Source organism: Stenotrophomonas sp. YJH_SMC_105-26 (assembly GCF_059368915.1).
In genome coordinates this window covers 225356-281332 of record NZ_JCAFSD010000005.1, presented here as the reverse complement: position 1 = coordinate 281332, position 55977 = coordinate 225356, and the positions used below count along the sequence as shown (strand labels likewise).

Sequence of the window (55977 nt, the reverse complement as noted above, 5' to 3'; positions counted from 1 at the left end):
CCGCAACCCCGCGTGGCCGTGGCCGCCCCAGACTGGGCGTGGTCGCCCGCGAAGTGACGCTGCTGCCGCGGCATTGGGCGTGGTTGGCCGAACAGCCGGGTGGGGCCTCGGTGGTGCTGCGCAGGCTGGTGGAAGCGGCCAGCCGTGCCGGTGCCGACGAGGATCGGCAGCGCCGCCACAGCGAGCGTACCTATCACTTCCTGCAGGCCATCGCCGGTGACCTGCCGGGCTTCGAGGAGGCCATTCGGGTGCTGTTCGCGCATGACCGCGCGGGCCTGGAAGCAGCGCTGCATTCCTGGCCCAGGGATGTGCGCGACCACGCCCTGCGCCTGGCGTTCGAAGACGCTGACGGCTGAGCCATCGCGCCGTTGCTGAGCGACGGCGTCATCTGATCGCGGGCCGCGGCCCGCTTCCCCTGTGCTTGCTTTGCTGGCGGAAACGCCGGGCAGGGCGGCGCCTTGCCCAGAGAATCCCATGAGCCCCCCTGTACATCCGACACCTCCGGCAGCACCCCCGCTGTGGCGCACCTACCTGACGCTGCTGCTGCCGATGCTGCTGACCAATGCGTTGCAGCTGGCCGCAGGCACGCTGGACAACATCTATCTCGGCCACCTGCTTGGCACACAGGCGGTGGCTGCGGCCGCGGCGTTCTTCCCGGTCTTTTTCCTGCTGCTGGCCCTGGTGATGGGCCTGGCCACGGGCGCGATGGTGCTGATCGGCCAGGCCTGGGGCGCGGGCCGCCCGCAACAGGCGCGCGCGGTGGCCGGCAGCGCGGTGGCGCTGATCCTGCTGTTGTCGGTGCTGGTGATGGCCCTGGGCGGCGGTTTCGCGCCACAGCTGCTGGCGGCACTGGGCACGCCGGCAGCGATCCTCGGCGAGTCCATCGTGTACGCGCGCGTGCTGTTGCTGGCGGCTCCGGTGTTCTTCCTGCTGTGGCTGGCCACTGCCGTGAGCCGCGCAGTGGGCGATGCAAAGACGCCGCTGCAGGCGCTGCTGCTGGCCACGGTGGTCGGCCTGCTGTGCACGCCGCTGCTGATCCTGGGCTGGACCGGCCTGCCGCGGCTGGGGTCGGCCAGTGCGGCTGTATCGGCGGCGTTTGCCTCATTGTTGGCCCTGGGCTGGTTGCTGTGGCGCTGGCATCGGGTAGGACATCCCCTGGCGCCACGGCGCGAGCAGTTGCGTGCCATCCGTTTCGATGGCGCGCTCATCCGCGCGATGCTGCGCATCGGCGTACCGTCTTCGCTGCAGATGCTCAGCCTGGCCATTGCCGAGATCGTATTGCTGGGCTGGATCAACCGCTACGGCTACACGGCCACGGCCGCCTACGGTGCGGTCAACCAGTTGATGAGCTGGGTGCAGCTGCCGGCGATGTCGCTGGGCATTACCGCCACCATCCTCGCGGCGCATGCGATGGGCGCGGGGCGTACGGCACGGCTGCCGGCCATCGCCCGCACCGGCGTGCTGCTTGGACTGGCGATGCTGAGTGCAGTGGTGCTGCTGGTGATGGCGCTTGCGCCCTGGCTGACCGGCCTGATCCTGGTGGCTGCCGAAGCGCGTGAACTGGCGACGCTGCAGTTGCGCACGGTGGCATGGGGCGTGCTGGCGATGGGCGGCAGCACCGTGCTGGTAGGAGTGATGCGCGGCAGTGGCACGGTATGGCGGCCAGCGCTGCTGGGCATGGCGGCGGTATTGCTGCTGGAGCTGCCGCTGGCGATGTGGATGCAGGCGCAGCACGGGCTGGCCGGCGTGTGGTGGGCGTGGCCGCTGGGGTTGCTGGCGATGCTGGTGATGCAGGTGTTCTGTTTCGAGCGCTGGCGGCGGGTGCAGGCTGGGTAGTGCCGGCCGCTGGCCGGCAACGCGGAACGGTCGGGGCAGCCGGCCAGCGGCCGGCTCTACCACTTCAGGGCCGCTGCGCCAGCGGCAGGTGGAAGCATCCGGCATCATCGCCGCCCGTCACCAGGAATCGGACGCGGCGGCGGCGGGCCCGCCGGTGACCATAGCGCCGACTCTGCGGCTTGGGAAGTAGGGAAACCCCGCGGAAGAGTGATGAGGAAATGTCCACCGTCGCAGTCGGTGAGATCTGGTTGTCCACAGGGGGTGTGGATTACGCGTGGGCAACTTTGTGGATAAGCCCCGACAGGCGCCACCCCCCTAGGCTGTCAAGATGGGTGGCGAAAAATTCACCGCCGGTGACGACGGGTGAGGGGGCGGTGAAGGATCGGCTGAGCCAGCGCTGTCGCCAGCGGCGGCGCTCGCGGTAACCTGTGGGCCTTGATGCTCCGTGAGACCCCATGAAACGTCACTTCTCGATGCTGCGCGAATTCCAGCTGGCCGACTGGTTCACCCTGGCCAATGCTTTCTGCGGCACCGGTGCGGTCTTTGCCGCGATGCGCTTCCTGCAGGACGGCGAGCGCGGCTATCTGCTGTTCGGCATGGCGCTGATCCCGCTGGCCTTCATCTTCGACGCCCTCGACGGGCGCATCGCGCGCTGGCGCAAGTCCAGCTCCACCCTGGGCCGCGAGCTGGACTCGCTGTCCGACGTGATCTCCTTCGGCGTGGCGCCGGCGGCGCTGGCCTATGCCTGCGGCATGCAGGGCGGATGGGACTGGCTGGTGCTGAGCTACTTCGTCTGCTGCGGCGTCAGCCGCCTGGCACGCTACAACGTCACTGCCGAGGCGCTCGCCGGCGACGAGGGCAAGGTCACGTATTTCGAGGGCACCCCGATCCCGACCAGCCTGGTGCTGGTGATCGTACTGGCGATTGCCGCCGGCACCGATGCCATCGGCCAGAACATCTGGTTCGGCCAGTGGCAGATCGGCCCGTGGCAGCTGCACCCGATGGTGCTGTTGTTCGCCCTGTCCGGGTCGCTGATGATCAGCAAGACCTTGCGTATTCCCAAGCCATGAGCCAGCCCTGCGGAGGCCTGCGATGACCAGCTCGGCCCACGACACCGGCAGCAGCGATTTCGAAACCCTGGCCCGGCAGTATTTCGGCGCCTGGGGCGATGCCCTGCGCCATGCGAGCACGCCCGGCGCACCCGCCGGTGACGATCCCGGCAGTTGGCAGCGGTTGTTCGACTGGTGGGGCCAGCTGTTGCCCGAGCAGGCGCAGGGCGCGCCGGAAGATGCCGTGCGCCGGTTCCGCGAACAGGCGGGCAGCTGGTACGGCACCATGCAGGAGGTCGCCGCACGGTTTGCGGGCCGCGACGCCAGCAGTGCCGATGTGGCCCAGGCCTGGCGCGAGGCGGTGCAGGGGCAGGGCGACGGCATGCTCCAGTGGATGCTGCAGGGCGCCCGTGGCAGCACGCACGCCGGCGCCGCGATACCCGAATTCGCCGCCTGGCTGCAGCAGTTCCAGCTGCAGGCGGGCCCGTGGCTGCAGAGCCCGGCATTCGGCCCCGGCCGCGAGCACCAGGCGCGCTGGCAGGCCCTGCTGCGTGCGCAGGAGGAATACCAGCAGCATTCGCGCGCCTATGTCGATCAGATCAAGCAGGCACTGGACGAAGCCTTTGCGCTGTTCGAGCAGCGCCTGGCCGAGCACGAACAGCCCGGCAGCCAGCTGACCAGCGCCCGCGCGATGTTCGACCTGTGGATCGAAGTTGCCGAGGAGGCCTACGCCAAGGTCGCCATGTCCGAACCGTTCCAGCAGGTGTACGCCTCGCTGGGCAACGCGCAGATGCGCCTGCGCGCCGGCCTGCAGCGGGAGGTGGAACAGATGAGTGAACGGATCGGCCTGCCGACCCGGAGCGAGATGGATGCCGCACACCGCCGCATCGCCGAGCTGGAGCGCAGCCTGCGCCGCCTGCAGGCGCAGGTGGCTGTGCTGGCTGGAACCGCTGAGGTCGATCCGGTGGCGCAGCCGGCGCCGGCGAAGGTGAAGCCAACTGCGCGCAAGGCCGCGAAGAAGGCCGCGCCGGCAAAGAAGGCGCCTGCGAAGAGGACATCTGCAAAGAAGACATCTGCGAAGAAGGCCGCACCTCGCGCTGGGGCGCGTGACCGATGAAGGGACCATTGGGCTTCAACGCCGATGACCTGATGCAGGAGAGCCTGGCCATGCAGCGCAAGCTGATGGAAGGGCTGAAGCTGCTGCCGCAGGTGGAAGACGTGGACTATGGCGTGACCGCGCGCGAGGAAGTCTGGCGCGACGGCAAGGTGGTGCTGTATCGCTTCGTCGGTGAGCAGGCGCCGACCCGGCGCACGCCGCTGCTGATCGTCTACGCGCTGGTCAACCGGCCGTACATGGTCGACCTGCAGGCCGACCGTTCGCTGGTGCAGAAGCTGCTGGCGCTGGGCCAGGACGTGTACGTGCTGGACTGGGGCTACCCGGACCGGTCCGAACGCTTCCAGACCCTGGAGGACTACCTGCTGCGCTACATCGACGGAGCGGTCGATGCGCTGCGCGTGCGCAGTGGTGGCCCGGTCGACCTGCTCGGCATCTGCCAAGGCGGCGTGTTCGCACTCTGCTACGCAGCGTTGCGCCAACAGAAGCTGGGCAAGCTGATCACCATGGTCACCCCGGTCGATTTCCAGACCGCCGACAACATGCTCTCGCACTGGGCGCGGCAGGTGGACGTGGACCTGCTGGTCGATACGCTGGGCAACATCCCGGCCGACCTGATGAACGCCAGCTACCTGATGCTCAAGCCGTTCCGCCTGAACGTGCAGAAGTACGTCGGCCTGCTCGACATCCTCGATGACAAGGCGGCGCTGGAGGACTTCCTGCGCATGGAGAAGTGGATCTTCGATTCGCCGGACCTGGCGGGCGAGGCGTTCCGCGATTTCATCAAGCAGTTCTACCAGGCCAATGGCCTGATGAAGGGCACGGTAAGGATCGGCGAGGAAGCAGTGGACCTGTCGCAGGTGACGCTGCCGGTGCTGAACATCTACGCCGAGCAGGATCATCTGGTGCCGCCGGACGCCTCGCGCGCGATGCGCGGGCGCCTGGGCACGGACGACTACACCGAGTCCAGCTTCCGCGGTGGCCATATCGGCATCTACGTGTCCGGGCGCGCGCAGCGCGAAGTGCCGGCCACGATCGATGGTTGGCTGAAGGCGCGCGACCTGTAGAGTCGAGCCCTGCTCGACTGACTTGGAGGGATGATGACGTACCGGGTTTTGTTGATTCTTGCGGTACTGCTGGCAGCGCCCCTTGCCCAGGCCGCACCCAGTGCGGATGCACGGCGGGAGATCGCCCAGTTGATCGCCAGCCTGGACGGCTCCCAGTGCCGGTTCCAGCGCAATGGCAGCTGGTACGACGGCGGCGATGCGCGCGCGCATCTGCAGCGCAAGTACGACTATCTGCTGAAGAAGGACATGGTGGACAGCGCCGAGCAGTTCATCGAGCGCGCCGCCAGCCAGAGCAGCATGAGCGGCAAACCCTATCGCATCCAGTGCCCGGGGCAGCCTGAACAGACCGCAGCCACCTGGTTCGGTGCGCGCCTGCAGGCGCTGCGTCACCGCACGCCGTAGACATGGGCAGGGTGTAGAGTCGAGCCACGCTCGACTGCCCTGTCCGTTGCCCGGAGCCGCCGCCATGAACACCACGCCCAAGACACTGTCGCGTTCATTGAACGACCGCATGATCGCCGGCGTGATGGGTGGCATTGCCCATCGCTTCGGCTGGAATGCCACCCTCCTGCGGGTGGTCTACGTGCTGCTGTCGCTGGCCTCGGCGGCCTTCCCCGGCATCCTGGTCTACCTGATCCTGTGGCTGCTGATGCCGAACGAGGCCGATTGAACACCGCCTCCCGGCCTTGGCCGATCTGGCTGCGCGCGCTGCAGGTGCTGGGCGCGGTGTGGACCCTGCCCAACACCCTGATCGGCCTGATGGGTGGGCTGGCCGGCATGCTCGGCGGCGCGACATTGCGCTGGAGCCGGCGTGACTGCGCGCTGGTGTTCGACCGCTGGCCGTGGGGGCCGGGTGGGGCGATCACCTTGGGCAATGTGATCCTGCACACGGGCCACGATCTTGGCATTTCCTGCCGGACCTACGCGCATCAGGCGGGGTGGGGCGTGGAGCCGCTGATCCGGCTGGACGACCATGAGCGTGCGCATGTCTACCAGTACATGGTGCTGGGGCCGCTGTACCTGCCGGTGTACCTGCTGTGTGGCGGGGTGAGTGCGCGCAATCCGTTCGAGCGGGCGGCCGATCATTTCGCCCGGTTCGGGCACGGCTGGTGGCCGTAGTTTCCAGCCAACGACGCAGCCCCTCGTGGCTTGGTCGCGGAATGCCTGCTTCCTGGGGGCTGGCCGGGTGGGTGGGGCCAGCGGGGACGCCGTGAACCCATCCATGGGGGGCTTGGCCGCGGCTTGCACGTGTGCGCTGTCCTGCGCACACGGCAAGACCGGGGTTGGGCGTCCTGCCCAACTCGTCGGGCGCATGCGCCCGACCCATGCCGCGGATACCCCGCCACCCCCACCCACCCGGCCGCTGACAGATTCCGTGCGCGTCCAGCCACGGAAGAGATAAAGAACAGCAGAAGCGGGTCGCGCGCTGCGCTTGCTCGTGTAGAGCCGAGCCTGCGCTCGGCTTCGCGGACTGGCCGGAAAGCAGCCGAGCGTGGGCTCGGCTCTACAAAAAGCGGCCAGCCAAGCTGTTTTTGCTTTTGATCTTCATTTTTTCTCTTCCGTGGGTGAACGTGCCCGAAAAACTGTCAGGGGCCGGTCGGGGTGGGTTCGCGGGACCGTTGGCGCCATGGATGGCGCCATCGAGCCCCCATGGACGGGTTTACGGCGTGTCCCGCGAACCCACCCCGACCGACCTACTCACATGAAGCGCATTTCGCGACCACCCACGAGGGCTTCGCCGTCGGCGGGAACGGCCCTGGATTCGTTAGCCGGAAGTTAAAGATCCGTAAGCATTCTGCTGCGATCCCGCAGTCATCTGCATGCAACCGATCGTCATTAGCCTTCGTGACGTTCCAGTCAGGTTCGACGCGGTAAGCTCTCCCCCGATGAGCTCGCAGCATCGCTCATCGAGTGCAGTACGCAGTAGCAATTTGGAGGAATACATCACATGGCAATCGTTCTTTATGTCGGTGGTAGCAAGGATGGCGAGAAGGGCGTGGTGCCCTACGGCTTCAGCAAATCCCGCGCCGACACCGCGCTGGGGCCGGAGTTCTACACGGAGCGGTTCATGGAACTGCAGGGTGTCGGCAAGGTCCGCCTGATGGCCCTGGAAGGCATGCGTGACGAGATCGTCATGCAGCGCGCCGCCCGCCACTACCGCTGACCTACGCAACACGCGGCAGGGCGCGCCCACCATCGCGCGCCCGCGCCGGCATCCCAGCCCCGGGCCAGTCCGGGCCCGCTCTTTGCCAGGATGCCGGCGTCCACTCCGGCTACGCCGCTGTACCTCGTCCCCTGTCAATGCCTTGTCCGGCTCCGTCGTCGGTTGCCAGAATGGGGTCTTCCCGTAACGCGGCTCAGACCTGAAGCAATGCACGACGCCAAGAACGCCCAGAGCGCGCTCGCCCAGCAGATCGCCCAGACCATCGCCGACGAGATCGGTGCCCAGTCCGCCCAGGTACGCGCCGCCGTCGGCCTGCTCGACGAGGGCGCCAGCGTTCCGTTCATCGCGCGCTACCGCAAGGAAGTGACCGGTGGCCTGGACGACACCCAGCTGCGCAACCTGGAAACCCGGCTGACCTACCTGCGCGAGCTGGAGGACCGCCGTGCGGCGGTGCTGGCCAGCATCGGCGAGCAGGGCAAGCTCAGCGACGAGCTGCGCAATGACATCCTGGCCGCCGATACCAAGAGCCGGCTGGAAGACCTGTACCTGCCTTACAAGCCCAAGCGACGTACCCGCGCCCAGATCGCCCGCGAGGCCGGTCTGGAGCCGCTGGCCGATGGCCTGCTGGCCGATCCGACGCAGGACCCGCAGACGTTCGCGGCCACCTTCGTCGATACCGACAAGGGTGTGGCCGACACCAAGGCCGCGCTGGAAGGCGCCCGCGCGATCCTGATGGAGCGCTGGGGCGAAGATGCCGCGTTGGTTGGCGAGCTGCGCACCTGGCTGGGCGAGACCGGCGTGATCCGTGCCCGCGTGGCCGAGGGCAAGGAAACCGAAGGCGCCAAGTACCGCGACTATTTCGAACATGCCGAATCTCTGGCGAAGATTCCCTCGCACCGGTTGCTGGCGCTGTTCCGCGCGCGCCGCGAAGAGATCCTGTTCCTGGAACTGGACCCGGGCAGCGATGCCGAAGCGGGCCACCAGTACGCCGAGGGTCGGGTGGCACGCAAGGCCGGCATCGCCGACCGGGGGCGTGCCGCCGACCGCTGGCTGCTGGATGCCTGCCGCCTGACCTGGCGCGCCAAGCTGCACACCCATCTTCTGCTGGACCTGTTCAACCAGGCCCGCGAAAAGGCCGAAGCCGAAGCCATCGCGGTGTTCGGCGACAACCTGAAGGACCTGCTGCTGGCCGCACCGGCCGGCCCGAAGACTGTGCTGGGCCTGGACCCTGGCATCCGTACCGGCTGCAAGATCGCCGTGGTCGATGCCACAGGCAAGCTGGTCGCCACCGACACCATCTACCCGCATGAGCCACGTCGCCAGTGGGACCAGTCGGTGCAGACGATCAAGCAGCTGTGCGCCAAGCACAACGTGGAGCTGATCGCGATCGGCAATGGCACCGCCAGCCGCGAAACCGACAAGCTGGCCGGCGAAGCGATCAAGGCTGCCGCCAACCCGAAGCTGCAGAAGGTCGTGGTCAGCGAGGCGGGCGCCTCGGTGTACTCGGCCTCCGAGTTCGCGGCCAAGGAGTTCCCGGGGCTGGACGTGTCGCTGCGTGGCGCGGTATCGATCGCTCGTCGCCTGCAGGACCCGCTGGCCGAACTGGTCAAGATCGAACCCAAGGCGATCGGTGTCGGCCAGTACCAGCACGACGTGGACCAGTACCGCCTGGCGCGGGCGCTGGACGCGCGCGTGGAGGACTGCGTGAACGCCGTGGGCGTGTACGTGAACACCGCCTCGGCCGCGCTGCTGTCCCGGGTGTCCGGCCTGTCGGCCACGGTGGCCGAGAACATCGTGCGCCATCGCGACGACAACGGCCCGTTCAAGCGCCGCAAGGACCTGCTGAAGGTCGCGCGCCTGGGCGAGAAGACCTTCGAGCAGTGCGCCGGCTTCCTGCGCATCGCCGATGGCGACCAGCCGCTGGACGCCTCGGCGGTACACCCCGAAGCCTATCCGGTGGTTGAGCGCATCGTGGCCAGCACCGCGCGCCCGATCAAGGCGCTGATCGGTGACGGCAGCTTCCTGCGTGGCCTGAAGGCAGAACAGTTCACCGACGACACCTTTGGCGTCCCGACCGTGCGCGACATCCTGAAGGAACTGGAAAAGCCGGGCCGCGACCCGCGCCCGGAGTTCAAGGCGGCGCGCTTCGCCGAGGGCGTCGAGGACATCAAGGACCTGCGCGAGGGCATGGTGCTGGAGGGCGTGGTCAGCAACGTGGCCGCCTTCGGGGCCTTTGTCGATATCGGCGTGCACCAGGACGGCCTGATCCACATCTCGGCGCTCGCCGATACCTTCGTGAAGGACCCGCGCGACGTGGTCAAGGCCGGTGACATCGTCAAGGTGAAGGTGCTGGAGGTGGACGTGGCGCGCAAGCGCATCGCCCTGACCCGGCGCCTGGACGATACCCCGGGCCAGGCCACCAGCCGCCCGGGCCAGCGCGATGAGCGGGGCCAGGGCCAAGGGCCGCGCCGTGACGCTGGCGGCCAGAACCGTGGACCGAACCGCGGCCAGGGCGCTGGCGGCCGTCCGGCCCAGTCTGCGCCGCCGGCCAACAATGCCCTGGCCGAAGCCTTTGCCCGGGCCAAGCGCAGCTGAGGATCGTGCCCCCCGTCACGGTTGATCCGGGGCGGGGGGCTTGTCGGTTTTCCCCGTGATTGCGCACACTTGCGCCTGAGGGGGGCGTTTGGCCTCCCCGCTGTCGCTGGGGAGGACCATGACGCCAGCACGACCCGCCGTCTTCGTTGCAGGCCGCAGTGCTTCGCTGCGGTCGGCGCCTGCCCGTGCCGGCAGGGGACCGGAGTGATGCCGGGCCAGGGCACCCACGGCAATGGACTGCTGGAGCGCCGCCTGCAGGCGTTGGCTGAAGAGCGTCGCCGGCTGGCGATGATCATCGACGGTACCGCTGCGGGTACCTGGGAATGGAACGTGCAGACCGGCGAGATGCGGGTCAATGCGCGCTGGGCCGAGATTGTCGGTTATCGCCTGGATGAGCTGGAACCGATCTGCCAGAAGACGTTCCTGAAGCTGGTCCATCCCGATGACATTGCGCTGTCCGATGCAGCGCTGGACGACCATTTCGAAGGGCGCAGCGACAACTACGCCTGCCTGCTGCGCATGCGCCACAGGAACGGCCAGTGGATCTGGATCCAGGACCGTGGCCGGGTCTTTGAATGGGACGGGCACGGCAAGCCGCTGTGGATGGCCGGTGCCCATGCCGATGTCACCGAACTGCAGCAGGCAAGGCAGGACGCGGCCGAGACCCGGCAGCGCCTGCAGGCCGTGGTCGATGCGTCCGATGAGGTGGCGGTGATCGCCACCGATACCGATGGCACCATCACCCTGTTCAACACGGGGGCGGAGCGCCTGCTGGGCTACAGCGCGGCGGAGGTGGTCGGCCAGCGCCGGCTCGACGCCTTCCACGATCCAGCCGAACTGAAAGCGTGGTTGCAGCCGCTGGCCGATGCTGATGGCAATCTTCCCGGCGTGTTCGAGGCGCTGAGCGCGCGTGCCGACGGGCAGACCTACTCGCGGCAGTGGACGCTGCTGCGCAAGGATGGCCAGTCACGCCAGGTACGCCTGTCGATCAGCCGCATGGAGAGTGCCGATGGAACGCGCATCGGCTACGTCGGCATGGCCATCGACATTACCGAGATCCTGCAGGCACGCGCCGAAGCACGACTTTCGGCAGAGAAGTTCGCTGGCGCGTTCACCTCCGCCGCACTGGGCATGGCACTGGTGTCGCTGGAAGGACGCTGGCTGGATGTCAACGACGCGCTGTGCCGGATACTGGGCTACCCGCGAGAAGAGCTGCTGCAGGTCGATTTCCAGCGCCTGACCCATCCCGATGACCTGCAGACCGACCTGGCCCTGGTACAGGACCTGTTGGCCGGGCGACGCAGCCACTATCACCTGGAAAAGCGCTACCTCGACCGCGACGGCCGCATCATCTGGGCGCGGCTGTCGGTGTCGCTGGTGCGCAACGAGCATGGCGAACCGCTGCATTTCGTGTCGCAGATCCAGGACATCACCGCCCAGCGCAGCAGCGAGCAGCGCCTGTTCGAGAGTGAACAACGCAGCCGAATCACGCTGGATGCGGTGGCCGACCTGGTGCTCAGCGTCAGCCTTGATGGCCGCATCGACTACGCCAACGCTGCTGCGGTGCGCACCCTGGCCGGTGATGGCGCCTTGTCGCTGGCCGGGCACAAGGTGCAGGACGTGCTGGCGCTGACCACCGAGTACGCGCCCGGCTCGGTACTGGATGTGACGGTGCTGCTGGACCCGGAGAGCAACGCGGTGGACCTGCACGCCGACCTGCTGCTGCGCCTGGGCACGGCAACGGTGCCGGTGGACCTGACCCGCGCCTGGCTGCGCGATGACGAAGGCCACGTGCGCGGCGCGGTGTGGGTGCTGCGCGACGACACCCAGCAGCGGGCACGCCAGCGCGAAGCCCGCCACCTGGCCGAGATCGATCCGCTCACCGAACTGAGCAACCGCCGCGGTTTCGAGGTGCACCTGCAGCAGGCGATCACCCGCGTGGAGCGCACCGGCCAGGCTGCCTCGCTGATGTACATCGATCTGGACCGCTTCAAGCCGGTCAACGACACCTGGGGCCATCTGGCCGGCGATGCCGTGCTGTGGGCGGTGGCCAGCGTGCTGCGCCATGGCGTGCGCGATTCGGACGTGGTGGCACGGTTGGGCGGCGACGAATTCGCGGTCATCCTGTCCGGTTGCACGCCGCGGCGTGCGGCCCGCATCGGGGACGAGCTGCTGCACACCCTGGCCGCGCTGTCCATTCCGTGGGACCAGGACCGGCTGCGGATCGGTGCCAGCATCGGTATCGCGCCGCTGGCCGGCGGCATGAGCGTGGACCAGGCGGTGGCTGCGGCCGATGCCCAGTGCTACCGGGCCAAGGCGATGGGGCGCAACAACGTGCAGGTGCAGGGCGAGTTGTCCCAGCTTCCGGGTGACGATCCCGACGCCGCGGAGGACTGATCTCAGCCTGTGAGAGGACGCGCGCGAATACTGCGCGCACTCCACTCACGCAGGTCACCTCCATGAATGCCTGGAACCCGGTTGCGGTACGCAAGTTCATTCCGGCCCTGATCGGCTGGTGCCTGGCGCTGGCCGCCTGTCTACGCGCCGAACAGCTGCGCGGCGACCTGCACGCAAGGGCGTTGTTGCCCGTGTTGCAGCAGGGTGCGGTCGCGCTGCTGGTCCTGAGCCTGTCCTGCACGGTTGCGGCCTGCCTGTTGCTGTGGCGGCATGGCCGCAGCGATCATGTGCATCCCGCTGCAGGCACTACACCCGTACGGCATCCATCAGCAGGAACCGGCACGGCGCACACTGGAAGGCATTGATCTGTGGCACCAGGCGCTGGAAGTGTTCGCTGGCACAGTGCAGGTCGAGCGCGGCGCGGTCGGGCCACAGCTCGATGAAGATGAAGTGGCCCGGATCCTTCTGGTCGACGAACAGTTCATAGCCGAGGCAGCGCGGCTCGCGCAGCGTGCACGCCACCAGCTCGCGGTACAGGGGAAGCACGGTGTCCACCGCATCGGGATGGATGAAATCCTCGGCGATCACTTTCAGCATGTCGGCACCTGCGAATCGGGTCTTGCAGGATAGTGCCGGCGCATGGCCGGCACCTGTTCCCGTCAACGCAATACCGTGTCCGCACTGACCAGCCGCACGTCATGCATCTGATTGAGGTAGGCCTCGTAGTAGCCCTTGTGCGAGGCACCCACGATGGCCAGCATGCGTCTGCCAGGATGCTGGCTCAGCACGTCGCGGATGTTGGCGACCATGCGCAGGTTGCGGGTTTCCCAGTAACCGACGTACATCCGGCCGAACGCCTTGGAGGACGGCTCGACGAGCGTCGCGCCGAAGTCGCTCTGGTAGGCGGCCATCGCCGCCGCCGGGCTGTTGTAGTCCCGATACAGCGCCATGACACCGCCGGGCTTGTCCAGATCGGCCACGAGGCGTTCATCGGCCTCCCGCCGCGCGCGCGAGTGCGTATTGTTCCAGGCACCGGTGATGGCCGCGCTGGCCGCCGCTTCATCCTCGGCGGGCGTGGGCGAATCGGCCGTGTGGTCGTCCACGGCCCACAGGCGTTCCTGCCCGAGGCGGGCGGCGACCTCGGCGGCGATCAGGTGGGTTTCATTGCGGCGAACCAGGCCTTTTTCGAGGATCTCGACCAAGGCAGGTGTCAGTCCATCACCGCCTTTGCGCTCGGACGCAGGCAGGCGCAGCCACTGCACCTGCGCCGAGCCGCGTTCACCCGCTGCCAGGAACAATGCTGCGAGCCGACGACGCTGGGCGGGCGTCGGCTCGTCCGGCCAGGTCGCAAGCAGGTGCTCGGCCTGGGTGTTCGCCGTAGGCACGTCCAGTCCGGTCGCAGCCTGCGCAGCGGTGGTGTCGAAGCAGTAGGTGGCCACGCTCTCCGCATAGCGTGCCGGGTAGCGACGCATGAAATCGCACTGCAGGCCTGACAGGTCTTCGGTGGCGATCAGCTCGGGCTTCCAGGCGACCAGTCGCTGCAGCAACGGTTCAAGCAAGGCGGGCTGGAAGGACTTGGGCAGGCCGGACAAGTGGGTGGTGCCCAGTACCAGCACTTCGTTCAGGCGCCCGGCAGGCGGGCCCTTCAGCTGGTCGGGATGGAAGCTGGGGCGGTAGGTGGCGTCGGCAGCGAAGGCGCCGCTGCTGCACAGGCCCAGGATGAGGAAACTGGCCAGGCGTGGGAACATGCGATCTCCGTGTCAGTGAGCGTCCTGCGGTTCGCTGCATGCTGGCCAGTTTCATCTACCACCGGATCTCCCGTTGGTCATGCAAACCTTTTCCGCTTGAACTGCATCCGCGTGCCGGGCAAGGCTATGCCCAGTGACGGCGACAACGCGCGACATATGCCCTGACGACACCCGGTGCCGAGCAGAACCTGCCCAGCCGGCGCCTGGCGAAACCGCTCGGCGGTGCCCCTGTCTCGCGTGAGCAGAATGTGAAGTGCATCGCGATTGTCCACCGCATCCCTGCAGGACCATCTGAAGATGCGACGGACGTCGCGGAATCCGGCTAAAGCCACCGATCGCATCGCCGATATTCCCTCTGGATCCCGCTCAAGTCGCCCGCTGCAGGACCCCAGGCTGCCCCCGACGGGCGGCCCGCGCTGTGTGTTCCGCCGCTCCCTATGCCGATCGCACCCGCACCAGACGTTCTTGCCAGCCGCTCGAGGGGTGCCTGCCGGTACCTGTAGTCCCAAGCAACTGAAGTTGCCGCCGGGCATCCCGCCCGTCGGGTCGCAACCGCTTACCGGACACCGAGGATCAGACAATGCTCATTCCAGGCTTTACGGCGGGCGCGCAGGCGCCGGCCGAGCTGCATACCCGTTGGTCGCCGTGGCGCGCCCTGCTGGGCGCGCTGGCACCGCAGCACCGCAGCGACGTCGAGGCGGCGGCCGATGGCCGTGCCGAGCTGGAGGCGCAGGTCGCGGCGCTGCACCGGGTCCAGGCGGTCATCGAGTTCGCCCTCGATGGCACCATCCTGCAGGCCAACGAGAACTTCCTGCAGGCGATGGGTTACCGGCTGGAGGAGATCCAGGGCAAGCATCATTCCCTGTTCGTCGACCCCGAGCAGGCGCGCAGCGCCGGATACCGTGACTTCTGGGCGCGGCTGGGTCGTGGCGAATATGACGCGGGCCAGTACCGGCGTTTTGGCAAGAACCAGCGCGAGATCTGGATCCAGGCCTCGTACAACCCGGTGCTGGACCGGCAGGGGCGTCCGTACAAGGTGGTCAAGTTCGCCACTGACATCACTGCGCAGAAGCTGCAGGCGGCCGACTCGGCCGGCCAGCTGGCGGCGATCGACAAGTCGCAGGCGGTGATCGAGTTCAGCATGGATGGCCGCATCCTGTCGGCCAACGACAACTTCCTGGCTGCCACCGGTTACAGCCTGGATGATGTGCGTGGCCAGCACCACTCGCTGTTCGTCGAACCTGAGTATCGCAGCAGTGCCGAGTATCGGCAGTTCTGGGAAAAGCTCGGCCGTGGCGAATATGATGCCGGCCAGTACCGGCGCCTCGGCAAGGGCGGACGCGAGGTCTGGATCCAGGCGTCCTACAACCCGATCCTGGACCTCAACGGGAAGCCGTTCAAGGTGGTCAAGTACGCCACCGACATCACCGCGCAGGTGCATGAGAACCAGGCCATGCAGCGTGCCGTGGCGCAGACCCGTGAAGTGGTGGCGGCCGCCAAGGAGGGCGACCTGACCCGGCGCGTGGCCACCGCCGACAAGAACGGGCCGATCGCCGAGCTGTGCGAAGGGGTGAATTCGCTGGTCGAGGCGATGGCCGCGATCATCGGCCAGATCAAGTTCGCCGCTGACACCATCGCCGTCGGCGCCACCGAGATCGCGCAGGGCAACAGCGATCTGTCGCAGCGCACCGAGCAGCAGGCAGCGTCGCTGGAAGAGACCGCGGTGTCGATGAAGGGCCTGGCCGAGACCGTGCAGCGCACCGCGACCAACGCACGGCAGGCCAGTCAGCTGGCCGGTGGTGCCGCCGATGTCGCCGCGCGCGGCGGTAACGTAGTGCACGAAGTGGTGGAAACCATGGCGGTGATCAACGCGTCCTCGCGCCGCATCGTCGACATCATCGGCGTGATCGACGGCATCGCCTTCCAGACCAACATCCTTGCCCTGAACGCCGCGGTGGAAGCCGCGCGTGCGGGCGAACACGGGCGTGGCTTCGCCGTGGTCGCCACCGAGATCCGGGAACTGTCGCAGCGCTCGGCCAGTGCCGCCAAGGAGATCAAGCAGCTGATCGATGCGTCGGTGGCCAATGTCGGTGCCGGTACCGCGCAGGTTGAGAGCGCCGGCCGCACCATGGACGAGATCGTGGTCAACGTGCGCCGGGTCAGCGACCTGATGTCCGAGATCAGCACGGCCGCGCAGCAGCAGAGCGACGACATCCAGCAGATGAACCATGCCGTCGATCTGATCGACCAGGGCACCCAGCAGAACGCCGCGCTGGTCGAGGAAGCTTCGGCCGCGGCGCGCAGCATGGAAGAACAGTCGGCGCAGCTGCTGCAGACGGTGGCCAGCTTCCGCGTGCAGGGTGGGGCGGGGCACATGCATGGTGCGGCGGTGCTGCGCGCGGTCTAGGCGCGGCGGTCGGCGTGTTGTTCCCCGGCCTCGACGGCCGGGGCGGCGTGCACGCAGTTGCGGCCGGCATGCTTGGCCCGGTACAGGGCCTGGTCGGCACGCTCGACCAGGCTGCGCGGGTCACCCTCATCATGCGCGGCCTGCCAGGCCACGCCGATGCTGATGGTCACGTGGGCCTGGGCGGCGGGCAGGGCGGCGGCTTCCACGGCGGCGCGCAGGCGCTCGCCCAGGCCCAGGGCGTGGCCGATGTCGGGCGCGGGCAGGGCGGCGATGAACTCCTCGCCGCCGTAGCGGGCCAGCAGGTCATCACCGCGTTGCAGGCAGCCGTCGAGGATCGCGGCGACCGCCTGCAGGCGGCGATCACCTTCCGGATGCCCGTAGGTGTCGTTGAGTCGCTTGAAGTGGTCGATATCGATCATCAGCACCGCCAGCCCCACGCCCTGGCGACGGGCGCGGCCGTGCGCGCTGCCGAGCGCTTCATCGAAGTTGCGCCGGTTGCCGAGCCCGGTCAACGGATCGCGCCGGGCCAGCAGCGCCAGCTCGTCGCGCTCACGCTGGATCTGCACCTGGGTGAGCACGCTGCGCAGGGCATGGCCGAGCATGGCACCGATGAACCCCACGGTGGCCAGGGTCGGCTGCAGGCGTGCCACCAGCAGCGCCACCATCATCAGCAGCAACGGCAGCATCAGCGGCACGCCGGCATCGACGATGCGGCGGAGGTTGCGCGGCACAGCCACCGCCGGTGGGCGGTACGTGCTGCCGGCCAGCACTGCCAGCAGCACGAACAGCCCGCTGATCAGCAGGTCGCCCCAGCCACCATCGGGTACCTGCGGCTGCCAGGTATTGATGTAGAGCGCCATCAGGAAGTAGCCGAGCGCGTAGATCGTCAACGTGCGGAAGAAGTCGCGGCGGTCGGCATTGTCCTCGGCCAGGAAGCGGATCAGCGCGAAGCAGAACACCAGGCTGTTCTGCACGTTGCTCAGGGTGTGCAGGCATTGCGTCCACAATGCGGTGTTGAGGTGTGCCATCGCCCGCGTATGCACGAAGTACAGCAACCACAGCAGCGCGATGACCGCCAGGTCCACCGCACGGATACAGCGGTTGCCGCCGCCTGGGCTGGCGGCCACGTAGGTCAGCGGAATCCGGTAGAACACATACAGGATCAGCGACGAGGCGGTCATCTGCGCAGGGCTGAGGCCGGCCACATTGCGATACAGCAGGGCCAGCAGGGCCAGCGAGAACAGGCCGACGGCAGCGCCCAGCGTTCGCCACTTGCAGGCCGCCTGGCTGTCGCGCGCGCGTCGCACGCAGGCCAGAGCGGCCAGAAGGGGGGCGGTGATCAGCATCAGGTAGGAGCCAACCGGGTCCTGCGGGCCGATCAAGGCAATGACGAGCGCGTGCGTGACCATGAAAAACAGTGCCGCACGCAACGTCATGCATTCCCCCGCCCCCAGATCCGGCTGGGATCACGATAGGCAGAAGTAGGTGAGGCTGGCAAGAAAAGTGTGCGCTAGTGCTATTCGCAACCTTGTCGGCTGTCACATTTTCGTTTCATCGGGGTGACACGACGGCGTTGCCGTGGGCGTACGTCCAGAAGTCGCGGGGCTGCCCCCGCACGTGGCGATGGGCGCGCAGTATGTCGGCGAGCGTGGGAGGGGCATGCTGGGGCATCCTCGCCAGTGTCGGCGCTCCGGTCCGGGAAATGCAAAAGGCCAGGTCATGGACCTGGCCTTTGATGCAGTGGTGCCGGTGAAAGGACTCGAACCTTCATGGGGTCACCCCCGGCTGATTTTGAGTCAGCTGCGTATACCATTCCGCCACACCGGCAGGCAGCGTGCGAGTGTAACCGAGGTCGGCAGGAGATGCCTAGTAGGAGAGCCTATCAGGGCGGTTCCTGTCGGCATTGGCCCCTTGGTAGCTATACTCCCGACGTGCAATTGCCTCCAGGAGCGGTAGCTGATGACAGTGTTGCAGGACCTGAGGGTGCTGGTGGTCGAGAACGACGAGATGAGTGCGGCCCTGCTGCAGATGCAGCTGGTGCATGCCGGTGCGACTGTGGTCGGGCTTGCCGCGAGTGTGTCCGAGGCCCTGCGGCTGCTGGAGCAGAGCACTCCTGACGTGGCCCTGCTGGATTACCGGCTGGCCCGCAACGAGACCAGTGAGCCAGTGGCTGCAGCGCTTTCGGCGCGTGGCATTCCGTTCGTGCTGGCCACCGGGATGCTGGCCGAGCAGCTGCCTGCGCCGATGCTGGCCGGCCTGTTGCTGGTCAAGCCGTACCTGTCGGCCGATCTGTCGCGGGCGCTGGCGCGTGCGGTGGGACGCTCCAGCGCCAAGGCCTGAGCCGCTCGCCACGCACCGGCAGGGGGAAGCTGCGGGGGCTGAATCCTCACGTCTGCGATGCGCGGCGGCAACCCCTGATCCAGGAGCCCTGCCCACGCGCGGTTTTTCATTCGCGTCCGGCGCTCAGCCCGCTTCCTCGTACACGTAACGGATTTCCTCGCGGTCATCGAGGATGCGGTACTGGCGCGCCAGATCATCCGGTTCGGGGTTGAGCCAGGCGTCCAGGTGTTCCCTGCGGATCGGTACCACGCCGCGGTCATGCCCGGCAGCGGCGACGTCGCTGGGCGGTGTGTCGGTGATCGTGGCAAACGAAAGCAGGCGGCCTTCCGGTCCTTCCCATTCCGCCCAGAGGCAGGCCAGCAGCAGGTCGCGGGGTGGATCGGGGCGGAATTCGAGCACCACGTCCTGCTCCTTTTCGTCGGCATCGAGGCTGCGGCCGGCGATGGCGTGGCGGGGCACGTGCTCGTAGAACGCCTGCACCACCACCACGCCGTGGCGCAGTCCGAACGCACCCCGCCAGTAACCTTCCAGGCTGTCGCGCCGCGCGTTGTAGGTGCCGGGGTACAGCACGTCGTTGCGCGCCGGCTTGTCCGGCAACCGGCACTGGTAGCGCATCGGCTTGATCACGCGCCGGCCGTTCTCGCTGACCATCACCGGTGCGTAGCTGCCGGGGAAAATGCGGTTGTCGCGCGGCAGCAGCTGCACCCGATGCAGGTCGTCCAGCCGGGCCTGCGCGCGCTCGATGCGGTTACCGGCCACGCGCAGGTCATTGCGCGCTTTCTGCGTGGGCCGGGTGGCCAGCGTGGCATGGGCAATATCGCGTCGTTCGCGCTGCCGGACCAGTTCAGCCTCCAGCGCCTGCTGCTCCTGCGCATGCCATTGCTGGATCTTCGCCACGATGTCCCGGCCCTGTTCGGTACGCGCACCGGCGAACCCGTCATCCATCGCCTTCGGCGTCTTCGGCCGCTTCTTGCCTGGATCGTGTGCGTACAGTTCGGCGAACTCCTCCAGCGACAGGATGGCGCCGAACTCGCGTACCAGCTTGGCGTAGTCAGCGCGGATCAGGGCGGAATAGCACATGGGACTCTGGGGGCCTGGGTCGCAGCGGCTGCGACGTGGATGCGGCAGGATAGCCCGACCCATCTGGAGATGCCGCATGACTGATTCCATCACCTGCCAGTTCCGCGAAGCCGTGCCCACGGTCGAGGACTACTGCCGGTTGCGCGTGCTTGCAGGCCTCAGTGCCAAGGCCCGGGAAGCGGCCGCCCGCGCGCTGCCCAATACGCTGTTCGGCGTGTGTGCCTACCAGGGCACTGAGCTGGTGGCGATGGGCCGTATCGTCGGCGATGGCGGCTGCCACCTGCAGGTCTGTGATATCGCGGTGCTGCCGCGGTTGCAGGGGCAGGGCCTGGGCAAGGAAGTGATGCGGCGCCTGGATGGCTGGATGCAGGCCAACCTGCCGCCATCGGCGTACGTCAGCCTGCTGGCCGATGGCGAGGCGCATCGGTTGTACGCACAGTTTGGTTTCGCGCCCACGGCACCGGCATCGATCGGGATGTATCGGCGGTTCTGAGCCGTAATCGGGGTGAAGCCATCCACACCATGCGTGGATAGGGCCTTCCCAGGAATCACAGGCAAAGAAAAACCCCGACCGGAGTCGGGGTTTTCAAGAATTGGCGTCCCCACGGGGATTCGAACCCCGGTCGCCACCGTGAAAGGGTGATGTCCTAGGCCTCTAGACGATGGGGACGCACGAAAACTTCAAGTTGTAGATCTTTCGACGGCCTAATGTCGAAGTGGTGGAGCCAAGCGGGATCGAACCGCTGACCTCCTGCATGCCATGCAGGCGCTCTCCCAGCTGAGCTATGGCCCCATGAAACTCCGGATGATCTGCCGGGAGCAGAGTCCGTTTTGAAACTGGCGTCCCCACGGGGATTCGAACCCCGGTCGCCACCGTGAAAGGGTGATGTCCTAGGCCTCTAGACGATGGGGACGCACGAAAAACTTCAAGTTGTAGAACTTTCGACGGCCTAATGTCGAAAGTGGTGGAGCCAAGCGGGATCGAACCGCTGACCTCCTGCATGCCATGCAGGCGCTCTCCCAGCTGAGCTATGGCCCCGTGTTACCGAGCCGCCTATCATACCTGCGTGTTCACGTTTGTGGAAGTTTTTTTTTGAACTTTTTTCGTTCCGGTTCGACCGTCGCCACGAGGGCAGGGGAACCGCAACGCCACAACCTGAATGCCGGTAGGCGGTGAACAAAAAAGACCCGGTTATCGGCCGGGTCCTCGTTGTTCGTGATGAGTGGCGTCCCCACGGGGATTCGAACCCCGGTCGCCACCGTGAAAGGGTGATGTCCTAGGCCTCTAGACGATGGGGACGCAATTCTCATCAATGTTCTTCAGCGACCTTTCGACGGCCTAATGCCGAAAGATTGGTGGAGCCAAGCGGGATCGAACCGCTGACCTCCTGCATGCCATGCAGGCGCTCTCCCAGCTGAGCTATGGCCCCACGTCGCTGAGGAGCGAAATAATAGCCTTGCCCCCGGGGGTTGGCAAGCATTTGTTGCACTTTTCTTCACGCGCGTTGCTATGCCGCGTCGTCGGTCAGCGCCGCCAGGATCGGGCACTGATCCAGCGTGCCGTGGCCGGGGCAGGCGTCGACCAGCTGAGAAAGCGCGGTGTGCATGCGCTGCAGTTCGGCCATGCGTTGTGCAATGTCCTGCAGCCGGGCCTGCGCCGTGTCGCGCACACTGCCCATGTCCTGTGAGTGGCGGTCACTGAGCGCCAGCAGTTCGGCGATTTCTTCCAGGCTGAAGCCCAGCGTCTTGGCGCGGCGGATGAAGCGCAGCCGGCGCAGGTCCTGCTCACCGAAGATGCGGTAGCCCCCGGCCGAGCGTGCCGCCGTGGGCAGCAACTGCTGGCGTTCGTAGTAGCGCACCGTATCGATCGGCACGCCGGCCCGGCGTGCCAGTTGACCAATGTTCATGGCGGATTCCTGCGGATGCTGCCGCTCATTGTGAAGCCTTGAGTCTGGTCCAGGGTCAAGGTCCCGTCGCTGACGGCGCATTCAGCGCACTTTGCAACTTTCTTCATAGCCCCACCGTCGTGGCAGTTCCTACCCTGCGCCTGAACCGGCCGCTGGACGGCCTGCAACGAACCGAGGAGATGGTCTGTGGAAGGATTCAGGAACGAAGGATTCGTCGAGGTCGCGGTGGTCGAATACCCGGGAGGCGACCCGTCGGCCGCCTCCGTGCTGACCGAGATGGCACATGTCGCCAACCGGCTTGCCCAGCAGCAGCGCCGTCCGTTCAAGCGTGTCCTGGTGACCCGCTGGATCGTGCCGGCCAGCCAGACCGGCGTGCATCGCATTGCCGGCGCGGAGATGCTCGAGGCGGACATCCCCGCCGTGATCGCCGTGCCTGGCCAGATCAGCCAGGGCGTCTGCCTGCGCGCCGATGAGGTGCTGCTGGATTGGCTGCGCGCGCATTACGACGGTGGCAGTCTGCTGGCTGCCGCCAGCGACGGTGTCAGCATGCTGGCACGCGCCGGTCTGCTGGCTGGGCGCACCGTCAGTGGTCCGGACCTCGGGCGCCATCCGGGCCTGCAGGGGCAGTCGGCCAGCTGGGTACCCAGCGAGCGCGCGCTGGTCGATGACGGCGACCTGCTGACGGTGGCCGGTTCCCAGGCCTGGCGCTTCCTCGCCCTGCGCCTGCTGTACCGGCTGCACGGCCAGGGCGTGGCGAGTTCCGTGGCGCAGCAGCTGGGGATCACGGTTCCGGCGGCGATCCAGCAGGATCTCGAGCGTTTCAGTGCCAACTTCGCCCACGGCGATCGCGACGTACTGAAGGCGCAACGCTGGCTGCATACCACCGCTGCGCGCGGCGCCACGCTCGGTGCGATCTGTGAGATTTCCGGGCTGGAGCCGCGCACCCTGAAGCGGCGCTTCCTGAAGGCCACCGGCCTGCGCCCGATCGAGTATTGCCAGCGGTTGCGTATCGCCAAGGCGCAGACGCTGTTGCAGCAGGGGGCGGGCATCGATGAAGTGGCCTGGGGCGTAGGCTATGCCGACCAGAGCGCATTCCGTCGCCTGTTCCTGCGCATTGTTGGAATGACGCCGGCCAACTATCGCCGGCTGGTCAACAACAAGCGGCGCGAGCGGCCGCTGTTGTCATCGGTGGCAGGCAGCCTGCGCGGGCTGCAACCGGCGCCCGGCATGCAGATGCCGCGCAGCGTGGCCTGATGCCTGCAGTAGGCGTCGCGCTTGCAACCTGGGCGCGACGCTTCGACCATGCAGGTAACGGATGATGGGGCAGGTGGGCTGATGTCGAGTGTGGGACCGGTGCCGATGCCGGTGGTGTTGATCCTGATGTGCGTGCTGCTGGCCATGGCGGTAGCACGCCTGTGGCCGCGTCGGAAAGACGGGATGGCAGTGCCTTCCGCGGCCAGCCTGGTTCTGGACATGTTGCTGATCGGCCTGCTGTGCGGACGCATCAGCTTCGTCGCCTTGAACTTCGCGCTTTACCGTGAGGCCCCGTGGAGCATCCTGCAGATCGCCGACGGTGGGTATCACCTTGCAGTCGTGCTGGCTGCGGGCCTGGCGTGGGGCACCTGGCGGCTGCGGCCCTGGCGCGCGTTGCGTGCGCCGGTGCTGGCGGGCGCACTGGTGGGCGTGGTGTCGTGGGTGGTGGGCAGCCACCTGCTGGCAGCCTGGCAGGAGCAGCGGATGCCGCTGCCGGCGGTGCAGGTGGCCGATCTGCAGGGGCGCGTGATCGACCTGCAGCAGTTCCGGGGCAAGCCACTGGTGCTGAATCTCTGGGCCAGCTGGTGTGGGCCCTGCCGGCGCGAGATGCCGGTGCTGGCATCCGCACAGCAGACCCACACCGACGTGCAGTTCGTGTTCCTCAACCAGGGGGAAACCCTGGACGAAGTGAAGGGTTTCATCGCATCCGAGCAGCTCCGGCTGGGCAATGTACTGCTGGACGATACCGCCTCGGCGTCAACCGTGCTGGGTGTGCAGGCCTATCCGTCGACGCTGTTCTTCGACGCCGAAGGTCGCCTGCGTGAACTGCACCTTGGCGAACTGACGGCCGCGGGTCTTGAACACAAACTGCGCCGGCTGCGGTAGCCTGCGCGGGCATCTCATTACGGAGTTCCCATGTTGTCGACTTCCCTGCGCATCGCTCCGGCGGTGCTGTTGCTGCCGGTCATGCTGGCATTGGCCGCCTGCAGCCAGGCCCAGACCCCGCCGGGCAAGACGGCGGCAGCGCCGGCCGCCGGCGCTCCGGCCACCGCGGCCAAGGGGGACCGTCCCGCAGTGCTGAAAGGCATCGAGAAGCACGGCTTCGAAGTCGTTGCCGAGTTTGATGCACCGGGTGGCCTGCGTGGCTTCGCCGGCGTGGTGGGGGGGCAGCAGCCCGCCGCCGCGTACGTGACCGCCGACGGCAAGCATGTGCTGGTGGGCAGCCTGTTCGATGCCGAAGGCAACGATGTGGCCGCCGAGGCGGTGGAGAAGCTGGTCGCTGCACCGATGTCGGCCAAGATGTGGACCAAGCTGGAAGCCAGCGCCTGGGTGCGTGACGGCAAGGCCGATGCACCGCGTGTGGTCTATACCTTCAGCGATGCCAACTGCCCGTACTGCCACAAGTTCTGGGAAGCGGCGCGTCCGTGGGTTGACGCCGGCAAGGTGCAGTTGCGCCACATCATGGTTGGCGTGATCCGCGAGGACAGCCCGGCCAAGGCCGCCGCCATCCTCGCCGCGCGTGATCCGAGCGCGGCGCTGCTGGAGAATGAGCACCAGTTCGACCGTGGCGGCATCAAGGCGCTACCGAGCGTCAGCCGCGAGATCGCAGGCAAGCTTGATGCCAACCAGGTCCTGATGATCGAGATGGGCTTCCAGGGCACGCCGGGCATCCTGTTCCAGGATGCACAGGGGCAGGTGCAGCGTCGCGCGGGCCTGCCGCAGGGCGCCGACCTGCAGACGGTGCTGGGTCCGCGCTGATCGCCGCCAACGTCGTGATGTAACCGACAGGCCCGCATGGCAGCATGCGGGCCTGTTGCATTTCGGCGCTCCTGCGGCGGGCGGAGAGGGCAGCAGGGCTGCGCAGCAGCTGTTCGTCGTCACATCTGAATCGTGACTGACATCAAGCATCGCGCCTTGATTCCAATCAAGGTCAAAAACGACAGGCGGATTAGCCTGTTGACGCATGGAATACAGCGTCAACGCGCCATGGATGCCGCGCCAGACATGCCTTGAACCAGGGCGGTCGGCACAGCCATTCACGACACTCTCACTCCCTGATTGTTACCCAGACCGCTGCGGTCGCCACCTCTCTGGCAGCGCGGCCTTGATGGGCTCGACACCGGTGCGGGCAGGGCAGTGTCATCGTCCTGTTGCCTGCCGGATGCAGGCTGGCCGGTGTCGTCAACGCAGTATCCGCATTTCCAGCAACGGCGACGCGAGGCCAGGGCACTGTGCGCCTGTATCCGGCCAGCGCGCTGCGAATGTTTGTCCAGGGAGGATGCAATGCGCTTGGCGGTACTGAGTCTGGCCTGTTCGACCGCACTGGCGATCGCGCCAGCGTATGCGCAGCAGCATGGCCAGGAAGATGCGCAGGCGTTGCGGCAGGAAATCGCTGCCATGCGCCAGGCATTGGAAGGCATGCAGCAGCGCCTGGATCGGCTTGAGCAGCGCGAGGGCTCAGCGCCTGCCGCCGTGGCGCAGGCCCCGACCCCGGCAGCAACGGCGGGCGGCAGCGCCAGCATGCTGCACCCGACCCAGGTGCCGGGCGTGGCGCAACCGGTGCTGCCGCAGCGCGAATCGGTGGCCGATCCCTCAACGGCGGCGTCGCGTCCCGACAGCGCAGCCGGTCCGACCGACCCCGATCTGAAAGGCTTCTTCACCATTCCCGGCACCGATACGGTGATCCGCATCGGCGGCTACGCCAAGCTCGATGCGATTGCCGATTCGCGTGCGGCCGGTGACGAAGATCAGTTCATTCCGTCGTCGATGCCGGTGGGTGGCAGCCATCGCGATGTCTCCAACTTCAACATCCATGCCAAGCAGACCCGCTTCAGCTTCGAGGCGCGGCGCCCGACCACGCACGGCAACCTGCGTTTCTACCTGGAGAACGATTTCTTCGGCAGCAGTGAGGGGTATGAGTTCCGCCTGCGACACGCCTATGGACAGCTTGGCAACACCTATGCGGGCTATGGCTACTCCAGCTTCATGGACCCGGACAGCCTGCCCGATACGCTTGACTTCGCCGGGCCGGGCGGCGCCGGATACCTGCTGGTGGCGGGCATCCACCACAGCTTTGCGATAGGCAAGGGCAACACCCTGACCGTCGCCGCTGAAGACCCGAAGACTGAACTCGCCGGCGCCAGCGATGCTCGCACGGCAGTCAACCGCCTGCCCGATGTGACCGTGACCGCGCGCCTGGAGCGCGACTGGGGCCACCTGCAGCTGGGCGCGGTGGCACGCAGCCTGGCCTACGACGGCGATGGCGAGCGCGACCGGCGCATGGCCGGTGGCCTGCAGCTGAGCGGCTCGGCGTCAGTGGGCGAGCGCGACCTGCTGCTGTTCGGCGTACTCGGCGGGCGCGGCCTCAGTCGCTACACCGCCGACCTGACCGGCTCCGGACTGGACGCAGTGGTCGGTGCCGATGGCCGCCTCGCCGCGTTGGACCTGCACGGCGGTTTCGTCGGCTACACCCATTACTGGTCCGCGCTGTGGCGCTCCAACCTGATCTTTGGCCAGCTGACCCTGGAGCGCAACGCCGCACTCGCCGCTGATGCATTCCGGCAGAGCCGCTACGGCGTGTTCAACCTGATCTGGAGCCCGGCGCCGTCCTGGACGATGGGCATGGAGCTGCTGTACGGCCGGCTGGAACAGCAGGGCGGCGCACGCGGCGACACGGTCCGGGTGCAGGGCAGCCTGCAATACAACTTCATCAAATAGACGCCAGCGGTCGTACGCCAGCGTAACCGTCCCCACGCCCGGTGCTGCCGGGCTCATGCCAGTACCGGAGATCGTCATGGCAGAAGCAAAGAAAATCGGGGTGGTCGGAGCCACCTTCCTCGTCGCCGGCAACATGATGGGCTCAGGCGTGTTCCTGTTGCCGTCCAGCCTGGCCAAGATCGGTACCGCCTCGATCTGGGGCTGGCTGATCACCACCGCCGGTGCGCTGCTGCTGGCCTTCGTGTTCGCCAAGCTGGGCAAGCTCGCACCCAAGGCGGGCGGTCCCTATGCCTACGCGCGCGACTGGTTCGGGCCGTACATGGGCTTCCAGACCAACACCATCTACTGGTTCGCCAACTGGATCGGCAACGTCGCCATTCCGATCGCGGCGGTGGGCTATTTCAGCTATTTCTTCCCGATCCTGTCCGAGCCGCTGGTGCGTTGCATCGCGGTGCTGGTGCTGGTGTGGGCACTGAGCTTTGCCAACGTGATCGGTCCGGCCTTCGTCAGCCGCGTGCAGACGGTCACCACCAGCTTTGCGTTGGTGCCGATCCTGGGCATCGCCATTTTCGGCTGGTTCTTCTTCGATGCCGACATCTTCAAGGGCGCCTACAACGTGTCTGGCGAGTCGAACTTCGGTGCGATCTCGAGCGCCGCGGCACTGACCCTGTGGGCCTTCATCGGCGTCGAGTCTGCATCGGTGACTGCCGGTGTGGTCGAAAATCCGGAGAAGAACGTCGCCCGCGCGACGCTGGCCGGCGTGTTCCTGGCTGCCATCGCCTACATCGCCAGTTCGTCGGTGATCATGGGCATGGTGCCGAACGCGGAACTGCAGGTGTCCGACGCACCGTTCGCGCTGGCGGCGGCCAAGGCGGTCGGTGGCTGGGGCGGCGCGCTGGTCAGCCTGTGCGCCTTCATCGGTGCCGCCGGCTCGCTGGGTGGCTGGATCCTGCTGACCGCGCAGAGTGCCAAGGCAGCGTCGGATGACGGCCTGTTCCCGAGCATCTTCAGCAAGACCAACAAGGACGACGTGCCGGTCAAGGGCGTGCTGATCGTGGCGGTGCTGATGACCCTGGCGGTGCTGGTGACCTCCACCTCGGAAACCGCGTCGGCCCAGTTCGACGTGATCACGTCGGCGGCCGTGGTGCTGACCCTGCTGCCCTACATCTACTCGTGCGTGGCGTGCTACTTCGTGGTCGAGCGTTCGCACACCCTGGTCCACACCGGTGCGTTCTGGACGCTGACCAGCCTGACCGTCGTGTACTGCCTGTGGGCGATCTACGGCTCGTCGGGGACCATCGTGCAGTACGCCTTCCTGTTCGTGCTGTTCATCACCGTGTTCTATCCCTTCTTCAGCGAGGAGCGCCGCCAGCAGCGGCAGCGCGCCCGCGAGGCCTCGGCGATCAGCGCCGGCGCCCGGCATTCCTGAGTTCGACAAGGAGAATCAACGTGTACTTCAAGTCCCTGGACTACCCGGTCATTGTCATCGACAACGACTACGAGTCGCCGCGCATCGGTGGCATCCTGATCCGTGCGCTGGTGGAAGAGCTGCGCAGCAACGACCAGCGCGTGCTGTGCGGGCTGAACCTGGATGACGCCCGGGCCGGTGCCCGCACCTACGTGGCGGCCTCGGCGGTGCTGATCTCGATCGATGGCAGCGAAGAGGTGGATGGCGAGTTCCAGCGCCTGACCGCCTTCCTGCGCGAGCAGAGCGCACGCCGTGCCAATCTGCCGGTGTTCCTGTACGGCGAGCGCCGCACCATCGAGAAGGTGCCGAGCAAGCTGCTCAAGTACATCCACGGTTTCATCTTCCTGTTCGAAGACACCAAGAGCTTCATCTCGCGGCAGGTGATGCGCGCGGCCGAAGACTACATGAAGAACCTGCTGCCGCCGTTCTTCAAGGCGCTGATCCATCATGCGGCCGAGTCGAACTATTCCTGGCATACGCCGGGCCATGCCGGCGGCGTGGCATTCACCAAGTCGCCGGTCGGCCGCGCATTCCATCAGTTCTATGGCGAGAACACCCTGCGCAGCGATCTGTCGATCTCGGTGCCGGAGCTGGGCTCGCTGCTCGATCACACCGGCCCGATCAAGGATGCCGAGAACGAGGCGGCACGCAACTTCGGTGCCGACCACACCTTCTTCGTCACCAACGGCACCTCCACCGCCAACAAGATCGTCTGGCATGGCACGGTGGCCCGCGGCGACGTGGTGTTCGTTGACCGCAACTGCCACAAGTCGCTGCTGCACGCGCTGATCATGACGGGTGCGGTGCCGGTGTACTTCACGCCCAGCCGCAACGCGCACGGGATCATCGGCCCGATCAGCCTGGACCAGTTCACGCCGGAGTCGCTGCAGCAGCGCATCGCCGCCAATCCGCTGGCCAGCCAGGCCTACAAGGCCGGCTCCAAGCCGCGCATCGCGGTGGTCACCAATTCGACCTACGACGGCCTGTGCTACAACGCCGAGAAGATCGCCGACGAGATCGGCAGCGCAGTCGATTTCCTGCATTTCGACGAAGCCTGGTACGCCTACGCCGCGTTCCACCCGTTCTACGAGAACCACTACGGCATGGCCAAGGGCAAGCCGCGTGAGCAGGATGCGATCATTTTCACCACGCATTCCACCCACAAGCTGCTGGCGGCGTTTTCGCAGGCCTCGATGATCCACGTGCGCAACTCGGCGCAACGCAACCTCGATGCCGAGCGCTTCAACGAATCGTTCATGATGCACACCTCGACCAGCCCGCACTACGGGGTGATCGCGGCCTGCGATGTGGCGTCGAAGATGATGGAAGGCGACGCCGGCCGTTCGCTGGTGCAGGAAATGCACGACGAGGCGATCGCCTTCCGCCGCGCGATGCTGCACGTCCGCGATGATCTCGGCCGCGACGACTGGTGGTTCAGCGTGTGGCAGCCGACCCAGGTCGAGCGCAGCCTGGACAAGGGCGATACGCCGGCACCGATGGTGGCCAAGCGCGAGGAGTGGTACCTGCAGCCGGATGCGCACTGGCACGGCTTCGAGAACCTGGTGGATGACTATGTTCTGATCGACCCGATCAAGGTGACCCTGCTGACCCCGGGCCTGGCAATGGACGGCAGCATGGGCAGGCTGGGCATCCCGGCGGCGGTGCTGAGCAAGTTCCTGTGGGGCCGCGGCATCACCGTGGAGAAGACCAACCTGTACTCGGTGCTGTTCCTGTTCTCGATGGGCATCACCAAGGGCAAGTGGAGCACCCTGGTCACCGAGCTGATGGCGTTCAAGGAACTGTACGACCGCAATGCGCCGCTGAGCCAGGCACTGCCGACGCTGGCCGCCGATTATCCGAATGCCTACGCTGGCTGGGGCCTGCGTGACCTGTGCGACGCGCTGCATGCGTTCAACCAGGAATTTGCCGTGGCCAAGGTGATGCGCGAGATGTACGTGGACCTGCCGACGCCGGTGATGACCCCGGCCGATGCCTACAACCACCTGGTCAAGGGCGAGATCGAGCGGGTCGACATCGAGCAGATCAGTGGCCGCATCGCGGCGACCATGCTGGTGCCGTACCCGCCGGGCATCCCGACCATCATGCCGGGCGAGCGCTTCGGCGACAGCGACGAGCCGATCATCCAGTCGCTGCGCATCGCCCGCGAGCAGAACGCCCGTTTCCCGGGCTTCGAATCGGACGTGCACGGGCTCATCATCGAGCAGGAGGGTGATGCGGTCTCGTACAAGGTGGAGGTGCTGAAGGCCTGACCCGTAACGGTCGGCTCATCGGCGAACGATGGATACCGCGCGCGAGCAACGCATCCTGACGTTCTCGATCGGGGTCACCCTTGCGGTGAGCGCGGTCGGCTTCGGCGGTGGCCTGCTGGTGGGATCGCAGGCCATCCTGTTCGACGGCGTGTACAGCCTGGTCGACGTCGCCCTGACCCTCGTGTCGTTGTCGGTGCTGCGGCTGGTGGCGCGGGAACAAAGCCCGCGCTTCCAGTATGGCTACTGGCACCTGGAGCCGATGGTCGAAGCGCTGGGTGGTGTGATCCTGTCGCTGGCCTGCGTGTATGCGCTGGCCAACGCGGTGATCGGCCTGACCACGGGCGGGCACGAAGTGAAATTCGGGCCCGCGCTGTGGTGGGCGGCGCTGCTGAGTGCCAGCAACCTGGCGATGGCGGCGTTCGTTGCGCAGCGGGCGCGGCATCTGCGCTCCGCGCTGTTATGGCTGGATGTGCGGGGCTGGCTGCTGGGCGGGTTGATGAGCCTGGCAGTGGTGCTGGCCTTCGTGTTGGCGCTGGTCCTGCACGGTGGTGAGTGGCACCATTGGGTGCCGTACCTGGATTCGATCGTGCTGGCATTGATCAGCCTGGCGATGCTGCCGGTGCCGGCGCGCAGCGCGTGGAAGGCCATGCGCGAAGTGCTGCAGGTGGCGCCGGATGATCTGGACCGGCGCGTGCAGCAGGTGATGCAGGCGTTCGTGGCCGAGCGTGGCTATGCCGGTTTCACCAGCCATGTGGCGAAGATGGGGCGGATGCGCTTCATCGAGATCCATGTATTGGCTGACCCGATCACGCCGCTGGGGTCGGTAGGCGAAGTCGATGCGATGCGCGATGAGATCGCGGTGCGGCTGGATGCGCGGGGCAGTACTTTCTGGTTGACCATCGATTTCACCGCAGACCCGGCGTGGACGTGAGCCGGGAACGGTAGAGCCGAGCCCATGCTCGGCTGCCATTCGCGCTGAGCAGCCGAGCGTGGGCTCGGCTCTACACGTGGGCACGATCGTTGCGCATGGCGGACCGGACTGTTGCAGCGGATCGGTTTGACCTCAACTCTGGTTGAGGTCGCAGACTGCCTCGCATTCCCCATGAGGCATGCGGCATGAACCTGCTGACCACCCCGGACCTCAGTCACGGCCTGCTGGAACTGTTCAATCCTGCGGGGCTTTACGACCCCTCGGCCAACGGCTACTCGCACGTGGCGGTGGTGCGCCTTCCCGCCCGGGTGATCCATATCGCCGGGCAGGGCGGTGAGGATGCCGATGGTCATCTCTCTCCCGGCTTCGGGGAACAGGTCGAGCAGGCACTGGACAACCTGCAGATCGCATTGCGTTCGGCGCAGGCCAGCCTGGCCGATGTCGCGCGGTTGCGCATCCTGGTGGTCGACCACGACGAGGACCGGCTGGGCATCATCGCCCGGCAGGTACGGCGGCGTTGGCCGAACGGCGCAGCGCCGACCTGCACCCTGATTCCTGTGCCACGGCTGGCGCTGGACGGCATGCTGTTCGAGATCGAGGCGGAGGCCTACGCCGCCTAGCGCAGGTAGTACTCCACCGGCACCACCAGTTCCTGCGGTGCCTTCATTTCCATGGGAATGGGCGGCAGCGGCTGCGCGCGGCGGAACGTCTGCAGTGCGGCGTCGTCGAGCATCGGTTGGCCGCTGGACTGCTCCAGCCGCAGGGCCTGCAGGCGTCCCTCGCGATCGATGCTGGCCCTGACCCAGGCCGTTCCCTGCTGCCGGCGCGAGCGCGCGACGGCGGGGTAGTAGCGATAACGCTCCAGCCGCGCCATCAGGCGGGCTTCCCACTGGTCGCTGGCGGCGCCGGCCTGGAAGTCCGCCGGTGGTGCGTCGGGAGCGGGCGGCGCGGCCGTGATCGATGCCGGTGCGGGACTTGCATCGGTCACGGCCGCAGGCGGGGCGACCGGCAGGGCTTGCCGGCCAGGGCCACCGAGCTCGCTGGCGGCCACCTCGCCCTCGCGCGCGGCGGTGGGCTTTGGCGGAGGGGGCGACTTCGCCGGTCGCGACGCGCGCGCCTGCTGCGCCTGGCTGGGGGTGTCGGCCTGGCGCTCTTCGACCGGCTGGGGAGGCGTAGCCGGTGCCAGCAGGCGCAGGCTGATGCGCACATCCTGTTCACGCGGCGGCAGCAACGGTGGCGCGGCCATCCAGTGCACCAACAGCAGCAAGGGCAACAGGTGCAGGCCGATGCTGATGGCAATCGCCTGCCAGTGTTGGCCGCGTTCACTCATCGCCCGGCACCCACAGCAGATCGGCGTCGGCTGCATCGACGCCTTCGTCGGGTGACGCAAGCGCGATCACCAGTGCCGGTACCTCCGATGGCAGGTAGCCCGGCACGCCGGTGCCGCGCAGTACATGCCAGCGGCCGGCCACCAGCAGCGCGGGTGCAGGGGCTGCGGTCAGTGCCTGTGCCATGCGGGTGTCGCGGGCCTGTTGCACGGCCAGCATCCCTTCCAGCATCGGTGCGGCGTCTGCGTGCTGGGCCAGCACCACGGCCGACAGGCGTTGCCGGGCGGTGGGCATCGGAAACCGCACCGACGTGTTGGAGGCAAGCAACGCATTGACCTCGGCACGCGACAGGTTGCCGCCGAACAGGGGGATGCCGGCGGCGGTGGCGTCCTGTACCAGCCCGCCATAGGTGGCCCACGGCCAGCGTGTATCCCAGCCCAGCAGCGCCTGCAGGTGCGCACCATCGGCATGGTTGCCCTTGGCCAGCCAGCGCTGCACCCGCTGCAGGCGCGGTTGGCGTTCACTGGCGATCATCTCCATCACCAGCGCACCTTGTGGACGCTGCCGTTGCAGCGCGTGCAGCAGCCAGCGCTGGGCGGCGTGGTCACCGGCCAGGTCGTGGCGTTCGCCCAGCAGCAGCCGCGGGGCGTTCGCTGCACGCTTCACGAACGCGGCTTCGTCCAGGCGCTGCCCGCTGGCCAGGTCGATCACCGTGCCGGGCATCGGCTGCGCGCTGGCGATTGCGGCCAGTGCGAGCAGGCACAGCGGCAGCCAGCGACGGCTAGAACGCCACATTGACGCCCATCGAGACGGTGCGGCCACGGCCGTTGCCGCGGTCCAGGATCGGGCTGAAGATGCTGTCGATTGAGGCATTGTTGTCATAGGCCTTGTTCTGCAGGTTTTCGATGTTCAGCCACAGCGTGGTGTTGGGCTGGGGCTTGAAGCTGGCGTAGAAGTCGAGCAGTACACCGGTACCGCCGGTCCTGCGGGTCTGGAAGAAGTCGTAGCCTTCTTCGGTGGGCCCGGAGTATTCGGCGCGCAGGCCGGCCTGCACGCGCTTCTGCCACCAGCGGCCGCCGACATCCAACGTCCAGAAGCGGTCGGGCAGGGCGGTGATGTCTTCCAGGTTGACGAATTCGATGGCAGGCGCACTGGTGCGCGAGCGGGTCCAGCTCAGCGTGGCGTGGTAGTGCGCGCTGGCGTAGTGCGCTTCCAGCTCGATACCGCGCATGCGCACCACGCCGGGGTGGTTCATCCAGCGCGTGGTGGTGCTGAAGTCGTCCACGTCCAGGGCATCGGTCCAGGCAGTGAGCTGCTGATCGCTGTCGATCGGTACCACGAAAGGCCCCACCTCCGGCGGGTGCACGATCAGCAGGTACTGCGGCTTGATGTAGTCGCGGATGCGGTTGTCGAAGCGGGTGACGCGCAGCTGCGCGAGGTCACCGTCGGCCAGCAGCGAGGAGGCGCTGAGGTTGGCGCCGAACTGCAGGTTGCGCGAGCGCTCACGGCGCAGGAACGGGTTGGCACCCACGCCGTCGGCATCGCTCATGCCTTCCAGAGGGATCTTCTCGAAGAACATCTCCTGCACGCGCGGCGGGCGGGAAGTACGCGAGGCTTCGGCGAACAGTTGCAGCCAGTCGGTGGCCTGCCACGATACCGCCAGGCTGGGGCTGAGTGCGCGCTGGGTACGGCGCACGTCGATGCCGCCGCCGTTGATCTCGGCGCACTGGCCAGGCACATCCGAGCACACCGGGACGTGGCCGCGGATGCCATAGCGATCCTGGCGCAGGCCTGCAGTCAGCGCGTAGATGTCGTACTGCAGTTCCAGCGTGCTGAACACGCTGTCCAGCTGGCTGCGGCCCTGGGGGTTGGCGCCGCGCAGGATGGGGGTGTCGGCCACGTAGACGTCCGACTGGTGCTTGATGCCGGTGTCCCAGCGTGCCTGCAGTGCACCGATATCGAAGCGGCTGGTGTTGTCGAGCGTCCAGCTGCTCAGGCTGGTGTGGGTGCGGCGGCCGATGTAGCTGGAATCCTCCACGGGTGGATAGAACAGCCGGGTCTTGTTGCCGGCGAAGGTCGCGCGCAGGTCGATCCACGGCGTGTAGGGCGTGTAGTGGTAGCTGGCGCGCTGGTTGCGTGCGGAAATCTGCCACGGGTAGTTGTGGTAGAAGTCGTTTTCGTAGCGCATGTGGCTCAGGTCCAGCCGATGCTGGTCACTGGGCTGCAGGCGTGCTTTCAACAGCCAGCTGCTGGGCTGCTGGCTGCCGGGGTCGGCATTGTTCTTCTGCCCGCGTGCCGTGGCGTACTCGCCGCTGCGACTGCTGCTGGCAGCGGCCAGCAGGCCGAACTGGCGGTCACCGCCGTCCTCGCTGTGGCGCCATGCGCCGGCGAAGGTGCGGCCGCTGCCATAGCCGTTGTTGCCATGGCGATAGCCCGCACGCAGGCCCCAGTCACGGCCTTCGCCGAGCAGGTCGTCGATGTCCAGCATGCGGAAATTGGCACTGCCGGCCAGCGTGCCGGCACCATCACCACCGGCGACCGCACCGCGTTGCACGTCCACACCGGCCAGCAGGAATGGGTCGACGTAGGCGAACGGACCACCGGAGCCATGGCCCGCGTTGTTGCGGAAGGTCTGGGTGACACCATCGATCATGGTGTTGACCCGCCCGGCGCCGGTCATGCCGCGGATGTTGACCTGCAGGCCGGGCTGGCTGCGCGAGTGGAAAGTGTGGGTGCCGGGCATCGAACGCAGCAGGCTGTTGCCGTCCTGGCGTTCGGCCATCGCCACGCGCTCGCTGCCGACGGCGGGCGCAAAGCCATCGCGGGCCGCCGGGACATACTGGCTGGCGCCTGCACCGGGGGAATGGCCGTGTGCGATATCGCCCTGTACGCGCAGCGGGCCGGTTCGACGGCTGCCATCGGAGGGGGCGGCCGGCGCCGGTTCCAGGGTGGCGCGGCGCGCGTCGATGAAACGGGGGCGCAGGCCGCTACCGGCCAGCAGGCGCGACAGGGCCTGCGCGTCGTCGAACCGTCCGCGTAGTGCCGGCGCCGTCTGGCCGCCTGGCAATGCCGCGCCGATCACCAGATCGACACCGGTCAGCCGGCTGTAGGCATCCAGCGCGCTGGCCAGCGGTTGCGCAGGAAGATCGAAGTGACGGGAGGCGGCCTGCGCGTGTGCGCTGGCAGGTAACAACGGAAGCGGACTGGCGCAGGCCAGTGACAGGGCGAGGACAAGGGGACGGTGAAACAGCATCGGGAGCTCCAGGGGCTGACGCAGCGCGTCGTCATCCTGGGTAGACGCAGTGGCAGGGCCGATGTCAGGGTGCATCGCGATGTTCCCTGCGTGGCGGCAGCCACACCTGCACGCCCGCGCCCAGGCGCAGCACGCGTACATGCAGCTGCGTGGCCAGCTGGTCGCGGCTGCGCGCCGCACCGTCTGCACTGCCGAGCAGGGTGACCGGCTGCTGGCGCAGGTGTGCGCCGATGATCCAGGTGTGGCCGCCATGCCAGCGATCCAGGCCCTGGGTGACCTCGGCCAAGGGCGTGGAGACCCAATGCAGGCGACGCTCGCGCCAGGCCAGGGCACTGTAGCTGGCGGCCAGGCCGATGATCGGTGCCTGGCCATCGAAGCGCAGCTGCTGCCCTTCGATGGCCTGCTCACTGCGGGTGCCGCTGTCCACACGGACGCGATGCTCGGTGACGGTGACCACGCTGTCGTTGTCCTGCACGGCAAGGTCGAAGGCCGTGCCGAGCGCGGTGACCATGCCGTGCGTCGTATGCACCTGGAACGGATGCTGCGCATCGGCGGCTACCTTGAACCACGCTTGGCCGTGCTGCAGCTGCAGCTGGCGGCGCTGTGCATCGATGCGGACATGGACTTCGCTTCCGGGTGACAGCAGCACGTGCGAGCCGTCCGGCAGTACTTCTTCACGGATCTCGCCTGTCGCCGTGCGCATCACCTGCGCGGCCGGTGGTGCGGCCTGGCGGGTATACAGGCCCAAGGCGCAAAGCAGCAGCACGGCAGTGCCGGCGTCGCGCAGGTGCCGGCGCTGCCGCTTGCGCTGATGCCGCTGCAGGCTGGGCGTGGCATCACCAGCCTGCCAGAGCGCCTGCAGGTGCTGGTACTGCGCGGCGTGGCGGCAATCGGCGTAGTACCACTGGTTGAAGGCACGCTCGTCGCGGCCGCCGTCGTGGCCGTCCAGCCACCAGCGCGCGGCCTCGCGCGCGATCGCCTCCGGGCTCATGCGCCGGGTACCTGCTGCAGCGCCACCAGCGCACGCAGCAGATGGCCGTGCGCGGTCTGCCGGCTGATGCCGAGCCGGCGGCCGATCTCGGCCAGTGCCATCTGCTCCACCCGGGCCAGCAGGAATACCTGGCGCGAGCGCGGTGGCAGCGCGGCGATGATCGCGTCGAGATGGCGCAGCTGTTCGGCGTCCAGCAGGTGCTGCTCCGGCAGCGGCGCAGGATCGGCGAGGGCGTGCAGTTGGGCATCATCCAGCGCTTCCTCACGACGGCGCTGGCGTTGCCGGTAGTGATCGGCGATCAGATTGTGGGCGACGCGGTACAGGTAGGCGCGGCCGTTGCTCAGCAGGCCGCTGGCGGCGACCTTGAGGACACGCAGCCAGGTTTCCTGGACGACGTCATCGGCGTCGCTGCGTTGCGGGAGTTTACGGCGGACATGGGCGTGCAGCGGCCGGTAATGGGCCGCGCACAGCTGCGCGACATCCGTCGGTTCGACAGGCGTGGACACGGGGCGGGCGACAACTGGGAAAGGGAACAGCCCGCGGCGGCAAGGGCAGCGGCTGCACCTTACAGCAAAAGAGAATCATTTGCATCTATCGATGGGCGTGACACGCCTGCCCGGGACGGGAGATCAGCGCGGGCGATAATCGCAGTGGATCTGCAGGGCTTCGGTGGGGTTGTGATGCAGCTTGAAGCCGCAGCGCTGCAGGCTGCGCTTCACCCGCGCGACCGCTTCGGCATGGCGGGCGACGCGACGATCCTGCCAGCGTGGCGGGGTGAATACGCCCACGGGCAGCAGCCGTAGCCGCTTGCCGTGCAGTACCAGCGAGACATCGATATGACGGCCATCGATGTCGTGGCCGTTGGCGCCGAAGATGGCATCGACCTCATCATGGCGTTGCGGATAGCAGGCCCGGAACAACGCGATACCGAGCCAACGCACGCCACGACGGAAGCTGCCGAGCCGGCTGTGGCTGGGTTCGAAGCCGCGCGTGAGCAGCAGTCGCAGCCCGGCAGGCAGCATTGCCTGCGCATCGAGCAGGCGTTGCAGTACCTCTTCTTCCAGCTGTATATGGGTGGAGGGCCAGCGCGGGGCGACCAGCAGCCCGTGGTGGCTGCCGCGTTGCAGGGTCAGCATGCGTGAAGCTTCGCACGCGGGCGAACAGCCGTGGTAGTGCCGGCCGCTGGCCGGCCAGATTCGGGTGCCGGCCAGCGGCCGGCACTACCGTGACGATCGTCAGATGTCGCGGTACTGGATCTGCGAAGCCAGTACGCGCAGGCCGTCGGCATTGCTGGACAGGATGCGCTCTTCACCGACACCTTTCTGCCGTTTCAGCTGGAAGCCCTGTTCGGCAGGCAGCTGCGCGGCGATGGTGTCCATGCGTTGCATGGCATCGGGGCCGCTGCAGTCGAAGTGGCCCCAGTGGGCGCCATCGCGGTGGATCTGCAATCGGTAGTTCATTGCGGTGTCTCCGGCAGCTCCTGCAGCCAATGGTCGAACATCGCGGTGGCCGCCGCTGCCAGCGGTGCACCGTAACGGCGTGCCTGGGCGCGAAGATCGTTCGGATCGATGCCGGCCTGCGCCAGCTCCAGGGTGTGGCCGATCAGCCAGCGTTCGAACTGGCGGGCATCCAGTTCCGGGTGGCATTGCAGGGCCAACGCATGGCTGCCCATGGCGAAGGCCTGGTGGCGGCAGGCCGGCGTGCTGGCCAGGCGACGTGCACCGGACGGGAGTTCGAACGCCTCGCCATGCCAATGCAGTACCGGAATGCCCTGCAGGGCCTGCAGTGGTGAGCGCTGGCCGTCATCGGTGAGCAGCAGCGGCGCAAAGCCGATCTCCTTGCCGCCACTGGCGGCGACGTCGGCACCGAGTGCGCGCGCCATCAGCTGCGCGCCGAGGCAGATGCCCAGCGTGGGCCGTTGCTGCTGCAGCCGACGTTGCAACAACGCGATGCTGTCGTTGAGGAAGGGATAGCGATCAACATCGTTGACGCTGACCGGGCCGCCCAGCACGACCAGCAGGTCGGCGGTTTCGGCGGAGTCGAGCGCGTCGATACCGGCCTGCAGCACCTGCAGCTGCCAGCCCTGTGCCGACAGCAGTGGCTGCAGGGTGCCGAGGTCTTCAAAGGCGACGTGTTGCAGGACGACCGCGTGCTTCATGCGGAGGCTCCATTGCTGGGCCAGTAGAAACTGTCCGGGGTGGCGCGTGCGCCGAAGATGGCCTGCCCGACGCGGACCACGGTGGCACCTTCCTCGATCGCCACTTCGAAGTCTCCGGACATGCCCATGGACAACTGCGAAAGGTCCATGACGGGAGGTGCAGTGCGCTGCAGCTGGTCGCGCAGTTCGCGCAGGCGCACGAAGCAGGCACGCACGCGTTCGACCTCCGGGGTGAAGATGGCCAGCGTCATCAGGCCGCGTACGCGCAGGCGATCGAACGCTGGAAGCTGCTGCACAAAGGCCTCGACGGCAGCGGGTTCCAGACCGTACTTGCTGGGTTCGGCGGAGGTGTTGACCTGCACGAACACATCCAGCGTGCGGTCTTCCAGCTGCAGGCGCTGCTGCAGTGCTTCGGCCACGCGCAGGCTGTCCAGCGCCTGGAACTCGCTGGCGAAGCGCGCCACGTAGCGCGCCTTGTTGGTCTGCAGATGCCCGATCACCGACCAGTGCACGCCAAGATCGGCCATCGTCTCGGCCTTGCGTTGCGCCTCCTGCACCTTGTTCTCGCCCAGCTCGCGGCAACCGGCGGCCACCGCCATGCGGATGCGGGCGTCATCGACGGTCTTGCTGACCGGCAGCAGGCGCACGCTGGCCGGGTCACGGCCGACGCGGGCGCAGGCATCGGCGATGCGTTGGCGTACCGTGACCAGGTTGGCGGCGATCTGTTCAACGGACTGGGCGACGGGCCAGTCGGCAGCGGCAAGGGGCATGCGGGCACCTCCAATGCAGGGTGGCCAGGGTGGGATACACTGGCACAGGACAAGAGATATTTTGGCATAGGACAAAATGAAAATCACCGGGCACAGCGCCGAGTCGATCTTCGACAGCATCCGCGACGGCATCGGCAAGGGTCGCCTGCCGGCCGGTAGCGTGCTGCCGCCGGTGCGTGAACTGGCCGAGCAGCTGGGCGTGAACCGCAACACCGTGGCTGCTGCCTACAAGCGCCTGGATGCGGCGGGACTGGCCAGCACGGCGGGCCGCCGCGGCACGGTGGTGCGTGGCCTGCCGCCGCCGCTGGCGCGCGAGGGCAGCACCCCGGGGCTGGCGCTGCAGGACCTGGCCGGTGGCAACCCGGATCCGCGCCTGCTGCCGAACCTGCGCCTGACCCCGGCGGCGCCGCGGCTGTATGGCGTGGGTACGGTCGACACGAGGTTGCAGGTGCTGGCACGCGCCTCGCTGGATGCGGATTGCCCCGAGGGATATGCGCTGGAGCTGACCCATGGCGCCGTCGATGGCATCGAGCGCCTGCTGGCGGCGTGGCTGCTGCCGGGTGATCGCATCGCGGTGGAGGATCCATGCTTCCTCGGCAGCCTCAATGTGCTCAATGCGTCGGGTCATGCGCCGTTGCCGGTGGCGGTGGATGCCCAGGGCATGCAGGTCGAATCGCTGCGGCAGGCGCTGGAGGCTGGTGCACGTGCGGTGCTGCTCACCCCCCGGGCGCACAATCCGACCGGGGCCAGCCTGGATGCGAAGCGGGCGCGGGCGTTGCGGCAGTTGCTGGCGGCGTACCCGCAGGTAGCAGTGCTGATCGACGATCACTATGCGCTGCTCTCGCAGCAGGCCTATCACTCGGTACTGCCGCTGGATGGGCGGCGCTGGGCGCTGCTGCGTTCGTTGTCCAAACCGCTCGGCCCCGACCTGCGGCTGGCCTGGCTGGCCTGCGATGAAGAAACCGCGATGCGGTTGCGGCTGCGATTGGCATCCGGTATCGGCTGGGTCAGTCACCTGCTGCAGGACGCGGCAACCTCGGTGCTGGCGTCGTCAACGCAGCGGGCGAAGATCGCCTCGGCAGGCGAGCGTTACCAGCAGCGCCTGCAGTCGCTGCAGGAACTGCTGCGCGCGCGTGGCGTGCCGACGCCGCTGCCGATGGAGGGATTGAACCTGTGGCTGCCGTTGCCGGGCGACAGCCATCCGCAGGTGCTGGCGCTGGCCGCGCGCGGATGGCATGTGCGCGCTGGCGAGGTGTTCGCGGTGGCGGCGCCGGCACATGGCCTGCGCATCACCTGCGCGGCGCTGGGCGCGGCGCAACTGCGGCCGCTGGCTGACGACCTGGCGGCGGTGTGCGGTCTGTAGCGTCGAGCGATGCTCGACGTTGCTTCGCCTTTGTAGAGCCGAGCCATGCTCGGCTGCTGTTGGTAGAAGCAGTCGAGCATGGCTCGACGCTACAGAAGCAGATCAGGGCGCGGCGTTGGCGCCCGGGCGCACGTAGTAGGACTGGCCGCTGTCATCGACGAACATCAGTTCCGGCTTGCCCTGCCATGAGGTGAGCATGGCGCCGGTGTTGTTCTGGTGCTTGACCATCAGGCTGGCACCACGGTCCGGGTTGGCCACCACCTTGAACACTTCCGTGGTGCCATTGGCATCGTCCAGGGTCAGCACGGCTTCACCGCCGCGATCGCTGGTGCCATAGCCCCCGCGTTCGGAGCCATCCGGGCCGAGCAGGATCAGGCCGGACAGGGCGGTAGCGCGCGGCCCCTGGATACGGCCCCGGCTGAGGGGGTCGGGCACCGGCGCGCCTAGGATCACCCGGGGTTGGCCCGTGCCATCGTGGATGATCAGCCCGCGCGCTTCGATGATGCGCTGTGGCGATTGGCTGCGATGCAGGCTCCAGGCGGTCCAGCCGGAAACCAGCAGGGCGAGTGTGGAGACCACCAGCGTGGTCAGCAGCAGTGCGCGCGGCATCGTGTCGTCCTTCCTTGGATGCAGCGACGATAGCGGATGCGGGCGACCGATGGCCAGTTCATTGTGTGACGCTGTGTATCGTCAATGGAAATCGCGGCTGTGGCTGCGCAACCCCTGCAACAGTTCATCCAGGCAGTGCATGCGCTGCACGATGACATGCTGCACGCCATCGACGCGTTCCAGGCGGCCGTCGATCTGCATCAGCCGGGTATCGACCAGGACCCGGTGCTGGCGATCGGCCAGGTGCCGCCAGACCACGGCATTGACCATGCCGGTCTCGTCTTCAAGGGTGAGGAAGGTAACGCCACTGGCGGTCTGCGGGCGCTGGCGCATGCGGACCAGGCCGGCGATGCGCACGCGACGGCCATGGCCGTGGCCCGCAAGCTGCGCGGCATCCAGGCAGCCGCGGCTGCGCAGTTGCGTGCGCAGGAACGAGATCGGGTGGCGGCCGAGGGTGGTGCCGATGCTGCGGTAATCGGCCTGCATGTCCTCCCAGGCGCTGGGCAGGGGCAGCGGCACGCGTGCTTCAGCGGTGGCGCGGGCCTGGTCGAACAGCGGCAGCCGGTTCTCCACGCCGGAGATATCCCAGCGTGCACGATGGCGATGGCCGCTGAGCCCGCGCAGCGCACCGGCATCGGCCAGCAGGCCCTGCTGGCGGCGATCCAGGGCGGTGCGCTGGCACAGGTCGCCCACATCGTCGAACGGGCGCCGTGCACGTTCGCGCATGATGGCCTGTACAGCCGCTTCATTGCAGCCGTCGACCAGGCGCAGGCCGAGCCGGATCGCGGCCGCGCCCCTGCTGAAATCCAGCGTGCAGTCCCAGTCGCTGTGGCGCACGTCCACGGGAAGCACGCGGATGCCATGCCGGCGCGCGTCCTGCAGCAGCTGGTCGGGGCTGTAGAAACCCAGCGGCTGGCTGTTGATCAGGCTGGCGGTGAACGCGGCCGGATGGTGGCATTTCAGCCAGCAGCTGTTATAGGTCAGCAGGGCGAAGCTGGCGGCGTGGCTTTCCGGGAAACCGTAATCACCGAACCCCTTGATCTGCTCGAACAGGTGCTCACCGTATTCGCGGCTGAAGCCGTTTTTCAACATGCCTGCCAGCAGTTTTTCACGATGCGGTTCCAAGCCGCCACGGCGTTTCCAGGCCGCCATCGAACGGCGCAGGGCATCGGCCTGGCCAGGCGTGTAACCGGCTGCTTCGACCGCCAGCTGCATCACCTGTTCCTGGAACAATGGCACGCCCAGCGTGCGTGCGAACACGCGTTCCAGCTGCGGTGGGTAGAGCGGGTTGTCCGGGTCGTTCAACGCGTCCGGTCCCTGTTCGCGCAGGATCCGGCGCCGCTCCAGATAGGGGTGCACCATGTCGCCCTGGATCGGGCCAGGGCGCACGATCGCCACCTCGATCACCAGGTCATAGTACGTGCGTGGCTGCATGCGCGGCAGCATCGCCATCTGTGCGCGCGATTCGATCTGGAACACGCCGATGGTGTCGGCGGCGCAGATCATGTCGAAGGTCTTTGCATCCTTGGGCGTGATCGCATCCATGCGTCCTTCATGCAGGCCATGCTGTTTCAGCATGGCCAGGCACTTGCGGATGGCGGTAAGCATGCCCAGCGCCAGGCAGTCGACCTTCATCAGGCCGGTGGCGTCGAGGTCGTCCTTGTCCCATTGGATGACAGTGCGGTCGGCCATCGCCGCGTTTTCCACCGGCACCAGGGTCGACAGGGGATGTTCGGAAATCACGAAACCGCCGGGGTGCTGCGACAGGTGGCGCGGGAAGTCGATCAACTCGGCGGTCAGCGCCAGCAGGCGCCGCATCAAGGGCGTGTCCGGATCGAAACCGCGCTCGCGCAGGGTTTCCGGCAATGGGATGTTGCCGCCCCAGTGGTCCATCGCCGCGCCCAGTTCGTTGACCTGGTCCATCGGCAGGCCAAGTGCACGCGCCACGTCGCGGATCGCGCTGCGGCCACGGTAGCTGATTGCCACCGCGGTCAGTGCGGCGCGCTCGCGGCCATAGCGCTTGAACACGTACTGCAGCACTTCCTCGCGGCGCTCGTGCTCGAAATCGATGTCGATATCCGGTGGCTCGTCGCGCTCGGCGGAGATGAAGCGCTCGAACAGCAGGTTGCTGCGTGCCGGGTCGATCTCGGTCACGCCCAGCACGAAGCACACCGCGGAGTTGGCCGCCGAGCCGCGGCCCTGGCAGAGGATGTCCTGGCTTCGCGCGAAGCGCACGATGTCCTGCACGGTGAGGAAGTACGAGGCGTAGTTCTTCTGCTTGATCAACGCCAGTTCGTGTTCGATCTGCTCGCGTTGTTTCGGTTCGATGCCGCCTTTCCAGCGCCAGGGGATGCCACGCTCGACCAGCACGCGCAGCCAGCTGTCCGGGTCATGCCCCTCGGGCACCAGCTCGCGTGGGTAGGTGTACTGCAGCTGTTCCAGGGTGAAGTGGCAGCGCTCGGCGATGCGCAGGGTCTCGGCCAGCAATTCGGGCGGATACAGTTGGGCCAGCGCGGTGCGCGGACGCAGATGGCGCTCGCCGTTGGGGAACAGGCGCCAGCCAGCCTCGGCCACGCTGCAGCGGTGGCGGATCGCGGTCAGGGTGTCCTGCAGGGCGCGGCGGCGGCGCACGTGCATGTGCACGTCGCCACTGGCGACCAGCGGCAGGCGGTGGCGTTGGCCGAAGGCCTGCAGCTGCTGCAGGCGGCGTGCGTCGTCGTGTTCGTGGTGCAGCTCCACCGCCAACCACAGCCGATCATTGAAGCCGGCGCGCAGTAGTTCCAGGTCGGTGGCGGCCGGTTGCCGGTCCAGCCACAGGCACAGCAGGCCGTCGGGCAGGCCGAGCAGGTCCTCGCGCAGGCAGCGGTACTCGCCCTTGGCTGCGCGCCGCCGGCAGGTGGTGATCAACTGGCAGAGCCCGGCATAGGCGGCCTGGTCGGTGCACAGCAGGGCCAGCTTCGGGCCGTCCTCGACCTGGAATTCGGCGCCGACGATCAGCGCCACGCCATGCGCCTTCGCCGCCTGCCAGGCGCGCACGATGCCGGCCAGCGAGCATTCGTCGGTGATCGCCAGTGCCCGGTAACCCTGGCCAGCGGCGCGCGCGAACAGTTCTTCGGCGATCGAAGCACCGCGCTGGAAACTGAAGGCCGACAGGCAGTGCAGTTCGGCGTAGCCGGGCAGTTCGCTGTGCATGGCGGCTCAGCCGAACCAGCCGTGCAGCATCCACGGCGCATGCGGATCGTTGCGCTCACGGAAGGCCCAGCCGCGCTGGCCGTGTGCGGTTTCCACCACGTAGTAGTCGCGGCGTGCGTCGGCCTGGTCCCACCAGCCCGATTCGATCCGCTCCGGCCCGGCGACGATGCGCAGGCGCGGGTCACGCAACGGTTGTGGGGTGTCCAGCAACCAGCCGGGGCGCAGTGGCCAGTACGACGGGGGCTTGGCCGGTGGCTGGGTGCCACTGGCGCGTTCGGGGCGATGGTCGGCCTGCACCGCCAGCGGCTGCACGGCGTCATCACCCAGCCGCGCACGCAGGCGCTCGCGCAGCTGGTTCCAGGGCATCGCCTGCGCCGGCCGAGTATCGAACAGGTCGCGCGCGGCGGGCACGAACGGTGGCAGCTGCTCGGCCTGCAGGCGCAGTGCGCGGCTGCCGGCCGGCAGGGCGAACGCTTCCATGCGGTTGCGTGCGATCTCGAACAGCAGCGCAGGATCGCGTTCGGGGGCCAGCAGGCCGATGGTCAGCACGCTGGCCGGCAGCAGGTCGTGCTCGAAATGCAGGTCGAAGCGCTGCACGCCGCCATCGCGCGAACACAGGAAGGCGGCCAGGTCCAGCAGCAGGCGGCGCAGCGGGAACAGCAGGGCCTGGCTGGATTCGATCTCGTATTCGAATTCGATGCGCGCATCGAAACGGTCCGGTGGCTGGTAGTAGCGCAGCGGCGCGGTGGGCAGGCCGCGCAGTGCATCCAGCTGCTGCAGTACCTCCGGTGCGAAGCGCCGGGCCAGGCTGTCACGCGGCAGCTCGAGCACCGCACCCAGCGTGCGCAGGCCGGAACGGCCGAGCACGGTCACCGCGTCGCTGGGCAGGCCGCAGCGCGGCAAGGGTAGCTGCGCCAGTGCCGCTGGCAGCTGCTGCGCATCGATGCCGAGGCCGTCGTGGACGTTGGCCAGCACGCGCGCGGCATGCGCCGTGGGGGCGGCCACCAGGCGGTGGCGGAAACCGAGTTCATGCAGTTCGTTGCGCAGGCGCTTTTCGATCGTCAGCCAGTCACCGAACAGGGCACGGCTGGCGCCGATTTCCAGCACCAGTGCATGCGGGAAATCGAGGCTGACCTGCGAGCTGTAGGCGTAGGCCCAGCTGGCCAGCAGCTGCCGGGTGTGCTGTTCCGCGTCAGGGTCGTAGTCGTGCAGGTGCATGTCCTGCACCAGCACCTGCGCGGCCGACAGCAGCATGCCCGGGCGCAGCCCTGCTGCGCGCGCGGCCGGGCTGACCGCACGCAGCACGCGGCGCTGCGCTGGGCCCTGCAGCAGCACCAGTGGCCGCTGGGGGTCCGGCTGCAGGCGCAGCACGCTGTCCAGCGCCAGCTGCGGCAACAACAGGCAGGCCCAGTGCATGGCGCGGCCTCAGTGGGTGATGGCCAGTGGCAACGGCTGCGCGGGTGGCAGGCCGCCACGGCACTTCAGCACCCTTACCTGGCCGTGGTCGAGCTGCAGGCGCAGGCTGGCCGGGGAGGGGTTGCGCGCTGCCTGCGCCTCGCGGAACACGAAGCCCAGGCACTGGCCGCTGTCGGCGGCGACCTGCAGCCGGCGCAGGGCGCGATCGTCGGCCTGGTGCGGCCAGCACAGCACCGCCGCGCAGGCGGCAGAGCGCAGGCATTGTTCGGCCGCCCACAGCGCCTGCTTCGGCGCAGCGTGGATGATCTGCAGCTGGGCCAGATCCAGCCCGGCCGCGGCCCAGGCCGGGGCATGCGGGCGATAGGGTGGGGCGACCAGCACGATCGGGCGGTCGCGCTGGCTCAGCCTGGCCAGCGCCGGCCAGACCAGGGCCAGTTCGCCAACGCCCGGCGCCGCCTGCAGCACCTCGCACAGCCCGCTGGCCGGCCAGCCGCCGCCGGGCAGGCGTGCGTCCAGCGCCGGGTGGCCGCTGGCCAGGTGGTCGCTGGCCGGCCCCTGGCGGGCCGGGCCGCGCCACAACTGGCGGCCGTCCAGCAGCCGGTCGAGGGCGACGACGGCGCCCATCAGCCGGTCCTCCAAGGGAGGCGCCGGGCGGGCTGGAAGCGGCAGGAACGGGCGGAAACGACAGGCATGGAGCGAGTATCGGCGGGCTGGTATCAGGGGCTGAGACCAGACATGCTACTCGCCTTGTGAGTAGAATTACTAATGAAATTGGCGGGCCGGGTTTCAGGTTGCTGAAGTGGGAAAGGAGTGCCGAGCCAGGTCGGCACCCACAGGGCCCGGTTACGGGCGGACCGGCAGCGCGACCGGGCGCAGCGGCGCGGCATCGCCGCCGCGGATCTTCAGCGGGCCGCCGATGAAGGCGAACTCGTAGACCTTGTCGCGGGCCAGTTCATCCAGCGCCACCAGTTCGATGATCGGCGCGCCCTGCTGGGCCAGCAGGTAGGTGTGCAGCGGCACGTAGTCGTCGGCCACCTCCGAGGGGAAGGTCTCGAAGCTCAGGTTGTCGGCGCCGACGATCATCGCGCCGCTGTCCTCAACCAGGAAGCGCGCCGCGTCCAGGCCCATGCCCGGCGGGTTGGCCATGTAGGCCTTGGGCTGTTCGAACAGGCGCATGCGGCCGGTACGGATCAGCACCACATCGCCCTGCTGCAGCTTCACCCGCTGGCGTGCCAGCGCATCCTTCAGGTCCTGGCGGGTGACGCGGTAGCTGTCCGGCAGCATGTCCACGCCCTTGGCGGCGGCCACGTCGATCAGTACGCCACGCGCGATCAGCGGCGGGAATTTCTCGATGCCGGTGACATTCCAGCCACGATCGCCGAGATGCTTGTCGGCCTCGAAGCCGTTCCAGATCTTTCCGTGGATGCCGAAGTGGTTCAGCGCATCGATGTGGGTGCCGGTGTGGCTGTACATCGAGAACGCGGTGCCGGTGTAGCTGCGGGTGAGGTTCATGGTCTCGCCCACGCCCATCGGGTCGTCCATCACCGTGCCGCGCGGGGTGTGGGTCATCCAGAACTGGTAGTGCGGGTCGCCGGCGTCCTGCCAGCTGGGCATGCCGACGTAGTAGTCGGTGGCCAGGTCATAGGCCTTGCCGCGGCTGACCCGCGACAGGATCGCCGCACGCGAGGCTTCGGTGATCAGGTTGAGCCGGCCGATCTCGTCCTTCGGCCCCCAGGGGCTGGTGCCGACCTGCTGGCCGGAGGGAACGCGTTCGTGCGCGGACACGGTGGTGGACGCCGCGGTGCCGGCCAGCAGCAGGGCCAGCGCGCTGGCCAGGATACGTGGGGTCATGGGGAATCTCCTTGCAGGGTGGGGGAGGGTGCGGCTCAGGCCGCGACCAGGGGCGCCAGGGCCTGGCGCAGTTGCGGCAGCGGCAGGGTCTGCAGGCGCAGGCCGTTGCCGCCGATCACGGTGGGAATGGAGCGGATGCCGAGGGCAGCGGCGTCGGCACGATCGGCCTGCACGCGCTGGCGCACTGCGTCGCTGCGCATGTGGTCAGCGAAGGCACCACGGGGATGGCCCAGTGATTCGGCGATATCCAGCAGCACTTCGGCGTCGCCGATGTTGCGGTGCTGGTGCAGGTGCGCCCATTGCACCGCGTCGAACATTGCGCCATGGGCATCATTGCCGCCGATCAACCCTGCGGCCTGGCAGGCCAGTGCGCCGAGCCAGCCGGAGGGATATTCGAAGTCCTGTGCGCGCATGCCTTCGATATCGATGCGCGCGCTGTCTTCATGCGCGGCGCAGTCGGTCCAGTGGCGCAGGATGATCGCCTTGGCGCGCTCCATCGAGCCGAACACCTCGACCATCTGCGCGCGCGAGTCCTGCAGCACGAAGCTGCGATGGCGCACCTGGATGCCGAGTTCGGCCGAGACCTGCTGCAGGCGCGGGGCCAGCACGAAGCACCAGCCGCAGACCACGTCGTGGAAGAAGTCGACCACCGGCGCGGCGGTGGCGGGGGAAGGAACGGGAGACATCTGCCTGCCATCGGTGAGAGGGGAGGCGGCAGATTAGGCAGCGCGGCGGGGCCGAAACAGCGCGCCGTGGGCAGCTCAGTTTTCGCTGGCGGTTACGAATCCAGGCCGGCGCAGCGGGGCAGCTCGGCGTGCAGGAAATCGATGAAGGCACGCACCTTGGGTTGCAGGTGGCGCGACGTGGGATAGACCGCATGCACGAAGCGTGGCGGATAGCGGTGGTCGGGCAGCACCTGTTGGAGTTCGCCACGGGCCAGCGCTGGTGCCGCCAGGAACGAGGGCAGGGCGCCGATGCCCATGCCGGCCACCAGCAGGTCGCGCAGCAGCAGGCTGTTGTTGACGGTGACGCGTGCCGGCAGGGTGATGGTCACCTGCCCATCCGGGCCGAGCAGCGGCCAGCTGCCGGGGGAGTCGGACAGGCTGTAGGCCAGCACACTGTGCACCTGCAGATCGTCCACCGACTGCGGTGCTGGACGCTGCCGCAGGTAGGACGGGGCAGCGCACAGCACCTGTTGCAGCGAGGCAAGCCGGCGCGCCACCAGTCGCGAGTCGTCCAGCTCGGCACGCAGCCGCAACGACACATCGAAACCCTCACCGACCGCATCGAGCAGGCGATCTTCCATCACCAGGTCCAGCGACAGCTGTGGATGCTGTTGCAGGAAGCGTGGCAGCAGCGGCGACAGCGTGCTCAGTGCGAACGACTGCGGTGCATTGACACGCAGGCGCCCGGCCACCTCGCCACGCTGTTCGGCGATGCCACGTTCCAATGCGTCCAATTCGTCGAGCAGGCGGCAGCATTCGCGGTAATAGGCGTGGCCGGTCTCGGTCAAGCTCATGCGCCGCGTGGTCCGCTGCAGCAGCACCACGCCCAGGTGCGTTTCCAGCGTGCGCAACTGCTTGCTCAGCCCGGCCGGCGACATGCCCAGGTCTTCGGCAGCGCGGGCCAGCCCGCCGCGTTCGACGATGCGGCGGAAGGCGCGCATCAGGTTGAAGGAATCCATGCCGGTACCGGGCGCGATGAGGGCGCCATTGTAGATCCACGCCATCCGTGGGTGGGGGAAACGCGGTGTCGGCCAAAGGGGGGATATCCACCGAGACGGGGCGGGTTGCGCCGTTTGTTCAAGCGCGCAACCGTCGTGCCGCGCCAGCATGCAGGCCCCTCACGTTCCGGGTTGCCCATGAAACACTGGATCCTCCGCCTGTATGCCCCGTTGTTCCTGCTCGGTTTCGTTGCCGCCGCCGTCGTCTGGGTCGGCCACCTCCATGGCGATCCGCTATGGCTGCTGGCCTTGCTGGCGGTCGCCATCGCGGTTTCGTTCGCTGCCGAACGTGCCTGGCCGTATGACCCCACGTTCAACCACGACCACGGCGACAGTCTGCGTGACACCCTGCATGCACTGGTCAACGAAAGCCTGAACCTGCTGTCGATCGCTGCGGTGCCGCTGCTGGCAGCGCTCCTTCCGTGGCAGCTGTGGCCGCTGCAGTGGCCGTTCGTTCTGCAGGTACTGCTGGCCATCGTCTGCGCCGACCTTGGCATTACCCTGGTGCACTACGCCAGCCATCGCATCGGCTGGCTGTGGCGGTTGCACGCGGTGCATCACAGCGTCACCCGCATGTACGGCTTCAACGGCTTGATGAAGCATCCGCTGCACCAGGCGGCCGAAGCAGTGGGCGGCGTACTGCCGCTGCTGCTGTTGGGCCTGCCGATGCCGGTGGCTGCGGTGCTGGCCTTCGCCATTGCCATCCAGCTGCTGCTGCAGCACTCCAACGTGGACATGCGCCCGGGCCTGCTGGGCCGGGTGATGGCGTGGGTGCCGCTGCACCGCTTCCACCACATGCGTTACGGCACCGCTGGCGACGTCAACTTCGGCCTGTTCCTGACCGTCTGGGATCACCTGCTGGGGACCGCCTTCGATGCGCCGGGCTATCGGCTGCAGCAGCGCGACCTCGGCATCGGCAGCCAACCGGACTATCCGCGCGGTTATCCGGGACAGCTGTTGGCGCCGTTCCGCGAACTGCCGCACGGCGAGGTGCCGGAGCTGCCGGAAGGTCTGCGCAGGCGCGGATGATGGGCCGTGTCAGGCCGCTTGAAGCTGCAGGCCCTGCAGCTGCGCGGCACCGATACCGAACATGCGGCGCAGGCTGCGCGACAGATGGGCCAGATCGGCGAATCCAGCGGCATGCGCACTGTCGGTCAGGGTGTGCCCGTGCAGATGATGCATGAGTGCGCGGCGCAGCCGCTGCCACAGCACCCAGCCGCGCAGGGTCACCGCCAGATCAGACTGGAAACGCCGGTGCAGCTGGCTGGTCGACAGGTGCGCCGCCCCGGCGATATCGGCGGCCGGCACCGGGCCGGGCAGGTGCTGGGCGATACGGGCCAATGCCGCCTGCACGCGGCGGTCCAGCGGTTGCGGGCGGCTCAGCCGTGGCAGCCAGCCGTGCAGTTCCAGCGCGTTGCCCGGCAGTGCGTGCAGGTATTGCTGGATCTGTGCGGGATTGGCATGCGTCGGCTCAAGAAACACCGTGCAGCCTGCTTCTGGCGCTAACAGGATCGCATGCGGCTGGAATGATGGCAGCCACAGCCGCTGGCCTTGCTGCTGCACGCCATCGACCTCGACCTGCCAGGCTGCGCCGTCGCTGAGCAGCAGTTGATGGGCGTAGTGCGCGTGCGCGGCGCTGTCACCGGCATGACCCTGCAGCACGGCCACGTGAGCATCCAGCAGCAACGTGCCATTCCAGGGCAGGGTGGGGGAGGACATTGAGGGATTGTAGATCCACGCCATGCGTGGATGTATCTCAATCGAAATCGATTATTTCGACAGACGGATTGCACGGCGTCAACGCAACCGGCCCTACCCCGCCAACCCACAGGAAGCCCGCTTTTGCTTCGGCTGTTGCTTCTGAGGTTGCCTACCGCGGGTGCCGTGCGCCGCCCGGCCGTGCGCCCCCTCAGCGCCCGTGCGGATCCGGCCGGTGATGCACGTATTCAACCACGGTGCCATCGGGATGCACCGCGTTGAACGCCGCCCCGGTCGGGACTACCTGCAGCGGGAAGATGATCTCGGCGCCGGCGGCGACCAGTTTGTCGTGATAGGGCCGAACATCATCGACCAGCAGTGTCCCCGTGGTCGAGGTGAACGGGGCCAGTGCCGCCTGGCTGCCTTCGATCAGCAGGAAGGCGCCGACCATCGCCAGGCGCAGCCCGGCTTCCGGGAACGGGAACCCCGCATCGGCTACCACGCCCTGCAACTGCTCGTAGAACGCCACGCTGCGCTCCAGCTCGCCCGGGGCCACGAACACCCGGATCAGCACGCGCGGTGCGCGCTGGCTGGAGGTGTCACATCGGTCGCGCCAGAGATGATCGAAGTCGCGATGTACGGTCATGGGCTCGATTCGTGGCCAGGGATCTCCATTATCAGCAGCCTCGCGCGGCCCGCTGATGACCGCCAGTGATGGCCTGATAACCATTGGCCGGGTTGCCCCTGTGACTTAGGTCCTGTTGACAGGTGTGAACGCCCTCGCACAATCTTCACAGGATTGGGTCGCCCTGCGCGGCCCGGGCAGGCAGGTTGTCACGCCGGGAGGAGGGTCCCGCGCGCAGACCGGCCCGTCCATCGGCCTGCGGGGCGTTGCCTGGCAACCCCTGCGCGGCATGAACGCTGCACCCTTCGGCGGCACTTTCCCTGGACCGATTGCCTTGGCAACGGAATTACGCCTGCCGATGAAAACGTTTACAAAACCGCTTGCACTGTCTCTGGCCCTGTCTGCCGCACTGGCCGCTCCGGCCTGGGCCGACCCGGCCGCGTTCACTGTGCTGACCCTGGAACAGGCGCCCCACGCCGAGGCGATGCCGGCGCTGGCCGCACAACTGAAGAGCCTGAAGGTGGACGCGGTGAGCGTGCGCCAGGTGCAGCGCGGCATCGGCCAGGTCGATCCGCTGCAGGTGCTGGCCGATGGCCTGGGCTACGAGTACCGCTTCATTGCCGCCGGCAAGGACGATGGCCAGACCCAGCGCGGCCAGGCTGTTCTGACCCGGCTGCCGATCGCCGCTGAATCCGGCCCCGACCAGCCGGGCCTGAACTACCTGCGCCTGGACGATGGCCGCCACACTGTGGCGGTCTATACCGATGCCGGTGCAGGTGCGGCGCAGCTGCCGGCGCTGGTCACCCGTTCGCGGCTGGGTGCACCGGCGGTGCTGCTCGGCGCGGTGGCCGGTGAATCGGCCAAGGCCGCAGGCTTCGATCCGGCGCGTGTGGCGCTGGAAGCCGATGCCAGCTATTTCAGCGACGGCTTCCAGGCCGCCAGCAGCGCGCCGTTCAAGGTGGAAGGCAGCACGCTGCGTGCCACCCTGCTGACCCTGGCCTATGCCGCCGACAAGCACGGCGACACGCCGTGGATGGACACCACGCTCAACGCCGATGCGCGCGCTGCGCTGCTGCTGAAGGCGATGACCGAGGATGAGAAGTTCCAGATGCTGCACAGCTACTTCGGGCTGGGCAAGGACGGCGGCCCACTGCCGGAAGGTGCGGTCGGTTCGGCCGGCTTCGTGCCGGGCGTACCGCGGCTGGGCATCCCGTCGCAGCAGTCGGCCGATGCCGGTGTCGGCGTGACCAATCCGGGGGGCATCCGCCCGGGCGACTTCGCCACGGCGATGCCATCGGGCCCGTCCACCGCATCGAGCTGGAACCGCGAAGTTGCCTTCGCCGGTGGCGCCACGATGGGCCGCGAGGCGTGGCAGCAGCGCTTCAATATCCTGCTGTCGGGCAGCGTCAACCTGCAGCGTGACCCGCGCAACGGCCGCAACTTCGAGTACGCCGGCGAAGACCCGCTGCTGGCCGGCTCGATGGTTGGCGCGCTGATCCAGGGCGTGCAGAGCCAGCACGTGATCTCCTCGATGAAGCACTTCGCGCTGAACGACATGGAGACCCGTCGCAACTTCCACGACGTGCGCATCGGCGAACAGGCCATGCACGAGTCGGACCTGTTGGCCTTCGAGATCGCGCTGGATGCCGGTCGCCCGGGCGTGGCGATGTGCTCGTACAACAAGATCAACGGCACCTACGGCTGCGAGAACGGCTACCTGATGAACCAGGTGCTGAAGCAGGAATGGAAGTTCCCCGGTTTCGTGATGTCCGACTGGGGTGGCGTGCACAGTGGCTCGAAGGCTGCGCTGGCCGGCCTGGACCAGCAGTCGGCCGGTGAGGTGTTCGACGCGGCGGTGTTCTTCGATGAACCGCTGCGCCTGGCCGTGCATGGCGGCGTGGTGCCGCAGGCGCGCCTGAACGACATGGTGGCGCGCATCCTGCGCACGATGTTCCTGCATGGCAACTTCGACAACCCGCCGCAGCACCAGAAGGTGGATGCCGAGGCCGGCTTCGCCGTTGCCCAGCGCACGGTGGAGGAGGGCAGCGTGCTGCTGCGCAATGAGGGCAACCTGTTGCCGCTGGCCGACAGCGTGAAGCGCATCGTCATCATCGGCGGCCATGCCGACAAGGGCGTGATCGGTGGCGGTGGTTCATCGATGGTGGGCGTGACCGCCAAGGGCACCAACGCGGTGCCCGGCGTGATGCCGACCACCTGGCCGGGCCCGGTGATCTTCCATCCGTCCTCGCCGCTGGAATCGCTGCGTGCGGCGCGCCCGGACGCGACTATCACGTATGTGGATGGCACCAACGCCGCTGCTGCGGCCAAGGCGGCCGCGCAGGCGGATGTGGCCATCGTGTTTGCCACGCAGTGGGCTGCCGAATCGGTGGACCTGCCGGACATGCAGCTGCCGGACAACCAGGATGCCCTGATCTCGGCAGTGGCCAAGGCCAACCCGAAGACCGTGCTGGTGCTGGAAACCAACGGCCCGGTGCGCACACCGTGGCTGGCGCAGGTGCCGGCGATGCTGCAGGCCTGGTACCCGGGCATCCGCGGTGGCGAAGGCATTGCCGCACTGCTGACCGGCCAGGTCAATCCGTCCGGCCGCCTGCCGGTGACCTGGGTGACGGACGAATCGCAGCTGCCGCGCCCGCACATCGACGGCCTCGGCTTCAAGCCGGCCAAGCCGTTCGGTGATGTGTTCGATTTCGATATCGAAGGCGCCAACGTCGGCTACAAGTGGATGGCGGCCAAGGGCCTGACCCCGACCTTCGCCTTTGGCCATGGCCTGTCCTACACCTCGTTCGCCTATGACAACCTGAAGGTGAGCGTGGAAGGTTCGCGCCTGGTCGCCAGCGTCGACATCCGCAACACCGGCAAGCGCGCCGGTGCCGACGTGGCCCAGCTGTACCTGAAGCTGCCGGCCGGCAGCACCACGCCGATCCGCCTGATCGGCTATGACAAGGTGACCCTGCAGCCGGGCGAACAGCGCCGCATCCGCATCGAAGCCGAGCCGAAGACGCTGGCCCACTACGATGCACAGGCGCGCCAGTGGAAGATCGACGGTGGCACCTACCAGGTGCAGCTGTCGCGCAACGCCGCCGAACCGCTGCAGACGGTGGACGTGCAGCTGGTGGAGCAGGTGCTGCGCTGAGGCTTGAAGGCACGGCCCGCAAGGGCCGTGCCTGAAAAAGGGGACGGAGGGGATTAAGTCGTTTATGCATAAACGACTTAATCCCCTCCGTCCCCTTTTCATATGGCGAACCACCCGCGCAGGAAATCGATCAGCTGCCGCACCTTCGGCGAGGGCTGCGTGCTGTGCGGGTAGACCGCGTACACGCTCTGCTGCGGGAAGCGGTGCTGGCGCAGCACCGGGCGCAGGCGGTCCCGGGCCAGGTCGTCCTCGATCAGCCAGCGTGGCAGCACGGTGACCCCGGCGCCGGCCACGGCGAAGGCGCGCAGGCTGCTGGCACCATCCACGCGCACCACTGCATTGCCCGGATTGGTGGCAAACAAGGCGTCGCTGCCGTCGGGCGCGACCACCGGCACGTCGGCCAGGCGCGGGTAACCCAGGCGGGGCAGGGTGCCCAGTTGCACGGGGTCGTTGGCCGCATCGGCAGAGGGCAGGCGTGCCAGCAGGGACGGAGCCGCCACCG

The 55977-nt window shown here is 67.6% G+C and carries 50 protein-coding genes and 7 tRNA genes (2 of these 57 only partly in view); 25 read left to right on the top strand and 32 right to left on the bottom strand.

All coding sequences use genetic code 11. The annotated features are described in order from the left end of the window. From AC5P7F_RS14250 to AC5P7F_RS14200, 11 genes are all read left to right on the top strand, one after another. Window positions 1–356 carry the 3' portion of a DUF2239 family protein gene (locus AC5P7F_RS14250; RefSeq protein WP_032956104.1) on the top strand. The gene continues 262 nt to the left of window position 1, outside the view, so the window shows 356 of its 618 coding nt (coding positions 263–618); its start codon lies off the left edge, out of view; its stop codon occupies window positions 354–356. Window positions 357–474: 118 nt separating this feature from the next. Next, on the top strand, window positions 475–1836 hold the full coding sequence (locus AC5P7F_RS14245; protein ID WP_032956100.1) for an MATE family efflux transporter: 1362 nt from the start codon (window positions 475–477) through the stop codon (window positions 1834–1836). A 455-nt stretch (window positions 1837–2291) separates the two neighbouring features. Next, window positions 2292–2906, top strand: coding sequence for a CDP-alcohol phosphatidyltransferase family protein (locus AC5P7F_RS14240; protein ID WP_014647547.1), 615 nt, complete (start codon window positions 2292–2294; stop codon window positions 2904–2906). A 22-nt stretch (window positions 2907–2928) separates the two neighbouring features. Next, entirely contained in the window at window positions 2929–4002 is a 1074-nt protein-coding gene (phaE, locus tag AC5P7F_RS14235; protein ID WP_111206947.1) for a class III poly(R)-hydroxyalkanoic acid synthase subunit PhaE, read from the top strand. Next, window positions 3999–5066, top strand: coding sequence for a class III poly(R)-hydroxyalkanoic acid synthase subunit PhaC (gene phaC / locus AC5P7F_RS14230; RefSeq protein WP_046431281.1), 1068 nt, complete (start codon window positions 3999–4001; stop codon window positions 5064–5066). The genes phaE and phaC overlap by 4 nt, the downstream gene beginning before the upstream one ends. Window positions 5067–5099: 33 nt before the next feature. Beyond that, window positions 5100–5468, top strand: a complete 369-nt coding sequence (locus AC5P7F_RS14225; RefSeq protein WP_014647544.1) for a YfeK family protein — start codon at window positions 5100–5102, stop codon at window positions 5466–5468. Between the two features lie 64 nt (window positions 5469–5532). Beyond that, complete coding sequence (locus AC5P7F_RS14220; protein WP_014647543.1) at window positions 5533–5736, top strand: PspC domain-containing protein; 204 nt, start codon at window positions 5533–5535, stop codon at window positions 5734–5736. Further along, window positions 5733–6185: a hypothetical protein gene (locus tag AC5P7F_RS14215; protein WP_049408098.1), complete on the top strand. Its 453-nt coding sequence runs from the start codon at window positions 5733–5735 to the stop codon at window positions 6183–6185. Before AC5P7F_RS14220 ends, AC5P7F_RS14215 begins: the two co-directional genes overlap by 4 nt. An 829-nt stretch (window positions 6186–7014) precedes the next feature. After that, window positions 7015–7230 carry a hypothetical protein gene (locus AC5P7F_RS14210; RefSeq protein WP_005410085.1) on the top strand — a complete coding sequence of 72 codons (216 nt, stop codon included), beginning with the start codon at window positions 7015–7017 and terminating at the stop codon, window positions 7228–7230. 207 nt (window positions 7231–7437) lie between these two features. Next, window positions 7438–9825 (top strand): Tex-like N-terminal domain-containing protein, encoded by a 2388-nt coding sequence (locus AC5P7F_RS14205; protein ID WP_164077343.1) that lies wholly within the window; start codon window positions 7438–7440, stop codon window positions 9823–9825. A 207-nt stretch (window positions 9826–10032) separates the two neighbouring features. Further along, the gene (locus AC5P7F_RS14200) at window positions 10033–12222 is read left to right on the top strand and encodes a PAS domain S-box protein (protein WP_164077344.1); all 2190 of its coding nucleotides are present in this window, start codon (window positions 10033–10035) and stop codon (window positions 12220–12222) included. A 140-nt stretch (window positions 12223–12362) separates the two neighbouring features. Here AC5P7F_RS14200 and AC5P7F_RS14195 read toward each other — a convergent pair whose 3' ends face one another. From AC5P7F_RS14195 to AC5P7F_RS14185, 3 genes are all read right to left on the bottom strand, one after another. Beyond that, window positions 12363–12509, bottom strand: a complete 147-nt coding sequence (locus tag AC5P7F_RS14195; RefSeq protein WP_154582529.1) for a hypothetical protein — start codon at window positions 12507–12509, stop codon at window positions 12363–12365. 19 nt (window positions 12510–12528) lie between these two features. Continuing rightward, window positions 12529–12819: a putative quinol monooxygenase gene (locus AC5P7F_RS14190; protein ID WP_046431272.1), complete on the bottom strand. Its 291-nt coding sequence runs from the start codon at window positions 12817–12819 to the stop codon at window positions 12529–12531. 62 nt (window positions 12820–12881) lie between these two features. Continuing rightward, on the bottom strand, window positions 12882–13970 hold the full coding sequence (locus AC5P7F_RS14185; protein ID WP_164077345.1) for a DUF5694 domain-containing protein: 1089 nt from the start codon (window positions 13968–13970) through the stop codon (window positions 12882–12884). A gap of 580 nt (window positions 13971–14550) precedes the next feature. Between AC5P7F_RS14185 and AC5P7F_RS14180 the strand changes: the two genes are divergently transcribed. Next, window positions 14551–16377 carry a methyl-accepting chemotaxis protein gene (locus AC5P7F_RS14180; protein ID WP_164077346.1) on the top strand — a complete coding sequence of 609 codons (1827 nt, stop codon included), beginning with the start codon at window positions 14551–14553 and terminating at the stop codon, window positions 16375–16377. Here the strand turns inward: AC5P7F_RS14180 and AC5P7F_RS14175 are convergent. Together AC5P7F_RS14175 and AC5P7F_RS14170 are read right to left on the bottom strand one after the other, a co-directional pair. Further along, the gene (locus AC5P7F_RS14175) at window positions 16374–17813 is read right to left on the bottom strand and encodes a GGDEF domain-containing protein (RefSeq protein ID WP_014647535.1); all 1440 of its coding nucleotides are present in this window, start codon (window positions 17811–17813) and stop codon (window positions 16374–16376) included. The two genes, AC5P7F_RS14180 and AC5P7F_RS14175, sit on opposite strands and share 4 nt — an antisense overlap. A gap of 305 nt (window positions 17814–18118) precedes the next feature. Then, window positions 18119–18204 (bottom strand) — tRNA-Leu (locus AC5P7F_RS14170). 132 nt (window positions 18205–18336) lie between these two features. On the opposite strand from AC5P7F_RS14170, the gene AC5P7F_RS14165 reads away from it, so the two are divergent. Continuing rightward, a complete protein-coding gene (locus AC5P7F_RS14165) occupies window positions 18337–18717 on the top strand; it encodes a response regulator (protein WP_032957303.1) in 381 nt (126 codons plus the stop codon). A gap of 123 nt (window positions 18718–18840) precedes the next feature. On the opposite strand, the gene AC5P7F_RS14160 is transcribed toward AC5P7F_RS14165, so the two are convergent. Continuing rightward, window positions 18841–19797, bottom strand: a complete 957-nt coding sequence (locus tag AC5P7F_RS14160) for an SOS response-associated peptidase family protein (RefSeq protein WP_164077347.1) — start codon at window positions 19795–19797, stop codon at window positions 18841–18843. Between the two features lie 76 nt (window positions 19798–19873). On the opposite strand from AC5P7F_RS14160, the gene AC5P7F_RS14155 reads away from it, so the two are divergent. After that, complete coding sequence (locus AC5P7F_RS14155; RefSeq protein WP_014647532.1) at window positions 19874–20290, top strand: GNAT family N-acetyltransferase; 417 nt, start codon at window positions 19874–19876, stop codon at window positions 20288–20290. Between the two features lie 101 nt (window positions 20291–20391). Here the strand turns inward: AC5P7F_RS14155 and AC5P7F_RS14150 are convergent. The 7 genes from AC5P7F_RS14150 to AC5P7F_RS14120 form a co-directional block, all read right to left on the bottom strand. After that, window positions 20392–20467: transfer RNA gene (locus AC5P7F_RS14150), tRNA-Glu, on the bottom strand. A 47-nt stretch (window positions 20468–20514) separates the two neighbouring features. Next, window positions 20515–20590: transfer RNA gene (locus AC5P7F_RS14145), tRNA-Ala, on the bottom strand. A 45-nt stretch (window positions 20591–20635) separates the two neighbouring features. Then, a tRNA-Glu gene (locus AC5P7F_RS14140) sits at window positions 20636–20711 on the bottom strand. 49 nt (window positions 20712–20760) lie between these two features. After that, window positions 20761–20836, bottom strand: a tRNA-Ala gene (locus AC5P7F_RS14135). Between the two features lie 185 nt (window positions 20837–21021). Further along, window positions 21022–21097: transfer RNA gene (locus AC5P7F_RS14130), tRNA-Glu, on the bottom strand. 54 nt (window positions 21098–21151) lie between these two features. Next, window positions 21152–21227 (bottom strand) — tRNA-Ala (locus AC5P7F_RS14125). A 78-nt stretch (window positions 21228–21305) separates the two neighbouring features. Continuing rightward, window positions 21306–21704, bottom strand: a complete 399-nt coding sequence (locus AC5P7F_RS14120) for a heavy metal-responsive transcriptional regulator (RefSeq protein ID WP_014647531.1) — start codon at window positions 21702–21704, stop codon at window positions 21306–21308. A gap of 186 nt (window positions 21705–21890) precedes the next feature. On the opposite strand from AC5P7F_RS14120, the gene AC5P7F_RS14115 reads away from it, so the two are divergent. The 8 genes from AC5P7F_RS14115 to AC5P7F_RS14080 all read left to right on the top strand — a co-directional run bounded on the left by AC5P7F_RS14115 (window position 21891) and on the right by AC5P7F_RS14080 (window position 31964). Then, the gene (locus AC5P7F_RS14115) at window positions 21891–22958 is read left to right on the top strand and encodes a GlxA family transcriptional regulator (RefSeq protein WP_164077348.1); all 1068 of its coding nucleotides are present in this window, start codon (window positions 21891–21893) and stop codon (window positions 22956–22958) included. Window positions 22959–23039: 81 nt separating this feature from the next. Further along, window positions 23040–23843: a redoxin family protein gene (locus tag AC5P7F_RS14110; protein WP_164077349.1), complete on the top strand. Its 804-nt coding sequence runs from the start codon at window positions 23040–23042 to the stop codon at window positions 23841–23843. Window positions 23844–23873: 30 nt separating this feature from the next. Beyond that, entirely contained in the window at window positions 23874–24716 is an 843-nt protein-coding gene (gene dsbG, locus AC5P7F_RS14105; protein ID WP_164077350.1) for a thiol:disulfide interchange protein DsbG, read from the top strand. 525 nt (window positions 24717–25241) lie between these two features. Continuing rightward, window positions 25242–26675 carry a DcaP family trimeric outer membrane transporter gene (locus AC5P7F_RS14100; RefSeq protein ID WP_014647527.1) on the top strand — a complete coding sequence of 478 codons (1434 nt, stop codon included), beginning with the start codon at window positions 25242–25244 and terminating at the stop codon, window positions 26673–26675. Window positions 26676–26751: 76 nt separating this feature from the next. Next, complete coding sequence (adiC, locus tag AC5P7F_RS14095; protein WP_021204506.1) at window positions 26752–28104, top strand: arginine/agmatine antiporter; 1353 nt, start codon at window positions 26752–26754, stop codon at window positions 28102–28104. Window positions 28105–28124: 20 nt separating this feature from the next. Next, a complete protein-coding gene (locus AC5P7F_RS14090) occupies window positions 28125–30413 on the top strand; it encodes an Orn/Lys/Arg family decarboxylase (RefSeq protein WP_014647525.1) in 2289 nt (762 codons plus the stop codon). A 28-nt stretch (window positions 30414–30441) separates the two neighbouring features. Then, window positions 30442–31344 (top strand): cation diffusion facilitator family transporter, encoded by a 903-nt coding sequence (locus tag AC5P7F_RS14085; protein WP_032957286.1) that lies wholly within the window; start codon window positions 30442–30444, stop codon window positions 31342–31344. A gap of 185 nt (window positions 31345–31529) precedes the next feature. Further along, window positions 31530–31964, top strand: a complete 435-nt coding sequence (locus tag AC5P7F_RS14080) for a RidA family protein (RefSeq protein WP_014647523.1) — start codon at window positions 31530–31532, stop codon at window positions 31962–31964. On the opposite strand, the gene AC5P7F_RS14075 is transcribed toward AC5P7F_RS14080, so the two are convergent. The 9 genes from AC5P7F_RS14075 to AC5P7F_RS14035 form a co-directional block, all read right to left on the bottom strand. Next, the gene (locus tag AC5P7F_RS14075) at window positions 31961–32674 is read right to left on the bottom strand and encodes a TonB family protein (protein WP_164077351.1); all 714 of its coding nucleotides are present in this window, start codon (window positions 32672–32674) and stop codon (window positions 31961–31963) included. The genes AC5P7F_RS14080 and AC5P7F_RS14075 overlap by 4 nt on opposite strands. Then, window positions 32667–33467 (bottom strand): ChaN family lipoprotein, encoded by an 801-nt coding sequence (locus tag AC5P7F_RS14070; protein WP_164077352.1) that lies wholly within the window; start codon window positions 33465–33467, stop codon window positions 32667–32669. The genes AC5P7F_RS14075 and AC5P7F_RS14070 overlap by 8 nt, the downstream gene beginning before the upstream one ends. Beyond that, complete coding sequence (locus AC5P7F_RS14065) at window positions 33454–35925, bottom strand: TonB-dependent receptor domain-containing protein (RefSeq protein WP_164077353.1); 2472 nt, start codon at window positions 35923–35925, stop codon at window positions 33454–33456. Before AC5P7F_RS14065 ends, AC5P7F_RS14070 begins: the two co-directional genes overlap by 14 nt. A gap of 64 nt (window positions 35926–35989) precedes the next feature. Further along, complete coding sequence (locus AC5P7F_RS14060; RefSeq protein ID WP_164077354.1) at window positions 35990–36916, bottom strand: FecR family protein; 927 nt, start codon at window positions 36914–36916, stop codon at window positions 35990–35992. Continuing rightward, window positions 36913–37422 (bottom strand): RNA polymerase sigma factor, encoded by a 510-nt coding sequence (locus AC5P7F_RS14055; RefSeq protein ID WP_046431229.1) that lies wholly within the window; start codon window positions 37420–37422, stop codon window positions 36913–36915. The genes AC5P7F_RS14060 and AC5P7F_RS14055 overlap by 4 nt, the downstream gene beginning before the upstream one ends. Before the next feature lie 123 nt (window positions 37423–37545). Further along, window positions 37546–38052 carry a hypothetical protein gene (locus tag AC5P7F_RS14050; protein ID WP_164077355.1) on the bottom strand — a complete coding sequence of 169 codons (507 nt, stop codon included), beginning with the start codon at window positions 38050–38052 and terminating at the stop codon, window positions 37546–37548. A gap of 99 nt (window positions 38053–38151) precedes the next feature. Then, on the bottom strand, window positions 38152–38376 hold the full coding sequence (locus tag AC5P7F_RS14045) for a hypothetical protein (RefSeq protein ID WP_014647516.1): 225 nt from the start codon (window positions 38374–38376) through the stop codon (window positions 38152–38154). Further along, on the bottom strand, window positions 38373–39074 hold the full coding sequence (locus AC5P7F_RS14040; protein WP_164077356.1) for a glutamine amidotransferase: 702 nt from the start codon (window positions 39072–39074) through the stop codon (window positions 38373–38375). The genes AC5P7F_RS14045 and AC5P7F_RS14040 overlap by 4 nt, the downstream gene beginning before the upstream one ends. Further along, on the bottom strand, window positions 39071–39844 hold the full coding sequence (locus AC5P7F_RS14035) for a YggS family pyridoxal phosphate-dependent enzyme (RefSeq protein WP_164077357.1): 774 nt from the start codon (window positions 39842–39844) through the stop codon (window positions 39071–39073). The genes AC5P7F_RS14040 and AC5P7F_RS14035 overlap by 4 nt, the downstream gene beginning before the upstream one ends. A gap of 76 nt (window positions 39845–39920) precedes the next feature. Here AC5P7F_RS14035 and ptsJ point away from each other — a divergent pair, with 76 nt between their 5' ends. Further along, window positions 39921–41207, top strand: coding sequence for a MocR-like B6 salvage transcription factor PtsJ (gene ptsJ, locus AC5P7F_RS14030; protein WP_075075605.1), 1287 nt, complete (start codon window positions 39921–39923; stop codon window positions 41205–41207). 102 nt (window positions 41208–41309) lie between these two features. Here the strand turns inward: ptsJ and AC5P7F_RS14025 are convergent, their stop codons facing one another. From AC5P7F_RS14025 to AC5P7F_RS13995, 7 genes are all read right to left on the bottom strand, one after another. Then, entirely contained in the window at window positions 41310–41816 is a 507-nt protein-coding gene (locus AC5P7F_RS14025) for a hypothetical protein (RefSeq protein ID WP_032957269.1), read from the bottom strand. Between the two features lie 81 nt (window positions 41817–41897). Beyond that, window positions 41898–45008 carry an error-prone DNA polymerase gene (locus AC5P7F_RS14020; protein ID WP_495204162.1) on the bottom strand — a complete coding sequence of 1037 codons (3111 nt, stop codon included), beginning with the start codon at window positions 45006–45008 and terminating at the stop codon, window positions 41898–41900. 6 nt (window positions 45009–45014) lie between these two features. Beyond that, a complete protein-coding gene (locus AC5P7F_RS14015; RefSeq protein ID WP_046431214.1) occupies window positions 45015–46424 on the bottom strand; it encodes a Y-family DNA polymerase in 1410 nt (469 codons plus the stop codon). 9 nt (window positions 46425–46433) lie between these two features. Continuing rightward, window positions 46434–47048, bottom strand: coding sequence for a translesion DNA synthesis-associated protein ImuA (imuA, locus tag AC5P7F_RS14010; protein ID WP_014647509.1), 615 nt, complete (start codon window positions 47046–47048; stop codon window positions 46434–46436). A 219-nt stretch (window positions 47049–47267) separates the two neighbouring features. Then, on the bottom strand, window positions 47268–48275 hold the full coding sequence (locus tag AC5P7F_RS14005; RefSeq protein ID WP_164077359.1) for a cyclase family protein: 1008 nt from the start codon (window positions 48273–48275) through the stop codon (window positions 47268–47270). A 35-nt stretch (window positions 48276–48310) separates the two neighbouring features. Then, on the bottom strand, window positions 48311–48961 hold the full coding sequence (locus tag AC5P7F_RS14000; protein WP_014647507.1) for a DsbA family oxidoreductase: 651 nt from the start codon (window positions 48959–48961) through the stop codon (window positions 48311–48313). Window positions 48962–49053: 92 nt separating this feature from the next. Then, a complete protein-coding gene (locus tag AC5P7F_RS13995; RefSeq protein WP_185741880.1) occupies window positions 49054–50004 on the bottom strand; it encodes a LysR substrate-binding domain-containing protein in 951 nt (316 codons plus the stop codon). Between the two features lie 132 nt (window positions 50005–50136). Here AC5P7F_RS13995 and AC5P7F_RS13990 point away from each other — a divergent pair, with 132 nt between their 5' ends. Then, entirely contained in the window at window positions 50137–51027 is an 891-nt protein-coding gene (locus AC5P7F_RS13990; RefSeq protein WP_164077360.1) for a sterol desaturase family protein, read from the top strand. A gap of 9 nt (window positions 51028–51036) precedes the next feature. Here AC5P7F_RS13990 and AC5P7F_RS13985 read toward each other — a convergent pair whose 3' ends face one another. Together AC5P7F_RS13985 and AC5P7F_RS13980 are read right to left on the bottom strand one after the other, a co-directional pair. Further along, window positions 51037–51741: an AraC family transcriptional regulator gene (locus tag AC5P7F_RS13985; RefSeq protein ID WP_142234903.1), complete on the bottom strand. Its 705-nt coding sequence runs from the start codon at window positions 51739–51741 to the stop codon at window positions 51037–51039. A gap of 166 nt (window positions 51742–51907) precedes the next feature. Beyond that, window positions 51908–52342, bottom strand: a complete 435-nt coding sequence (locus AC5P7F_RS13980; RefSeq protein WP_014647503.1) for a VOC family protein — start codon at window positions 52340–52342, stop codon at window positions 51908–51910. A gap of 337 nt (window positions 52343–52679) precedes the next feature. Between AC5P7F_RS13980 and AC5P7F_RS13975 the strand changes: the two genes are divergently transcribed. Next, entirely contained in the window at window positions 52680–55475 is a 2796-nt protein-coding gene (locus tag AC5P7F_RS13975) for a beta-glucosidase family protein (protein WP_014647502.1), read from the top strand. A gap of 98 nt (window positions 55476–55573) precedes the next feature. Here the strand turns inward: AC5P7F_RS13975 and AC5P7F_RS13970 are convergent, their stop codons facing one another. Then, on the bottom strand, window positions 55574–55977 hold the end of the coding sequence (locus AC5P7F_RS13970) for a LysR family transcriptional regulator (protein WP_164077361.1). Its footprint extends 493 nt past the window's final position; only the last 404 of its 897 coding nucleotides appear in the window; its start codon lies beyond the right edge, outside the window; it ends in the stop codon at window positions 55574–55576.

Bases quoted from the DNA above. Each gene is read 5' to 3' on its own strand.
- AC5P7F_RS14245 (WP_032956100.1), top strand. From the start codon at position 475: ATGAGCCCCCCTGTACATCCGACACCTCCGGCAGCACCCCCGCTGTGG.
- AC5P7F_RS14240 (WP_014647547.1), top strand. From the start codon at position 2,292: ATGAAACGTCACTTCTCGATGCTGCGCGAATTCCAGCTGGCCGACTGG.
- phaE (WP_111206947.1), top strand. From the start codon at position 2,929: ATGACCAGCTCGGCCCACGACACCGGCAGCAGCGATTTCGAAACCCTG.
- phaC (WP_046431281.1), top strand. From the start codon at position 3,999: ATGAAGGGACCATTGGGCTTCAACGCCGATGACCTGATGCAGGAGAGC.
- AC5P7F_RS14225 (WP_014647544.1), top strand. From the start codon at position 5,100: ATGACGTACCGGGTTTTGTTGATTCTTGCGGTACTGCTGGCAGCGCCC.
- AC5P7F_RS14220 (WP_014647543.1), top strand. From the start codon at position 5,533: ATGAACACCACGCCCAAGACACTGTCGCGTTCATTGAACGACCGCATG.
- AC5P7F_RS14210 (WP_005410085.1), top strand. From the start codon at position 7,015: ATGGCAATCGTTCTTTATGTCGGTGGTAGCAAGGATGGCGAGAAGGGC.
- AC5P7F_RS14205 (WP_164077343.1), top strand. From the start codon at position 7,438: ATGCACGACGCCAAGAACGCCCAGAGCGCGCTCGCCCAGCAGATCGCC.
- AC5P7F_RS14200 (WP_164077344.1), top strand. From the start codon at position 10,033: ATGCCGGGCCAGGGCACCCACGGCAATGGACTGCTGGAGCGCCGCCTG.
- AC5P7F_RS14195 (WP_154582529.1), bottom strand. From the start codon at position 12,509: ATGATCGCTGCGGCCATGCCGCCACAGCAACAGGCAGGCCGCAACCGT.
- AC5P7F_RS14190 (WP_046431272.1), bottom strand. From the start codon at position 12,819: ATGCTGAAAGTGATCGCCGAGGATTTCATCCATCCCGATGCGGTGGAC.
- AC5P7F_RS14185 (WP_164077345.1), bottom strand. From the start codon at position 13,970: ATGTTCCCACGCCTGGCCAGTTTCCTCATCCTGGGCCTGTGCAGCAGC.
- AC5P7F_RS14180 (WP_164077346.1), top strand. From the start codon at position 14,551: ATGCTCATTCCAGGCTTTACGGCGGGCGCGCAGGCGCCGGCCGAGCTG.
- AC5P7F_RS14175 (WP_014647535.1), bottom strand. From the start codon at position 17,813: ATGACGTTGCGTGCGGCACTGTTTTTCATGGTCACGCACGCGCTCGTC.
- AC5P7F_RS14165 (WP_032957303.1), top strand. From the start codon at position 18,337: ATGACAGTGTTGCAGGACCTGAGGGTGCTGGTGGTCGAGAACGACGAG.
- AC5P7F_RS14160 (WP_164077347.1), bottom strand. From the start codon at position 19,797: ATGTGCTATTCCGCCCTGATCCGCGCTGACTACGCCAAGCTGGTACGC.
- AC5P7F_RS14155 (WP_014647532.1), top strand. From the start codon at position 19,874: ATGACTGATTCCATCACCTGCCAGTTCCGCGAAGCCGTGCCCACGGTC.
- AC5P7F_RS14120 (WP_014647531.1), bottom strand. From the start codon at position 21,704: ATGAACATTGGTCAACTGGCACGCCGGGCCGGCGTGCCGATCGATACG.
- AC5P7F_RS14110 (WP_164077349.1), top strand. From the start codon at position 23,040: ATGTCGAGTGTGGGACCGGTGCCGATGCCGGTGGTGTTGATCCTGATG.
- dsbG (WP_164077350.1), top strand. From the start codon at position 23,874: ATGTTGTCGACTTCCCTGCGCATCGCTCCGGCGGTGCTGTTGCTGCCG.
- AC5P7F_RS14100 (WP_014647527.1), top strand. From the start codon at position 25,242: ATGCGCTTGGCGGTACTGAGTCTGGCCTGTTCGACCGCACTGGCGATC.
- adiC (WP_021204506.1), top strand. From the start codon at position 26,752: ATGGCAGAAGCAAAGAAAATCGGGGTGGTCGGAGCCACCTTCCTCGTC.
- AC5P7F_RS14085 (WP_032957286.1), top strand. From the start codon at position 30,442: ATGGATACCGCGCGCGAGCAACGCATCCTGACGTTCTCGATCGGGGTC.
- AC5P7F_RS14080 (WP_014647523.1), top strand. From the start codon at position 31,530: ATGAACCTGCTGACCACCCCGGACCTCAGTCACGGCCTGCTGGAACTG.
- AC5P7F_RS14075 (WP_164077351.1), bottom strand. From the start codon at position 32,674: ATGAGTGAACGCGGCCAACACTGGCAGGCGATTGCCATCAGCATCGGC.
- AC5P7F_RS14070 (WP_164077352.1), bottom strand. From the start codon at position 33,467: ATGTGGCGTTCTAGCCGTCGCTGGCTGCCGCTGTGCCTGCTCGCACTG.
- AC5P7F_RS14065 (WP_164077353.1), bottom strand. From the start codon at position 35,925: ATGCTGTTTCACCGTCCCCTTGTCCTCGCCCTGTCACTGGCCTGCGCC.
- AC5P7F_RS14060 (WP_164077354.1), bottom strand. From the start codon at position 36,916: ATGAGCCCGGAGGCGATCGCGCGCGAGGCCGCGCGCTGGTGGCTGGAC.
- AC5P7F_RS14050 (WP_164077355.1), bottom strand. From the start codon at position 38,052: ATGCTGACCCTGCAACGCGGCAGCCACCACGGGCTGCTGGTCGCCCCG.
- AC5P7F_RS14045 (WP_014647516.1), bottom strand. From the start codon at position 38,376: ATGAACTACCGATTGCAGATCCACCGCGATGGCGCCCACTGGGGCCAC.
- AC5P7F_RS14040 (WP_164077356.1), bottom strand. From the start codon at position 39,074: ATGAAGCACGCGGTCGTCCTGCAACACGTCGCCTTTGAAGACCTCGGC.
- AC5P7F_RS14035 (WP_164077357.1), bottom strand. From the start codon at position 39,844: ATGCCCCTTGCCGCTGCCGACTGGCCCGTCGCCCAGTCCGTTGAACAG.
- ptsJ (WP_075075605.1), top strand. From the start codon at position 39,921: ATGAAAATCACCGGGCACAGCGCCGAGTCGATCTTCGACAGCATCCGC.
- AC5P7F_RS14025 (WP_032957269.1), bottom strand. From the start codon at position 41,816: ATGCCGCGCGCACTGCTGCTGACCACGCTGGTGGTCTCCACACTCGCC.
- AC5P7F_RS14020 (WP_495204162.1), bottom strand. From the start codon at position 45,008: ATGCACAGCGAACTGCCCGGCTACGCCGAACTGCACTGCCTGTCGGCC.
- AC5P7F_RS14015 (WP_046431214.1), bottom strand. From the start codon at position 46,424: ATGCACTGGGCCTGCCTGTTGTTGCCGCAGCTGGCGCTGGACAGCGTG.
- imuA (WP_014647509.1), bottom strand. From the start codon at position 47,048: ATGGGCGCCGTCGTCGCCCTCGACCGGCTGCTGGACGGCCGCCAGTTG.
- AC5P7F_RS14005 (WP_164077359.1), bottom strand. From the start codon at position 48,275: ATGACCCCACGTATCCTGGCCAGCGCGCTGGCCCTGCTGCTGGCCGGC.
- AC5P7F_RS14000 (WP_014647507.1), bottom strand. From the start codon at position 48,961: ATGTCTCCCGTTCCTTCCCCCGCCACCGCCGCGCCGGTGGTCGACTTC.
- AC5P7F_RS13995 (WP_185741880.1), bottom strand. From the start codon at position 50,004: ATGGCGTGGATCTACAATGGCGCCCTCATCGCGCCCGGTACCGGCATG.
- AC5P7F_RS13990 (WP_164077360.1), top strand. From the start codon at position 50,137: ATGAAACACTGGATCCTCCGCCTGTATGCCCCGTTGTTCCTGCTCGGT.
- AC5P7F_RS13985 (WP_142234903.1), bottom strand. From the start codon at position 51,741: ATGGCGTGGATCTACAATCCCTCAATGTCCTCCCCCACCCTGCCCTGG.
- AC5P7F_RS13980 (WP_014647503.1), bottom strand. From the start codon at position 52,342: ATGACCGTACATCGCGACTTCGATCATCTCTGGCGCGACCGATGTGAC.
- AC5P7F_RS13975 (WP_014647502.1), top strand. From the start codon at position 52,680: ATGAAAACGTTTACAAAACCGCTTGCACTGTCTCTGGCCCTGTCTGCC.